Annotated in this window: 54 protein-coding genes; 27 read left to right on the plus strand and 27 right to left on the minus strand. The window is 47.4% G+C overall.

The window, feature by feature from the left end:
• Positions 1 to 1213, minus strand: a 1213-nt coding sequence (larA, locus tag QZ176_RS00005) for a nickel-dependent lactate racemase (protein WP_295150010.1), incomplete at its 3' end; no start/stop codon positions are given.
• A 207-nt stretch (positions 1214 to 1420) separates the two neighbouring features.
• Entirely contained in the window at positions 1421 to 3088 is a 1668-nt protein-coding gene (locus QZ176_RS00010) for an anaerobic C4-dicarboxylate transporter (RefSeq protein WP_295150012.1), read from the minus strand.
• A gap of 295 nt (positions 3089 to 3383) precedes the next feature.
• On the opposite strand from QZ176_RS00010, the gene QZ176_RS00015 reads away from it, so the two are divergent.
• The 22 genes from QZ176_RS00015 to QZ176_RS00120 all read left to right on the plus strand — a co-directional run bounded on the left by QZ176_RS00015 (position 3384) and on the right by QZ176_RS00120 (position 26685).
• Positions 3384 to 4541: a hypothetical protein gene (locus QZ176_RS00015; RefSeq protein WP_295150014.1), complete on the plus strand. Its 1158-nt coding sequence runs from the start codon at positions 3384 to 3386 to the stop codon at positions 4539 to 4541.
• A 12-nt stretch (positions 4542 to 4553) separates the two neighbouring features.
• Positions 4554 to 7145 (plus strand): Sec-dependent nitrous-oxide reductase, encoded by a 2592-nt coding sequence (nosZ, locus tag QZ176_RS00020; protein WP_295150016.1) that lies wholly within the window; start codon positions 4554 to 4556, stop codon positions 7143 to 7145.
• A gap of 42 nt (positions 7146 to 7187) precedes the next feature.
• Complete coding sequence (locus tag QZ176_RS00025; protein ID WP_295150019.1) at positions 7188 to 7964, plus strand: cytochrome C; 777 nt, start codon at positions 7188 to 7190, stop codon at positions 7962 to 7964.
• A complete protein-coding gene (locus tag QZ176_RS00030) occupies positions 7961 to 9166 on the plus strand; it encodes a nitrous oxide reductase family maturation protein NosD (RefSeq protein ID WP_295150022.1) in 1206 nt (401 codons plus the stop codon). Before QZ176_RS00025 ends, QZ176_RS00030 begins: the two co-directional genes overlap by 4 nt.
• The gene (locus tag QZ176_RS00035) at positions 9163 to 9966 is read left to right on the plus strand and encodes a 4Fe-4S dicluster domain-containing protein (protein WP_295150024.1); all 804 of its coding nucleotides are present in this window, start codon (positions 9163 to 9165) and stop codon (positions 9964 to 9966) included. Before QZ176_RS00030 ends, QZ176_RS00035 begins: the two co-directional genes overlap by 4 nt.
• Positions 9963 to 10595 (plus strand): hypothetical protein, encoded by a 633-nt coding sequence (locus tag QZ176_RS00040; protein WP_295150025.1) that lies wholly within the window; start codon positions 9963 to 9965, stop codon positions 10593 to 10595. The genes QZ176_RS00035 and QZ176_RS00040 overlap by 4 nt, the downstream gene beginning before the upstream one ends.
• A complete protein-coding gene (locus tag QZ176_RS00045; RefSeq protein WP_295150028.1) occupies positions 10592 to 11038 on the plus strand; it encodes a cytochrome C in 447 nt (148 codons plus the stop codon). Before QZ176_RS00040 ends, QZ176_RS00045 begins: the two co-directional genes overlap by 4 nt.
• Before the next feature lie 3 nt (positions 11039 to 11041).
• Entirely contained in the window at positions 11042 to 11944 is a 903-nt protein-coding gene (locus QZ176_RS00050) for a NapH/MauN family ferredoxin-type protein (RefSeq protein ID WP_295150031.1), read from the plus strand.
• Positions 11945 to 11952: 8 nt separating this feature from the next.
• Entirely contained in the window at positions 11953 to 12591 is a 639-nt protein-coding gene (locus QZ176_RS00055; RefSeq protein ID WP_295150034.1) for an ABC transporter ATP-binding protein, read from the plus strand.
• Positions 12575 to 13300, plus strand: coding sequence for a hypothetical protein (locus QZ176_RS00060; RefSeq protein ID WP_295150037.1), 726 nt, complete (start codon positions 12575 to 12577; stop codon positions 13298 to 13300). Before QZ176_RS00055 ends, QZ176_RS00060 begins: the two co-directional genes overlap by 17 nt.
• Positions 13301 to 14061: 761 nt before the next feature.
• A complete protein-coding gene (locus tag QZ176_RS00065; protein WP_295150040.1) occupies positions 14062 to 14889 on the plus strand; it encodes an ABC transporter permease subunit in 828 nt (275 codons plus the stop codon).
• Positions 14886 to 15554 (plus strand): nitrous oxide reductase accessory protein NosL, encoded by a 669-nt coding sequence (locus tag QZ176_RS00070; protein WP_295150042.1) that lies wholly within the window; start codon positions 14886 to 14888, stop codon positions 15552 to 15554. Before QZ176_RS00065 ends, QZ176_RS00070 begins: the two co-directional genes overlap by 4 nt.
• Positions 15555 to 15771: 217 nt before the next feature.
• Entirely contained in the window at positions 15772 to 18492 is a 2721-nt protein-coding gene (locus QZ176_RS00075; protein ID WP_295150043.1) for a carbon monoxide dehydrogenase, read from the plus strand.
• An 870-nt stretch (positions 18493 to 19362) separates the two neighbouring features.
• Positions 19363 to 20355 carry an iron ABC transporter permease gene (locus tag QZ176_RS00080; RefSeq protein ID WP_295150045.1) on the plus strand — a complete coding sequence of 331 codons (993 nt, stop codon included), beginning with the start codon at positions 19363 to 19365 and terminating at the stop codon, positions 20353 to 20355.
• The gene (locus tag QZ176_RS00085) at positions 20348 to 21124 is read left to right on the plus strand and encodes an ABC transporter ATP-binding protein (protein WP_295150048.1); all 777 of its coding nucleotides are present in this window, start codon (positions 20348 to 20350) and stop codon (positions 21122 to 21124) included. Before QZ176_RS00080 ends, QZ176_RS00085 begins: the two co-directional genes overlap by 8 nt.
• A 568-nt stretch (positions 21125 to 21692) precedes the next feature.
• Entirely contained in the window at positions 21693 to 23132 is a 1440-nt protein-coding gene (locus QZ176_RS00090) for a DUF4139 domain-containing protein (protein WP_295150051.1), read from the plus strand.
• A gap of 389 nt (positions 23133 to 23521) precedes the next feature.
• Positions 23522 to 24349, plus strand: coding sequence for a hypothetical protein (locus tag QZ176_RS00095; RefSeq protein ID WP_295150053.1), 828 nt, complete (start codon positions 23522 to 23524; stop codon positions 24347 to 24349).
• Positions 24350 to 24398: 49 nt separating this feature from the next.
• On the plus strand, positions 24399 to 24548 hold the full coding sequence (locus QZ176_RS00100) for a hypothetical protein (protein ID WP_295150054.1): 150 nt from the start codon (positions 24399 to 24401) through the stop codon (positions 24546 to 24548).
• Positions 24545 to 25306 carry a hypothetical protein gene (locus QZ176_RS00105; RefSeq protein WP_295150057.1) on the plus strand — a complete coding sequence of 254 codons (762 nt, stop codon included), beginning with the start codon at positions 24545 to 24547 and terminating at the stop codon, positions 25304 to 25306. Before QZ176_RS00100 ends, QZ176_RS00105 begins: the two co-directional genes overlap by 4 nt.
• A gap of 239 nt (positions 25307 to 25545) precedes the next feature.
• Positions 25546 to 26250, plus strand: a complete 705-nt coding sequence (locus QZ176_RS00110; protein ID WP_295150060.1) for a hypothetical protein — start codon at positions 25546 to 25548, stop codon at positions 26248 to 26250.
• The gene (locus QZ176_RS00115) at positions 26250 to 26453 is read left to right on the plus strand and encodes a hypothetical protein (RefSeq protein WP_295150063.1); all 204 of its coding nucleotides are present in this window, start codon (positions 26250 to 26252) and stop codon (positions 26451 to 26453) included. Before QZ176_RS00110 ends, QZ176_RS00115 begins: the two co-directional genes overlap by 1 nt.
• A gap of 100 nt (positions 26454 to 26553) precedes the next feature.
• Positions 26554 to 26685: a hypothetical protein gene (locus QZ176_RS00120; protein WP_295150065.1), complete on the plus strand. Its 132-nt coding sequence runs from the start codon at positions 26554 to 26556 to the stop codon at positions 26683 to 26685.
• A gap of 407 nt (positions 26686 to 27092) precedes the next feature.
• Here QZ176_RS00120 and QZ176_RS00125 read toward each other — a convergent pair whose 3' ends face one another.
• The 17 genes from QZ176_RS00125 to QZ176_RS00205 form a co-directional block, all read right to left on the minus strand.
• Complete coding sequence (locus tag QZ176_RS00125; RefSeq protein WP_295150066.1) at positions 27093 to 27665, minus strand: alpha/beta hydrolase; 573 nt, start codon at positions 27663 to 27665, stop codon at positions 27093 to 27095.
• A gap of 60 nt (positions 27666 to 27725) precedes the next feature.
• Positions 27726 to 28547: a DUF364 domain-containing protein gene (locus tag QZ176_RS00130; RefSeq protein ID WP_295150068.1), complete on the minus strand. Its 822-nt coding sequence runs from the start codon at positions 28545 to 28547 to the stop codon at positions 27726 to 27728.
• Positions 28548 to 29310: 763 nt separating this feature from the next.
• Entirely contained in the window at positions 29311 to 29820 is a 510-nt protein-coding gene (locus QZ176_RS00135) for a hypothetical protein (RefSeq protein WP_295150071.1), read from the minus strand.
• Entirely contained in the window at positions 29817 to 30770 is a 954-nt protein-coding gene (locus tag QZ176_RS00140) for a hypothetical protein (RefSeq protein ID WP_295150073.1), read from the minus strand. Before QZ176_RS00140 ends, QZ176_RS00135 begins: the two co-directional genes overlap by 4 nt.
• Positions 30767 to 31444 carry an ABC transporter ATP-binding protein gene (locus QZ176_RS00145; RefSeq protein WP_295150075.1) on the minus strand — a complete coding sequence of 226 codons (678 nt, stop codon included), beginning with the start codon at positions 31442 to 31444 and terminating at the stop codon, positions 30767 to 30769. The genes QZ176_RS00140 and QZ176_RS00145 overlap by 4 nt, the downstream gene beginning before the upstream one ends.
• Complete coding sequence (locus QZ176_RS00150; protein WP_295150078.1) at positions 31441 to 32550, minus strand: FtsX-like permease family protein; 1110 nt, start codon at positions 32548 to 32550, stop codon at positions 31441 to 31443. Before QZ176_RS00150 ends, QZ176_RS00145 begins: the two co-directional genes overlap by 4 nt.
• Positions 32540 to 32728, minus strand: coding sequence for a hypothetical protein (locus tag QZ176_RS00155; RefSeq protein ID WP_295098450.1), 189 nt, complete (start codon positions 32726 to 32728; stop codon positions 32540 to 32542). Before QZ176_RS00155 ends, QZ176_RS00150 begins: the two co-directional genes overlap by 11 nt.
• Entirely contained in the window at positions 32725 to 33849 is a 1125-nt protein-coding gene (locus QZ176_RS00160) for a nitrous oxide reductase accessory protein NosL (protein ID WP_295150081.1), read from the minus strand. Before QZ176_RS00160 ends, QZ176_RS00155 begins: the two co-directional genes overlap by 4 nt.
• Positions 33850 to 33880: 31 nt before the next feature.
• Entirely contained in the window at positions 33881 to 34714 is an 834-nt protein-coding gene (locus QZ176_RS00165; protein WP_295150084.1) for a tetratricopeptide repeat protein, read from the minus strand.
• Between the two features lie 10 nt (positions 34715 to 34724).
• Complete coding sequence (gene ccsA, locus QZ176_RS00170) at positions 34725 to 37415, minus strand: cytochrome c biogenesis protein CcsA (RefSeq protein ID WP_295150087.1); 2691 nt, start codon at positions 37413 to 37415, stop codon at positions 34725 to 34727.
• Between the two features lie 15 nt (positions 37416 to 37430).
• Positions 37431 to 38402, minus strand: a complete 972-nt coding sequence (gene nrfD / locus QZ176_RS00175; RefSeq protein ID WP_295150090.1) for an NrfD/PsrC family molybdoenzyme membrane anchor subunit — start codon at positions 38400 to 38402, stop codon at positions 37431 to 37433.
• A gap of 1 nt (position 38403) precedes the next feature.
• On the minus strand, positions 38404 to 39120 hold the full coding sequence (locus QZ176_RS00180) for a 4Fe-4S dicluster domain-containing protein (protein WP_295150093.1): 717 nt from the start codon (positions 39118 to 39120) through the stop codon (positions 38404 to 38406).
• A 29-nt stretch (positions 39121 to 39149) separates the two neighbouring features.
• A complete protein-coding gene (locus tag QZ176_RS00185) occupies positions 39150 to 39923 on the minus strand; it encodes an FKBP-type peptidyl-prolyl cis-trans isomerase N-terminal domain-containing protein (RefSeq protein ID WP_005870892.1) in 774 nt (257 codons plus the stop codon).
• A 51-nt stretch (positions 39924 to 39974) separates the two neighbouring features.
• Positions 39975 to 42050 carry a cytochrome C gene (locus QZ176_RS00190; RefSeq protein WP_291940175.1) on the minus strand — a complete coding sequence of 692 codons (2076 nt, stop codon included), beginning with the start codon at positions 42048 to 42050 and terminating at the stop codon, positions 39975 to 39977.
• A gap of 104 nt (positions 42051 to 42154) precedes the next feature.
• Positions 42155 to 43573, minus strand: coding sequence for a DUF3365 domain-containing protein (locus tag QZ176_RS00195; RefSeq protein ID WP_295150573.1), 1419 nt, complete (start codon positions 43571 to 43573; stop codon positions 42155 to 42157).
• The gene (locus QZ176_RS00200; protein WP_295150097.1) at positions 43563 to 44252 is read right to left on the minus strand and encodes a response regulator transcription factor; all 690 of its coding nucleotides are present in this window, start codon (positions 44250 to 44252) and stop codon (positions 43563 to 43565) included. The genes QZ176_RS00195 and QZ176_RS00200 overlap by 11 nt, the downstream gene beginning before the upstream one ends.
• A 390-nt stretch (positions 44253 to 44642) precedes the next feature.
• Positions 44643 to 45248, minus strand: a complete 606-nt coding sequence (locus QZ176_RS00205) for a DUF6803 family protein (RefSeq protein ID WP_295150100.1) — start codon at positions 45246 to 45248, stop codon at positions 44643 to 44645.
• Between the two features lie 312 nt (positions 45249 to 45560).
• Here QZ176_RS00205 and QZ176_RS00210 point away from each other — a divergent pair, with 312 nt between their 5' ends.
• The gene (locus QZ176_RS00210) at positions 45561 to 45779 is read left to right on the plus strand and encodes a hypothetical protein (RefSeq protein WP_295150102.1); all 219 of its coding nucleotides are present in this window, start codon (positions 45561 to 45563) and stop codon (positions 45777 to 45779) included.
• A 939-nt stretch (positions 45780 to 46718) separates the two neighbouring features.
• On the opposite strand, the gene QZ176_RS00215 is transcribed toward QZ176_RS00210, so the two are convergent.
• The 4 genes from QZ176_RS00215 to QZ176_RS00230 form a co-directional block, all read right to left on the minus strand.
• A complete protein-coding gene (locus tag QZ176_RS00215) occupies positions 46719 to 46877 on the minus strand; it encodes a hypothetical protein (protein ID WP_295150105.1) in 159 nt (52 codons plus the stop codon).
• Positions 46878 to 47024: 147 nt separating this feature from the next.
• Complete coding sequence (locus tag QZ176_RS00220; RefSeq protein WP_295150107.1) at positions 47025 to 47441, minus strand: hypothetical protein; 417 nt, start codon at positions 47439 to 47441, stop codon at positions 47025 to 47027.
• Between the two features lie 279 nt (positions 47442 to 47720).
• Positions 47721 to 49121 (minus strand): multiheme c-type cytochrome, encoded by a 1401-nt coding sequence (locus tag QZ176_RS00225; protein ID WP_295150109.1) that lies wholly within the window; start codon positions 49119 to 49121, stop codon positions 47721 to 47723.
• Positions 49122 to 49131: 10 nt separating this feature from the next.
• Positions 49132 to 49689 (minus strand): NapC/NirT family cytochrome c, encoded by a 558-nt coding sequence (locus QZ176_RS00230; protein ID WP_291940163.1) that lies wholly within the window; start codon positions 49687 to 49689, stop codon positions 49132 to 49134.
• A 199-nt stretch (positions 49690 to 49888) separates the two neighbouring features.
• On the opposite strand from QZ176_RS00230, the gene QZ176_RS00235 reads away from it, so the two are divergent.
• The 3 genes from QZ176_RS00235 to QZ176_RS00245 all read left to right on the plus strand — a co-directional run bounded on the left by QZ176_RS00235 (position 49889) and on the right by QZ176_RS00245 (position 52712).
• Positions 49889 to 50734, plus strand: a complete 846-nt coding sequence (locus QZ176_RS00235) for a fumarate hydratase (protein ID WP_177389397.1) — start codon at positions 49889 to 49891, stop codon at positions 50732 to 50734.
• Positions 50735 to 50744: 10 nt separating this feature from the next.
• Complete coding sequence (locus QZ176_RS00240) at positions 50745 to 51305, plus strand: Fe-S-containing hydro-lyase (RefSeq protein ID WP_040303892.1); 561 nt, start codon at positions 50745 to 50747, stop codon at positions 51303 to 51305.
• Between the two features lie 378 nt (positions 51306 to 51683).
• A complete protein-coding gene (locus tag QZ176_RS00245) occupies positions 51684 to 52712 on the plus strand; it encodes a DUF3137 domain-containing protein (RefSeq protein ID WP_295150114.1) in 1029 nt (342 codons plus the stop codon).
• A 257-nt stretch (positions 52713 to 52969) separates the two neighbouring features.
• Here QZ176_RS00245 and QZ176_RS00250 read toward each other — a convergent pair whose 3' ends face one another.
• The 4 genes from QZ176_RS00250 to QZ176_RS00265 all read right to left on the minus strand — a co-directional run bounded on the left by QZ176_RS00250 (position 52970) and on the right by QZ176_RS00265 (position 56542).
• Positions 52970 to 53095, minus strand: a complete 126-nt coding sequence (locus QZ176_RS00250) for a hypothetical protein (protein ID WP_295150117.1) — start codon at positions 53093 to 53095, stop codon at positions 52970 to 52972.
• Positions 53095 to 54090 (minus strand): hypothetical protein, encoded by a 996-nt coding sequence (locus tag QZ176_RS00255; protein ID WP_295150118.1) that lies wholly within the window; start codon positions 54088 to 54090, stop codon positions 53095 to 53097. Before QZ176_RS00255 ends, QZ176_RS00250 begins: the two co-directional genes overlap by 1 nt.
• A gap of 192 nt (positions 54091 to 54282) precedes the next feature.
• Positions 54283 to 55788 (minus strand): hypothetical protein, encoded by a 1506-nt coding sequence (locus QZ176_RS00260; RefSeq protein ID WP_295150121.1) that lies wholly within the window; start codon positions 55786 to 55788, stop codon positions 54283 to 54285.
• A 34-nt stretch (positions 55789 to 55822) separates the two neighbouring features.
• Positions 55823 to 56542 (minus strand): TerC family protein, encoded by a 720-nt coding sequence (locus QZ176_RS00265; RefSeq protein ID WP_295150124.1) that lies wholly within the window; start codon positions 56540 to 56542, stop codon positions 55823 to 55825.
• A gap of 221 nt (positions 56543 to 56763) precedes the next feature.
• Between QZ176_RS00265 and QZ176_RS00270 the strand changes: the two genes are divergently transcribed.
• Positions 56764 to 57501 carry a hypothetical protein gene (locus QZ176_RS00270; RefSeq protein WP_295150127.1) on the plus strand — a complete coding sequence of 246 codons (738 nt, stop codon included), beginning with the start codon at positions 56764 to 56766 and terminating at the stop codon, positions 57499 to 57501.
• Positions 57502 to 57671 lie beyond the last annotated feature (170 nt).

Genomic DNA, 57671 nt, shown 5'->3' on the forward strand with positions numbered 1-57671 from the left:
TGATGATTTTTGCGTCCGCGCCCTTTTGCGCGAGCGCGTCGACCACGGCCTTTTGGATGTCGTGGTATGGCTTTAGGTGTACGGCTCGCATCTCATCATCGCTGAGGTCGCTCACCGCCCAAGTCTGCGCCCAGAGCGAGATTTCGGCCATTTTAGCGGCCTTGTGATAGCCGAGTTTAAAGCCCGCGCTAATCTTTTCGAGCACCTTTTTAGGCATGTCTGCGGAAGCCATCAGATCAAAAAACGGCTTTGGTCCGATGCCGGTGCGGCACTTTGCGACCATGATTAAAATTCCCCCTTCAGCGAGCGCTAGTTTACCGTTGTCTAGGGCTTTTTGCGCTTGATAGAGATCGACGTCCATCGGATAGGGCGCGACCGAGATCACGATATCTGCCTTGCGCGGGATATTTACGCAAAAGACCTCGTCGGCCTTTCTCACGCAGTCGTAAAAGCTGTCGTTGAGGTCTCCCGCGCTTGCGTAATACACGCCGTGCTCGCTGTCAAGCACCGTCTGGATCGAAAAAACGTCGATGTGCGCGAGAACTTTCATCGCGTCGATCATATCTTCGTGCACGGGGTTACCCTCTAGGCGCAGAGCTTGCGCGTCGGAGCTAAGAGCTAGTTTATGGTTTTGCGTGATGCTCTCGTACGACGCGGTGCCCGGCAAAAAGGCCTTTCTACCGCCCGTGTAACCCGCGAAATAGTGCGGCTCGACCGAGCCTATGACGATTACCTTTTTGGCTTCTGCTACGATTTTGTTTAGATACATCTGCGTGCCGTTTTTTGACTCGCCTAAAAAGACCATCTCGTCGTGCTTGGAGTCGTGATCGTGAACTTCGTTTTTGGCTCTGATCTCCGCGTAAATTTCTTTGCCGAAGATCATCTCGTACTCATCGAGCGAGCACTGCCTGTGGCAGCCGGTGGCGATAATGAAAATTTTATTTTTCTCGCGGATTTTTGGGTAAATTTGCTTTAAAATTTTTGCCGTCGGCGTCGGGCGCGTGCCGTCGTTTACGATGATAACGATCTTTTGCTCGCCTGCTATAAACTCGTCAAAGCTTTTTTGATTTATCGGATTTGCCAGAGCCTTTGCGATGAGCGCCGTTTCGTCAAATTTAGCCACGGGATTTGGATCGAAAACGCCGAGCAAATTTTTCTCGTTTATCTCTAGATTTAGATGATCATCTTTGCCGTATGCGATAGGGATTTGCATATCTGCCTCCTGTGTGGAATTTGGCAGGATTATAACGTAAATTTTATTTAAAACGATTTAGCCTCGCGCGGGTTATGAACGGAATTTAGAAAGCTTTAGAATTTAAAAATTTAGAGCATTTAAAATTTCAAAATTTTATAAAATTTTAAAAAGCCGCTGGGGCTTGAAATTTAAAGCTCGCGAGCCGTCTGCCCGCGAGCATAACTATTATAAATAGCCGTAAAGATGCGCAAGCACAAAGCCCACGCCGCATGCGGTAAGAACGCCGATCAAGCCAGGGAAAATGAAGCTATGGTTAATGACGAATTTTCCGATATGCGTGGTGCCTGAGCGGTCGAACTGGATCGCCGCAAGATCGCTCGGATAAGTAGGTAGGATATAGTATCCGTAGCAAGCCGGCGCAAACGCGATTATTAGACCCGGATCGATGCCGATAGTGACGGCGAGTGGAACGAAGGTTGCGATAGCCGCAGCTTGGGAATTTAAAAATTTACTGATGAGCAAAGAGACAATGATATAGGTCCATGGATAGGCCTTAACGACCTCGCCAAGGGATGCCTTAAGCATTTCGATGTGAGCGGTAAACATAGTCTCTGCCATCCATGAAATTCCATAAATGGCTACGAGCGCGATCATACCGCTATGAAAAATTTCGTTTTTAGCGATATTGCCCGCTTTTATGCCCGAAGCGATCATCATGATGGATGCTGCAAGAAGCATGAAAATTTGAATGGTTAAGACCATATTTAAATTTGTGGTCTTTTTCATAGTATCTTTTACGACTATGCTTGCGTTTGCGATACTCTCGCTCTTATCGCCTGTCGTAATTACTACATTTCCGTCTTGAGCGACGATGCTTTGAGTAAGCTTTTTATCTTTGTCGTAAATTTCGACGCTATTAAATTTCGTCGCATCTTTGGCTTTGGACTCTTTGACGTTTGAGACGACCTTACCGCCATCCACCATGGAGATGACCTGACCATCTTTGATCGTGATATTTTTGACCGTTTTTTTATCGACGATGATCTCTACGGATTTGCCAGGGACATTTTTAGTCCACGCAGGGCGTAAGCTTTTTTCGTAACCCAAAACCGCAACTAGCGCAATAGTGGCTAAGAATATCCACATGCAGATCCACTTAATCCTAGGAAGCTTTTGACCTAGCAAGGTCGTGCTTTCGCCGTAGATATATTTTTTCTGCTCTGGATCTTTGATCTTTTCTTGGAATTCCGGATCTTTATCTAGATCTTTACCTCTAAAAATCGACCACGTTCCGATCGCAAGCATACCGATGAAAGTAGAAGGGATAGTGAGTTTTAGCAGATCCAAATATGTACTAAAGCCCTCGATATGCACGCCTTGACCTAGCAAGATCGCGACCATCGAAACGCCGGCAACCGAAACGGGGCTAGCGATGATAGCAAGCTGCGAGGAGATCGTAGAAGCAGCCATCGGGCGCTCAGGGCGAATTCCATTTTTAATAGCTACGTCATAAATGATCGGAAGCAGAGTATAGACAGTGTGTCCCGTTCCGCATAAGATTGTAAGCGTCCACGCCACAGTTGGAGCGATGATACAAACCATCTTTGGATGCTTACGAAGCAATTTCTCCGCTATTTGAAGCATTACATCAAGCCCTCCCGTAGCTTGTAGCGTTGCACTTGCTACGACAACTGCGAGGATAGTTAAAATAACGTCCACTGCCGGCTTACCCGGCTCTAATCTAAATCCAAACACTAAGATCACTAAGCCTATACCGCCTAGAATTCCCAGCGCCATACCACCTTTTTTAGCACCATAAAACAAACAGCCCAAGACTATAATGAGCTGCAAAAAGAATTGAGTGCTTTCAGACAAACTTGTCAGAAACTCCATAGTTTCTCCTTCAGTAAAATTTAAAACAAACTTTGGCGATTATACTAACTTTTTATTTAAACAAAATTAAAGGAGCGTTACAAATTGTAAAAATCTATCAAAATAAAAATTTACTGAAATTATAATTTTAAAGCAGAATTTATAGCGAAATGTGAAAAATAAAATTTCACTTAGAGCTGTTTTTATATCATAGAATTTCGCAACTTTTAAGAAATCTTAGAATTCCATTATAGCTCAAGCTTTAAACCGATTTTTAAGCCTTGGGGTAGTATCATTTCACAAAGAGCGGATTGAGATGAATTTTATAAAATTTTGTATTGCTTTTTTGATTTGTTTATCGCAGATGGCAACAGCAGGCAGCTTTGATCTAAATGCCACGCTGCGTCTGGGCGCATTCGACGCAAGCTCGCACCGACTACTTTTATACGGCAATGGCGGCGAGCTTAGGATGTTTGATACTGCTAAATGGGATGTGGAGTTCGCGCAAAAATACAGCGATAACGAAATTACGGCTCTAAATTTCAAAAACGGCAAAATTTATCTAGCTTGGGGCGGAGCCGAAATCGCGGTGCTAAACGACAGATTAAAGTTTCTACGCGCGCTTAAGACGGGGCGTAGCGGCACAGCCCAAATAGATGCGATTTACGCAGCAAAAGACGCGATTTACGCGGTAGTAGATAAGAATCAACTAATAAGATTAGGCGAAGACCCCGATAGAGGCGTAGGCGGCGGCTACGCCCCAGGCGAGAATTCCACCGCAAACGGGCAATCTTTGAATAAAAATTCCGCCCCCGACGGGATGCGCGGAATTTCGCTTCATTACGGCAGGATCAATGCCATTAGCCTAGGCGCTAACAGACTTTGCGTCGCAAGCTGGGACGGCATAGCCTGTTTTAGCGCGGATCTTGTCGCGACCAAATTTAGCGGCATTGATACAGCGCCTAGTCGCGCTGCGCAGGGAGAGCTTGATAGCGTGAAATTTAAAGATGCAGAATTTAATAGCACGAAAAGTGCGCAAGGCTCCGAGCCAAACGAAACGAAAGCTGGCGGCGCAAAGAGCGCGGAATTTCAAAGCTCAGAATTCAAAGGCGCAAAATTTCAAGACGAGGGGCTTAAAACTCAAAGCGAAATTTCAGTCGAAGCTGGCGATAAAAATTTAAGCGGCTCTATCGCCACTGCGCTTGCAGACTGCGACGGGACGCTATTTGCAGGCGACATAGAGGGGAGCTTTATAAATTTAAAAAGCGGCGAGCGCAAAAGCGTGGGCTCTTGGATCAAATCCATCGTGTGCGCCCGCGGCACGCAGTTTATCGCTACTAAAGATAAAATTTACGAAAATCAAAAAGCAGGATTAAAGGAGGTTGTGGATTTAAAAAGCGAATTTTTAGCGATGTACGCAGACGGGGAAGCGATCCTCGTAGTCAGCAAATCAGGCAAAATTTTAAAATTCTAAGAAAGGATTAGTATGTTAAAAAGTTTCAAACCCGTGCTTTTGGGCTCGGTTTTGTTCGCCGCAAGCGCCCTGTGTGCCGCAGATAGTGACCTAGAGCGCGTGATGAAAGAACGAAATTTAAGCGAAAAAGACGTTTTGGCGGCGGCTAAGACCTATCAGCCGACCGGTAGGAAGGACGATTATATGGTCTTCTCTTCCGGCGGTCAAAGCGGACAGGTGATCGTTTACGGCGTGCCGTCGATGAGGATCTACAAATATATCGGCGTATTTACCCCGGAGCCTTGGCAGGGATACGGCTTTGACGAGGAGAGCAAGGCGGTCTTAAGATCGGGCTCTATTAACGGCAAAGAGATCAACTGGGGTGATACTCACCATCCAAATTTCAGCGAGAAAAATGGCGAGTATGTGGGCGATTATCTCTTTATCAACGATAAGGCAAACCCAAGAATCGCGGTTATAAATTTATCAGATTTCGAAACCACTCAAATAGTCGTAAATCCCGTAATCAAAAGCGATCACGGCGGCTCTTTCGTAACGCCTAATACCGAATACGTCATCGAAACCAGCCAATACGCAGCCCCTTTTGATAATGACTGGCACCCAATCGAGGAGTATCAAGCAGTCTATCGCGGTGCGGTAACGCTATGGAAATTTGACTACGATAAAGGTAAAATCGACGTAAATAAATCCTTTTCTCTAGAGCTTCCTCCATATATGCAAGATCTAAGCGACGCAGGTAAGGGCGAGAGCTTCGGCTGGGCGTTTACCAACAGCTTTAACTCCGAAATGTACACAGGCGGCATCGAAAAGGGTCTGCCTCCTATGGAAGCTGGCATGAGCCGCAACGACACCGACTACTTGCACGTTTATAACTGGCAAATTCTAGAAAAACTTGCTCAAGACAGCAAAAACTATAAAGTCGTAAACGGACACAGAATCGTTACAATAGACGCCGCCGTAAAAGCGGGAGCGCTATTTTTGATCCCTGAGGCTAAATCTCCTCACGGCGTTGACGTTAGCCCTGATGGCCGCTATATTATTATCGGCGGTAAACTAGATACTCACGCTAGCGTTTATGATTTCAAAAAGATCAAAGAGCTAATTGATAAGAAAGAATATGCAGGCAAGGATCCATACGGAATTCCGATCTTAGATATGCAAAAGACGCTTCACGGACAAGCAGAGCTTGGTCTTGGACCTTTGCATAATACCTTCGATTCGCAAGACGGCGTAATCTATACATCGCTTTACGTCGATAGCCAGATCGTAAAATGGAACTACAAGACGCTAAAGGTTTTAGATAGGATCAACGTTCACTACAATATCGGTCACCTTGATTCTATGGAGGGCAAATCCTCAAAGCCTGTCGGCAAATACGTAATCGCGCTGGATAAGCTTTCGATCGATAGATTTAATCCTATCGGACCGCTTCATCCGCAAAATCACCAGCTCATCGACATTACAGGGCCTAAAATGGAGATGCTTTACGATCTTCCTATCGGTCTTGGCGAGCCACACGACGTAGTTTCTATCGCAGCTAGCAAGCTTCATACGAAACCTACCTATACTATGGGAACAAACTCTCGCACTGGCAAGCAGCACCCTGCTATGACGTTAGCAGGTCAAGAGCGCATCGAGCGCGACGGCAAAAACGTAAAAGTCTATGCTACGGCGATCCGCAGCCATATTAATCCTGAGCACATCGAGGTTAATAAGGATGATAACGTAACGATCTATATGACAAATTTAGAGCGTGCCGAGGACGAAACTCACGGCTTTACGGTTGATGATTACGATCTGCATATGTCGCTTGAGCCGGGTAAGACTGCGAGCGTAAATTTCATAGCAGATAAAGAAGGCGTATTCCCTTTCTACTGCACAGAATTCTGCTCTGCGTTGCACCTTGAGATGTTCGGATATCTATACGTAAAAGATCCGAATAAAAAATATACTTCAGCTAAAGCTTCTATGCTAAAAGCTCTTAGCCCAGAAGCTCTAAAAGCCGAATACGACAAGGTAGTAGCTACGAATAAAGCCACCGACGACGTTATTCAATCAGTCGTTAAATTCTTAAAAGAGAAAAACTACGAGAAATATCCTAAGGTCAAGGCTTTAGTCGATGACGCGCTGGATCAATACGGCAAAATTCCTGAAACCAAAGCCAAGGCAGACGCCGCAGTAAAAGCCGGCGATATGAACGGCGCGATACTTTGGGAAGGTCAAGTTTGGCAGTATTTAGTAAAAACCGCAGATGTCGGACTTCGCGCTAAAAACAACCTGATCCGCGAGCTCTCCACTCCTATGAGCGAGGCTGCATCTAACGGCGAGAAGGCCTACCTACGCGGAGGCTGCAACGGCTGCCACGTCATCGGTCAAGTAAGCTCCGGTCCTGATCTAACGGGCGTCCTACTCCGCCACGAAAACGGCGAGAAATGGGTAGCTGATTTTATCAAAGACCCTGCTAAATTCTACGAAGACGACTACGTTAAGGCAATGATAAATTACTTCAACCTTCGCATGCCAAATCAGCATATGAAAGACGAAGAGATCAAAGATATCATCGAATACCTAAAATGGATCGATGAGAACGCGGGTCTTAACTAGCCCCACTCTCCCCCGTAAGGGGGAGAATTTAAAGGAGATGAAATGCCAAAATATAAAATTTACGCGATTTTAGCGCTGCTTATTATGACGGTCGCTTTTACCATCCCTACGCTCGGATTTTTCAAAGTCCAAGGCAAAATCGTATCGGGGCAGGTTAGCAGCGTCTCGCAGCTGCCCGCATACTCCGCACCGATATGGAATTTTTATACGAAAGCATCGTATAAAAATCACTTAATTCCTAGTGATGTTAAAAACGATCTAGGCGCGATGCTGGAGCATAAATTTGAAGTGGGAGTTCCTAGCATACCGGTGTGGAAAATTTCACTCGAAGCGCCGAACTATCCGAAGGAGGCCTTCCCCGATGGAATTCCGCTTTACGTCCACGTTGACGGCTTTAGCGGTGATGTTGGCGAGATGAATACCCTAAATCACTATATCGGCATGTATCCCGTCTGGCGCGGCGGCACGCTCGAGCACTCGCTATCGCCCTATTATCTCATAATCGCTACGCTAGGAATGCTTGCGTTTTTGTACTATGATGGTAAGGGGCAGACTCTGCTTATGATACTACCGATCATTGCGCCGCTTATCTTCATCGGCTGCTACGTAGGCTGGCTGTATTGGTTCGGGCACAACCTGCAAGACTGGGGCGCGTTTAAAATAAAGCCTTTTATGCCTACAGCATTTGGCGACGGCAGTGTGGCGCATTTTACTACCCATTCATATCCGGCTCTTGGCTTTTGGCTGATGCTGGCCCTATCGCTGCTATCGGTGCTAGCTCTACTATCTAAGAAAAAATTCCTACGAGAGCATAGATGAGGCCTTTGCTTCTAGCATTCTCGCTCGCGCTAAGCTTAGGCGCGGGCGAGCTTCAAGACGCGATCGATAGTGCAAAAGCGGGCGATATTATCGAACTAGCCGCGGGCGAGTATCACGGCAACATCTTAATCGATAAGCCGCTTACGATCGACGGGCTGGATCGCGGCGCCGTGATCGTGGGCGATCGCAACGGCACGGTCATTCGCATCCGCTCTCCGCATGTTACAATCAAGAATTTAACAATCCAAAATGGAGGCTTCGAGCATCTTAGCGAAGATGCAGGCATCAATGTAAGCGACGTAAACGGCGTAATCATAAAAAATAATCTCATCAAAGACGTGCTCTACGGCGTCGTGCTAAGCAAGGCAAACGACGTAACGATCGAGGGCAACGAAATTTCAAGCAATACCTACCGCACGAGTTTCAAAGGCGACGGCATCAAGCTTTGGTATTCCAATGCCAATAAAATTTTAAATAACGACGTTCATAATGTCCGCGACACCGTTTTTTACTTCTCAAACGGAAATCTCGTCGCAGGCAATAAAGGCCACAGTTGTCGCTATTCGCTGCACTTTATGAACTCCGGACATAACGTCGTAGAGGATAACTACTACGACGGCAATAGCGTGGGATTATTTTTTATGTTTTCAAGTGACAATATAGCTAGGCGTAACATCGTGCGCAACGCAGACGGCGCTTACGGCGTAGGTATCGGTATGAAGGATAGCTCAAATTTCAGGGTTACGGATAATAAAGTCATCTACAACGCCCGCGGATTTTATCTGGATCAATCCCCATATCAGCCGGGCTCGCTTAACGTTTTTGAAAACAATGATATTGAATACAACAGCATCGGCGTGCAATTCCACGCCACGCAGCTAAAAAGCGTATTTAAAAACAATAAATTTAAAGGCAATATGGAGATCGTGCTAAACGATACGCCCCAATCCAAGCTATTGCAAAACGAATGGAGTGGCAACTATTTCGACGATTACGACGGATTTGATCGCGATGGAGACGGCTATGGCGACGTTAGCTACAGCTCATACGCCTACGCGGATAGGCTTTGGGCGCATAAACCGAGCGTGCGGTTTTTTTACGGCTCCAGCGGGATCGCACTTTTAAATTTTATCTCCAAGCTCGCTCCGTTTTCAGAGCCTGAGCTACTGCTAAAAGATCCAAAACCCAGGATGAGGCAATGACAAAGAATAGACGCGAAGCGATAAAACTACTCGGCGGAGCGCTCGGGACACTCGGGGCAGCGAGCTTGTTTGCGGATGAAAATTCTGCCAATTCCGCGGGCAGCGAAGCGCAAAATTTAAACGAGCAAAATTCCGTAAATTCCACAGGACAAAATTCTGCGCCGAATCCCATAAAACAAAATTCTAGCGGGGATTCCGCTTCTTTGTATCTGCGCCCGCCCGGAGCGCTAGCAGAGCGCGGCTTCCGCTCTAGCTGCATCAAGTGCGGCCAATGCGTGCAGGTCTGCCCCTATCACAGCATCTATCTGCTCGATATTACGCATCTTTTTGACATCGGTACCCCGGTCATCGATGCCAAAGAGCGGGGCTGCTATCTTTGCGGCGCGCTTCCTTGCGTGCTCGCCTGTCCAAGCGGCGCGCTCAGCCACGAGACGAACGAGCCTAAAAAGGTTGCGATGGGTATCGCCGTGATTGAAAATTTAGATGCCTGTTTGGCGTATCGCGGGCAGGTTTTAAAACCGGACGATCTGCGCCTAAAGCCCGCTAAGACCGAGCAGGAGCGCGAGTTAAACTCCGCGCTGGCAGCCAAAGAGGGCAAGGTCTGTGATCTATGCGCGTCGCTGTGCCCTTACCCGCAGCCGCTTGATGCCATAGCTATGATAAAAGCGAGCACGCATTTCGCTCCGCAGATCCGCAGCGCTTGCGTCGGCTGTGGCGCGTGCGCAGAGCTCTGTCCGGCGCGTATCATCGAGATAATCCCGCGGGCGGATTACAAATCAATCTATGAAGGAAAACAATGAAAAACTCCATTAAATTCTACCTCTGCTCGCTAGCTGCGGCGCTTTTGCTATGCGGCTGCGGAGATGATGGCGATTCAGGCTCTGCCGCGACAAGCTCCGCAGGGCAAAATTCCGTTTCACAAGGCTCTGCAGGGCAGGGCTCTGCGAGTTCAAATTCTGCATCGCAGAGCGTGGAACAAAATCATACTGCCAAGCCTCGCATAAGCGTTAAAAGCGGCGAAGCGCCCAAGAAGGACGATAAGTTCGTAAGCTACGATTTTTACGGCGAGCGAAAGGTAAATTTTAACCTAAACGGCGACGTGAACGAGACGACCAAAAATATCGTGGCGTATTCGAGTATCAAAAATCAATATGAAAAGCTAAATTTCGATCTGATGAAAAAGCGCCTTGGGCACGATTTTATCCTGCGCTGTTCGGCGTGCCACGACGACTACGCCAACGGCATCATCGGTCCGTCGCTTCTGGATAAAACCGACGCGCAGATCGTGGATATGATTAAAAAGTATAAATTCAAAGAAAAGCCTAATCCTCTTATGGTGCAGCTCGTAAACGGCATGAGCGAGCAGCAGATAGAGACGATGGCAAAGGAAATTTACGAGTTCAACAAACAATTTAAGGAGCAGAAATGAAACCGGGCAAAATTTTAGCTTTGATTTTGGGTGTAGCACTGATCGCGCTGATGATCTTTATGGCTAGTTCGGACGATTCTAGCGCGCCGCAGCAGGAAGTCAAGCCGCAAGCGCAAGCAAAGCCCGCGCCGCAGAACAAAAGCGTCGATCTCATCGACGATAAGGACGTGAAAAATATTAAAATTTTGCAGCAGAGCGTCAAAGAGCGCGATTTCAAGGTTAGTAGCTCCTATCTGGTAAGCTGCGCGCCCTGCCACGGCGATGACGGACGCGGCAAGATCGCTCCGCCGATCGGAGGCAAGAGCAAGGATCAAATTTTAGCAAGTCTCAAAGATTATAAGGCGGGCAAGATCAAAAACAGCCTAATGAGCGGACTTTTAACCAACGTAAGCGACGAGAGCCTAGATAAGCTCGCGGATGAAATTTCAAAATTTAAAGAGTAGGTCTTGGATAAATATAATTCGCGATGCACGATCAAAAATACGAGCTTTTTCTCGACCTTCGCGCTTAGAAATAAAAGCGGCAAATGGCGCCCAAGCATTCGGGCTCTGCGCTACGCCACGATATTTTTGGTGCATCTACTTTTCGTGCTTTCCTTTCGCGCTGATATTCAAATTTTAGAGGGCGACATCAGCGGCTCGCGCATTTTGGGCTTTCATCTAGCAGATCCCTTTATCACGCTTGAAGTGATCGCCGCGCACAAGGATCTGCCGATAAATCTTCTCATCGGCTCAGGCACCATCTTGCTGTTTTATTTCATCGCGGGCGGCAAGGCTTTTTGCTCGTGGATTTGCCCTTACGGAGCGCTTAGCGAGATCGGAGAGAAGCTGCACAATACGCTAATTTCAAAGCACGTCATCAAGGAGCGCGCCCTGCCTCGCGGTATGCGCTATGCGATCTGGGCGGCGTTTTTAGCGCTAAGCGCTATTACTGATTTGCTCGTTTTTGAAATTTTTAACGTAGTTGGAATTTTATCGCGCCTCATCATCTACGGCTTCTCGCTCGCGGGGCTTTGGATCGTTTTTGTGTTTTTGCTCGAAGTGTTTTTTAGCAGGCGAGCGTGGTGCACTCATCTATGCCCGCTAGGCAGCACCTATTCGCTTGCGGCAAAAGCAAGCCTTAGCAAGATTACTTGGGATAAGAGCAGGTGCGATCACTGCGGCGTTTGCCAAGATGTCTGCTTCGTCTCGCACGTGTTAGACATCACCAAAAAAAAGGCGTCCGAAAACCTAGGCGATAAAAGCAAATTTATGCTAAAAGGGATCGACTGCACGCTGTGCGGACGCTGTATCGACGTGTGTCACCAAGACGCACTGAGTATCGGTAATAAGCTAAAAGATATGATCTAAGGAAGCCTATGATAGAGATTAAAAACGTAAGCAAGAAATTCGCAGATCAATTCGTTTTAAAAGATATCAATCTAAATATCGATGATGGCGAGCAAGTGCTTTTCGTCGGGCAAAACGGAGCGGGCAAAAGCTCGCTGATGCGGACGATTCTAGGCGAATACATACCCACAAGCGGCAGCGTAGCTATCGACGGATTTGATTCATTTAAGCAGCGCAGCCGCGCACTACGTGGTATCAGCTTCGTGCCGCAAACCCCGCCGCCGCTTAAGCTAAGCCTAAATGAGCTCATCTATTTCGCCGAGCGCACGGCTGACGCGAGCAGAGCAGATATCGTAAAATTTTGCGACGAAATGGAGCTTGATCTAAGTTCAAATTTAAACAAGCCCTTTCATAAGCTATCCGGCGGTATGAAGCAGAAATTCTTAATCGCGCTAGCCTTCGGCAGAGCCAGCAAGGCGATGATTTTCGACGAGCCGACAGCCAATCTCGATCCGAGCGCGCGCGAGTGTTTTAAGACGCTTTTACGTAAGTATGCAAAAGACAAAAGCTTGATCTTTATCTCGCATAGGCTCGACGAGGTTGAAGGGCTGGTAAAAAGAATGATTTGTATGGATCTAGGGAGGATCGTAGATGACAAAAATGTTTAAATTTTTACTTTGCGCACTTGTGGCGCTTACGTTTCTAGGCTGCGGCGACGAGAAAGACTACGGCAACGTCCACTACGACAGAGACGTATGCGAGCATTGCCAGATGGCGATCAGCGATAACCGCTTCAGCGTCGATGTACGCGTGGACGGCAAAAACCACTACTTTGACGACATCGGCTGCCTGGTGGATTTCATGGTTACCAACGACAAGTTAAATTGGCTGAAGGATGCCAAAATTTACATCAACGACGCTAGCGGCAACGGCGAGTTTATCGACGCACGCACGGCGCACTTTTATCGCGGTTTTAAAACCCCTATGTCGTTTGGCTGGGGCGCGTTTAAAAACAAGCAAGAGGGCAAGCAAGACTTCAGCTTCGATCAGGTAGTCGCGGCGCTTAAAGCAGGCGGCGGCTCGCACGGCATGGGAATGGGAGATATGGGTCGCGATGCGCACGGCGATATGGGAAGCATGCACGGACACGGCGACATGGGCGGAATGAGTGGAATGCAAGCCCCTCACTCCGCAGAGCACGGCATGAGCGAGCCGCAACACGATATGAGCGGTATGGGGCATACTCACGGCTCAGATCATGGCATGAGCGGCGATGCGGGCAGCACGGCGCACCCTCAAGGCGCGCCGCACGATATGGGGCAGATGCACGAGGGCAACGGCACTGCGCACGATATGCATTCGGGGCACGCGCATTAAGGATGGGTTCGGTTAAGGCGAAATTTTAAGCGACCCATGTTTTGCGCTAAATTTAAAGCGTAAAATTTCAGCGTACCGCCCGTGCCGCCATCGATGAGATAAAATTTTACTTTGCAGCGTCGTGAATGACGGATAATAGGCGACACTGAACGACGCGATGTTTAAGCGCACTGCGAGCCGGAGCCGTAAATTTAAAATTTATGCGCGGTCCGCGGGCGCGGGCGGGCGCGAGGCAGAGATGGGTCTAAAAAACGGCTGCGAAATTTTATCTCGCGACGCGGTTAAATTTAACGCACGGCGCAAAATTCGCTTTGCCGAATTAAAATTTACGCGAGCCGCTTAATTTAAAATTTCGCCATAAATTTAAAATTTATCAGGCGTAGAATTTGCCGCTTTGAGATTTTTAGAATTTTAAAATTTTATGCCGCGAGATACGCCTGGTTTTGAAATTTTACGGAGCTGAAATTTAAGAGATCTCGTCAAACGGCTAAATTTTAAAACTACGGCGGATAACGGATAGAGGGCGGCAAACGGCGCGCTGTTTGAGTACGCTGCAAGTCCGGGTCGTAAATTTAAAATTTATGCGCGAGCCGCGGCCACAGACAGCGGATAAAATTTCGCCGCCTGTTTAAACGCTAGACGGGCGAAATTTAAAGTCGCGAAATCCGCGCCGCAAAACAGAGCCGAGCTTAAAAGAGTGTTTAAATCGCGTAAGAAATCTAAATTTAAAAAGCGCGCCGAAGCGCAATAAAGGAATATGAATGAAAAATTTACTCACCATCGCCGCTTTGGATATCAAAGAGTCCTTCCGTTCGCGCTGGTTTTTGCTCTATCTGCTGATCTTTAGCGGGCTCGTGGCGGCGTTTTTCATCACGGGGGTGACCGACTCGCGCGTGCTCGGCTTTAGCGGGCTTTCGCGACTGCTGCTGTTGTTTATTCAGATCTGCATCATCATCCTGCCCGTCTTCGTGCTCGTCACCACCAGCAAGGCGATTCTAGCCGATCGCGACCTAAATATCTTAGAATACTTGCTAAGCTTTCCGATCTCGCAGGCGCAGTATTACTACGGCAAGGCGCTAGGAAGGCTATTTGGAGTATTCGTGCCGATATTTTTGTCGCTGCTGCTTGCGATCGTTTGGGGCGCGATCAAAGGCACGGGCATTCCGTGGACGATCTGCCTGCTTTATACGGGGCTGCTTTTTAGCTTGTGCGCGGCATTTTTAGGGATCGCGTTTTTGATCTGCGCCGTTTCAAAAAGCCAAGAGATGGGGCTTGGGCTTGCGTTTTTCGTCTGGCTTTTCTGCCTTGCGTTTTTGGATCTCGTGCTGATCGGACTGCTCGCAAAAACGGGCGTGAACGAAAATCTCATTTTTGCAATCGCTCTAGCAAATCCGATGGAGGACTTCCGAATCGCCGCTATCAGCCTATTTGATCCCGATCTTGCGGTCATCGGTACGACGGCGTATTTTATCCTAGATCACTTCGGGCGCGGGCTTTTCATCGCCTTTTCGCTACTCTATCCGATCGCGCTGGGCGCGGCGAGCCTCGTTTTGGGCTATTTTATCTTTAGATCGAAGGATTTAGCGTGAAATTTCCACTCATTTTGGCGGCATTTATAGCGCTTTGCGGCGCAGCGGAGATGCAAAATTCCGCGCCGCAAAGCTCTAGCTCGGCGCAGAATTTAGGCACATCAGATAAGACAGGCTCCGATTCGGCGCAAAATTCCAAACCTGCGCGCGATCTTGCGTGGCTTAAAGACGTAAATCTCACCTGCGCCAAATACGGCATCGATACTAGCGCGCATCCCGAATTTCGCGCCTACGCGAGGCTTAAAGATGGCAGCGCGCTCGCGTTTGCTTCGCCCAAGGCGATGTTTGCGTATTTTTTTGAAAGTGGGAGCTTGGGCGCAAATTTCGGCGGCACTTCTGCAAAGATGAATTCTGTGAATGAAAATTCTTTGGAAGCGAATTCTGAGAGCAAAAATCCAGCTAGCGGCAATTTAGACGAGGCAAATTCTACGGGTGCAAATTTCGGCGGCGCGGAGCTTTACGTTACCGATTACGCAAGCGGCGAAATTTTGCGGGCACAGGATGCGTTTTATGTATTCGGCAGCGTGCTGCAAAGCGCCAGAGGCGACGATCTCATCACATTTGCGAGATTGCGCGACGCGCAGGACTTCATGCGCGAGAAAAAGGGGCATAAAATTTTGCAGTTTCGCGAAATCTCCGCCAAGCTGATCGATTATCTAAGATGATCGAGCCGCTCGGCGAAATTTAAAGCCAGCTATTTAGTATATTTTATTCATGAAATTTTATCTTTTATTTTAATGCGCTATTAAGGGAATTTAAAGCAATTAAAAAATACAATCTCATTAAATTTTATCTATAAGAATTAGATAGTGTAGTTTTTAAGTATATTTATTGAGGGCTACATTCTCGCTTATTTTTAAAATAAATTTTAAGGAGACGATCATGGCAAACGACAAAATCGCAAAACAAAAAGGCTCACGCAAGAAGGCTGCGACGGATGAAAATTCCGCTGCGAATACGGGAGAAAATTCCGCCGCAGACGCGCTCAAAAGCTCCGCCGCATCCGTTTTTGATAAAAGTGCAAGCACTGCTAAAAATTCCGCCGCAAATTCTACGACTTCCGCCTCACATGCTCGCAACAAAATTTCTAAAAATCGCGCCGCAGGTGAGAATTCCTGCGGCGAGTGCGATTGCGAAGCCAGAAATTCCGCGTCTGGCTACGATGATAGCGCACGCTCTGCTTCAGGCACGAACCCTGCGGCGCACTCAAGCACTCAAAGCGCAGGCAACGCTAAAAAATCCGCAATAAACTCTACAATAAATTCCATGGCTGATTCTTTGACAAATTCCATCTCAAATCCTGCGAAGAGCCCAAGCAGCAAAGACCACTTCTCTTGCTCGCACGAGCATAGCGATAGCTCCGCAATCCACTCGCATCTACACGACGAAGATCTTGCGACCCACCCACACGATCAAGAAGAAAACCTCGCAGCTTATTTGCACGAATACGGCGCAAATTCTGCGGCGTATTCACATGAGCACGACGAGGATTCCGCCATCAGCTCGCACGAGCACGATAAGCATTGCCATGATCACAAGCCCCACTCTCACCGCGCGATTATTGGATTTGACGAGCACGGCATCCCAAAAGTTTTAGTGCCCGCAGAGGCTAGCCCGCACACGCATAAAGACGCGCAGGGCAATCTTTTCGAGCATTTTCACGAGGCGGAATTTACGGCGGATTATATGAAGGCGGTGCTTGAATACAAAAAGACCTTCCCCACAAAACAAGAAGTACTTGAGAAAACCCCCGATCCCGCCGTTCGCGAAATGATGCTTAGGATGGAGCAGATCGGCGTAGATACGGCGTTTGATCGTTTCGACAAACAGATGCCTATGTGTAGCTATGGACTTACCGGAGTATGCTGTAAGATCTGTAATATGGGGCCTTGCAAAATTACTAAAAAGGCCGATCGCGGCACTTGCGGTGCGGACGCCGATCTCATCGTATCGCGCAACCTACTGCGCCAAGTAGCTGCAGGCGTAGCTCAACACGGCGCACATGCCAGAGAGCTTCTACTATCGCTAAAATGGGCGGCGCAAGGCAAGCTAGATCTGCCCATAATAGGCGAATACAAAATCATCAATACCGCCAAAGCCTTTGGAATTCCAACTGAAGGCAGAGAATTAAAAGAGGTAGCGATCGAGCTTGCCGATACGCTTTTGACAGATCTTTCGCAAAGTAGCGGCGAGTATAAAACCATCACTGCGCTCGCGCCCAAGGAGCGTCAAGAGGTATGGCGGAAGCTAGATATCTTGCCGATTAGTGCATATAACGAAGTCTTTGAGGCGTATCACCGAACGGGTGTAGGCACGGATGGAGACTGGCGCAGCGTAATGCAGCATCTTTTGCGCTGCGGGCTTGCTTTTACATTCACCGGCGTAGTAGCTGCGAATATCGCTACAGATGCGCTATTTGGCGTAGGAGATCGCGTAACTTCCAAAAGCAATATGGGCGCGCTTAAAAAAGGCTGGGTCAATATCGCCGTGCACGGACATCTGCCAACCCTAGTAAGCCTAATAGTGGAGATCGGAAATTCTAAGGAGTACCAAGACAAGGCTCGCGCAATAGGCGCGCAGGGGATCGCATTTTACGGCGTGTGCTGTTCTGGGCTATCGGCGATGTATCGCAACTGGGGCGTCGTGCCGCTCTCAAACGCCGTAACTGCCGAACTCGTCATAGGTACAGGCGCACTTGATCTGTGGGTCGCCGATGTCCAAGATGTCTATCCTGCGATCATGGATGTAGCTCACTGCTTCCAGACCAAGGTCGTTACCACAAGCTCATCAGCTAGGCTTCCCGGAGCCGAGCATATAGGCTACGATCACCACCATAGCAATATCGCCGAGACTAGGAATTTAGCGCGTAAAATTCTAGATCGCGCATTGCAATCTCACGAAAAGCGCAAGGGCCTGCCGGTATATATCCCGCCGTACGAAGTCGAGGCCGAAGTGGGCTTTTCGGTAGAATTCGTCCATAAACACTACGGCGGCATGGAGCCGTTAGCGCATGCGCTAAAAAGCGGTGAAATTTTAGGCATCGTAAATATGGTCGGCTGCACCAATCCTAAAGTGCCTTATGAGCGCGCTATCATAGATGTCGCACAAACCCTGATCGAAAATAACGTCCTAATCCTAACCAACGGCTGCGCGTCGTTCCCGTTAATGAAGCTGGGCTTTTGCCAAAAAAGCGCGTATAAAAAAGCAGGCGCGTCGCTGCGGGCGTTTTTAGAAAAAGATGAGCTTCCGCCGGTATGGCACGTGGGCGAGTGCATCGATAACACCCGCTCCAGCGGAATTTTCGCAGGTATCGCAGGGGTGCTAGGCAAAAATCTCTACGAGCTGCCGCTTGCCTTTACCTCTCCCGAGTGGGCGAACGAAAAGGGCGTCGATGCCTCGCTCGGATTCCGCCTAATGGGCATCGACTCATATCACTGCGTCGAGTATCAAATCCACGGCTCCGCAAACGTCATACACTTTTTCAAAGAGGGCACCAGGCGGGCGCTTGGCTCTGTGATGCACGTAGATACCGATCCGGTCGCGCTCGCACTAAAAATGGTAAGCGATATGCGCCTAAAGCGTAAAGCTCTAGGCTGGCAGTAGCGACAGACGGATTCATTTCGCATCACATTTTAAGCGATGCGAAATTTCATGATAAAATTTAACCCCTTGCGGGCAAATAAAATCCCACAGCTAAACGAGCAGTAAAATTCTACAACTAAGTGGCTAGCAAAACCGAGGTCAAATAAAGATAAAATTTTCGCGCCGCATCCGTTCGTGGAATTTTAAATCATATCTTCAAATCCTACGTAAAATTTCGCCGCGCGCTGTGTCTGCTGCTAAATCGGCAGAATTTAGCCAGGCAAAATTCCGCCATCGAGCTTAAGCGCATCTTTCGCGAAAGGATGAAATTTTAAAATTCCATCTTGGCGTAAATTTCGTAGACGTTCATCTGAAATCCGCAAGCTAAATTTTGCTAAAAGCCTTATTGCACAGAGCTGTACGCCATTAAATTCGCCCGCGTATATGAAAGCTAAAATCATAAAAATTTAATATGATATGTGCTAAAATGCCACATCTGTTTAAGGATTTAGATGCATAAATCAAAGCCGCTGCAGTCTCTGCGTCATCATCGATAGAAAATGTCGTGCGAGGCGGAGGCACTGCTGTCAAGTCCTGCGCTTCGCAGCTTGAAGCGGCGCGACAAAAGCGCGTCTATGCTGCGCCTGCAAATATTTTCGGCTGAGACCGCACGGGCGCGAGGACGTCACTACAAAGCTTGCAGGCGGCTAAAATTTTCATCGGATCTTTTCTGAAATATTGATCTTGGAGTTATCACGAAGGAATTTTACTGCAAGCCTTTTGCTACGAGCCGGAGGGTGGAATATAAAGCGGAATTTTAAGCAGGTTTCAACGAGGCGATTTCAAAGATTAAATTTAAGGCAAAAGATAAAATTTAAAGCAAGGAAAGGTATGAAAAATTTTAAATTTATGCTCGTGCTACTGATACTGGCGACGATCGCGACGATCGCGATATCGCTTTGTATAGGGCGCTTCGGACTAAGCATCGACGAGGTTTTAAAAGCGCTTAGCGGCGGCGAGGTAGCGCAAAACGTCCACAACGTCATCATGCAGGTGCGCCTGCCGCGTATCATCGCCGCGGTGCTCGTGGGTGCGGCGCTGGGCATCAGCGGCACGGCGTATCAAGGCGTCTTTAAAAACCAGCTCGTCTCGCCTGATCTTTTGGGCGTGAGCGCCGGAGCTTGCGTGGGCGCGGCGATCGCGATCCTGCTTGATCTAAACATCCTTTTGATCCAGCTTTTCGCCTTCGTTTTCGGCCTTGCGGCGGTTTGCATTACGCTTCTGATCACGCGCGCGCTGCGTTCGAGCGCCACCATAATGCTCGTGCTTGCGGGCATCATCGTAAGCGGTCTGATGGGCGCGCTGATCGGATTTTTAAAATTTATGGCCGATCCCGAGACGAAGCTTGCGGACATCGTGTATTGGCAGCTAGGAAGCCTCGCGAAGGTCGATCCTAGCGTGCTAGCGATGATAGCGCCCGTGATGGGGGTTTGTATCACTATCTTGGTGCTGATGAGCTACCGCATAAACGTCCTATCCATGGGCGATGCGACCGCGGCGAAGCTCGGCGTAAACGTCGTCATGGAGCGGGGCATCATCATCGTCTGCGCGACGCTGCTAACCGCAAGCAGCGTGTGTATCAGCGGCATAGTCGCGTGGGTGGGGCTTTTGATGCCGCATCTAACGCGCATGATCGTGGGCGTGAGCAACACCAAAGCGATCCCCGCGAGCATATTTTTAAGCGCGATCTTCGTGCTCATCGTAGATGACGTAGCGCGCAGCATAAATCAAAGCGAGATCCCGTTAGGCGTGCTTACGGGCTTTATCGGCACGCTATTTTTTATATTCATCCTGCTGAAAAATAAAAGGAAACTAAATGGTTAGGGTTGAGAGCTTAGACTTCGGCTACGTAAAATCCGCCCCTCTGACGCTGCGCGACGTGAATTTCAACCTCGAAGCGGGCGCGATGCTGACGATTTTGGGGCAAAACGGCGCGGGCAAATCGACGCTTTTAAATTTAATCAGCGGTACGCTTGAGCCTCTGCGCGGTAAAATTTCAATCGACGGCAAGGATATGGCGAGCCTTGGCGCCAAAGGGCGCGCCGAGATCATCGGCTACGTCTCGCAAAGCGAGGTCTGCGAGTACGACTACAGCGTCTTTGAATACGTCCTAATGGGGCGCACGGCGCATATCGGGATCTTTTCGCAGCCGAACGAAAACGACTACAAGCTCGCGCAGCGCTACATGAAAATGCTTGAAATTTGGCACCTAAAAGACAAGATCATCACGCGCCTAAGCGGCGGCCAGAGGCAGATGGCGTCCATCGCGCGCGCCCTTTGCAGCGAGCCTAAGATCGTGATCTTCGACGAGCCTACCTCGGCGTTAGACTTTGCCAACCAATACAAATTCCTCCGCGCCACGAAGGAGCTTTTAAAAAACGGCTACACCGTCGTTTTGGCCACGCACAATCCCGACTTCGCGCTGCTTTTGGGCGGATACGTCGCGCTCGTAAAAGGCGGCGGCGAGGTCGCATACGGCAAGGCCGAGCAGATCATAAAAAGCGAAATTTTAAGCAAACTATACGATCTGAAGCTCGACGTCAGCTACAACGAAAAGGTCGGCAGGGTCTGCTGCTTGACGTATCCGTTTTGATCCTAACTTCGCGGACGAGCACAGCTCGTCCTTGCGACGAGGAGCTTCGCTCCCTCGACCCACCTAAAGTTACAGAAATTTTGCTACGCAAAATTTTGAATTTTTATCGGTTTAACTCCTTGCGACAGCCAAGCCGCCGCTGCGATGAGGAGCTTCACTATTTCTCGCGAAGGCTAGAAAGCGCCCCGCGCTTCCTTCGCATTGCTTCGCTCGCCTAAAGTTACAGAAATTCTACTGCGTAAAATTTTAAAATTTATTGGTTGGCTTCTCGGGGTATTTGGATGTGTAAAATTTTGAATTTATAGTTTTACTTCGCGGAGGGGTACGGCTCGTCCTCGAAATAGAAGCTTCTTAAATTTAAATTTTATCGCTTCGGCTGCGAGAGCGAGAGGACTTAATAGGCGTTAGCGGCGGTAAAATTTTAGCCTCTGCGGCGGAGTTTTTACGGCGGCGAAATTTTAAAATTTCAAAGCGAGCACCGGGCCGGAATTTTAAAATTCGCTCTAAATTTTAAGCATAAAAATTAAAATTTATCGTTACAATTACGTAAAATTTTTAAGGAGCGAAAATGAAAAAAATAGTGTTTTTAAGCGCAGCTGCGGCGCTTGCCGTAAATTTAAGCGCGCAGGAAAATAGCCTTGAGATCTACGCGAACTCCGCCTTCTTGTACCAAAACTTCGGCGCGCAAAAATCAAACTTCAGCGTGAACGTGCCGGAGTACTTGGATATCCGCAGCATCGAGATTGCAGGCTCTTGCGAGGTGCGCGAATTGTCTTTGGGAGAGATCGAGCCCGTGAAAAACGCGGAATTCGCCAAAAAAGAGGCGGACGAAAAGAGCTTGCGCGAGCTAAACGACCGCCTGGTCGCGCTTAAGGCGCAGCAGCGCTTTTTAAGCGATTTTGCAAGCTTAAAAGATAGAAGCTTGGCGAGCTTAAAGGCGGATTCGCAAAAAATTTACGACGAAGTCTTGCTCGTAGCGGGCGAAATTTCAAAAACGGACGAGCAGATCGGAAAGCTCAAAGAGAAAATTTCAAAATACGTGATCAAAAACGAGCGCCGCTTAAACGCGAACTTTGGCTGCGATCCGAGCTTTGTAAAAATAAGCTACCCCGTCGATGTTAGCGCCTACACGCACAACGAGCTCTCGGCAGATCTTACAAGCGGCAAAATCGAAGTCACGCAAAAGATCTCGGTGCAAAATCCGCTAAACGCGGAGCTAGCAAATTTAACGATCGCGCTGTATCCTTACGAGTACTCCTCGCAGACTGCGCCGCAGCCGTTTTATCCGTGGTACGAGGGCGAGCCTGCAAGACCGGCGCCCGCAGCGGCTTATAAAAAGGATGTGATGCTAGAGGAGGCGACTATGGATAGGGTCGCGCCTGCGATGGAGGCTAGATCGTCGTATGCAAGGACGGGCGCGAATATCGAAAGCTCGCTCTCAAAGGTGTGGAAAATCAGCGGCGTAAGCCTCAAAGCGGGCGAGGCGGGCGAGTTTAGCTTCGACAAACAGAGTCTGGATGCGAAATTTGATCTACTCATCGACGGTTACGGCAGCGAGGCGGCCTACGTACGAGCTAAATTTAGCCCCGTAAGAAACATAGAGGAGAGCGAAACGCTAATAAAGCTCGACGGCGTGCAGATCGGGCTCGTGCATCTAGGCTTTGCCGCGAACGCGGAGGCTACGGCGTATCTGGGTAAAAACAGCCTGATCGAAGTTAAAAAAGAGCAGGCGAACAACTTCACGAAAAACTCATTTTTCGGCGGCGAAAGTAAAAATTCCATGGCTTGGGATTACGAGATCAAAAACACCTCCAAGCGCGCGTGGAACGTGGTTTTGCAAGAGCGAGCGCCCGTTTCGACGCACGAAGACGTAAAGGTCGCGCTGAAAAACTCGCCCGAGCAGAGCAGCCTCGGCAAGGACGGACTGCTTAGCTGGGACTTCGAGCTAAAGCCGGGCGAGAGCAAAAAGATCCACTTCGGCTATGAGCTAAGCAAGCCGAAGAAGTAACGAGCTTTGGCGCGCCGCGGTTAAATTTTGCGCAGCGGAGTAGCTTTTGCGGTGCGGTTAAATTTTGCGGGCGTAAAACCAAGGCGTGGCTTTAGAGCTTATCTGAAATTTTTGGCGCCGCGTCGCTAAATTTTACGCGCCGCGCCGAGTAAAATTTAAGCGTCGCGAGAACCAAAAATTTAAATGTTGCGGCGATTTAAAATTGGCTAGCGCGAGATATAAAATTTAGCGATGCAAAGAGGTTTTGGCGCTAGGCAGAAAACTTTGAGCGTCGCTAAAATTTATCTCAAATTTAAAAAGGTCGGGACGATGAATGCGGAGCAAAAGTATAAATTTAACGCGGCGGCTAGATACGCGTTTATTTCATTTGCGGCATTTAAAGGATCGTAATGAAATTTCGCAAACTTAAATTTAAAATCCTAGCCGCGGCACTACTTTTCTGCGCCCTGTTTATCCGCATCGTGCCGGATTACTCCGCTTCGCAAGGCTCCTGCGTAGTTACTATTTTTAGCTATTACAAATATCAAAAGGGATATTGTCTAAAAGAGAATAGAATTCTGAGTAACGAAGAGCTACTTCAAAATGCCGCTATAAATTATTTTAAAAAATATCACGACTATGAGATTCTGCGAAATACCATTATCGATGAGCACGATATAAAAAATTTCGGCCATAGTTTTTATACGGCGCGCATCTCCAAGCTCTATCTAATCGGCGATTTTAATGAAGAAAACTGGTTTGATTTTTTAGTTGAAAATACCGATAGAAAGAGTTTTGATTATGAGATAAAAGACAAGACGCAAATAGATATCTCCGATCTATCCAAATATTTCGTATATAAGGATGAAATTTTAGGCTTTAAAAAGCCTATCATCTTGTCCGAAGAGAAAAATCCGCTTCATGGTGGAAAAATGTTTTTAGAAAAATCATTTTTAATAAAAGAGAATAAATTTTTTGTGAATTATGCCAGACCTGGTTATATAAGTTGGTATATCGAGCTTAACAATAAAGAAGATTTAACAAAAATCAAAAGCAAAGAAAATTTAATACGAATAAAAAACGGATATGAGAACTTAGAAAGCCTTAACGAAGTCTTGGCTTATACTCATATGAAACATTTGCGACGTAAATTCTCATACGATAATTGCGGAAATATAGATTTTGATATCAAAGCCCCGGCGGAACAGGAGCTGGATATGTGGATTCACGGCGGATAAAGTTAGTTGAAGCTTTATCTTAACGAATTTAACCGAAAAAGGATAAGAGATGAGCAAAAAAGAAACTGATCTAAGATTAGAATTAGAGGGTAATTACGGCGCCGATATATTAAGTTATTATTTGTGGAAGAAGAAAACTCCTCCGGGCCCGAAAGAATTAGCCTCTAACGAATGGATGGATAGAAAAGAACTGATATGAAATTCTACAGGTCTATTAAATTTAAAGCCTTGGCGGGTACACTGCTTCTTATAATAATACTCTGCGCCATATTTATCCGTATAATCCCCGATTATTCCACTTCACGAGGCTTCGCGATAGTTTCTACTTTCGACTACAACAAATACAATCAAGGATACTGCCTCAAAGAGGATAGAATTTTACCCAAAGAGGAGCTGTATAAAAGAGTAGCAGGGGCATATTTGGACTATGACGTAAAGTTATATTGGATGATTGATGATTATAGGTTAAAAACCTTCGGTAGTCTTTGGTCCAGTAAATACGAGGTTGCATACTATGAACTAGAAAATATAAACTTATCAAATTGTTTTGAAGTATTAGAAAAATATTACGAAGAGGGAAAAACGACCGAGGAGATACTGATGAAAGAGTTAAAGGCTAAAAAAACAGATCCAAAGAAATATCTAAAAATAAATTTGAAAGATACGAGCGTTGGATTTGACAGACCGATAGTTAGGGTTGGCGGTGGCGAGAAAGAAGTCACAGGCACTTTGTTTCTTGATAAATTTGCTATATTTAACGGTAATTATATGCAATTTAACCATTCGGAGTATATTTATGACTTGGTAACAAATTTTGACATTACTAGAGAGTATTATAAAAAGAGAAAAAATGCCGTAGTCGGTATTGGAAAAGGTTTTAAATTTGATAACTGCGGCAATATAAACTATCCGCTGGAAGAATATTATTTGGGCGGTAGAGATATAGAGAGGCGCTAAATTCTCTAATATGAATTTTATTAAAAATTTATGGGACTTAAGACCGATGGATGCGAAGCAAAGGTATAAATTTCACAGGACGGCGAGGTATGCGTTTGCTTCGCTGGCGGCATTTAAAGGATCATTATGAAATTTCGCAAACTTAAATTTAAATCCTAGCCGCAGTGCTGTTTCTTATAATAATACTCTGCGCCGCATTTATCCGTATAATCCCCAATTATTCCACTTCACGAGGCTTTGTGATAGTTTCCCTTTCCGACTACGACAAATACAAGCAGGGATACTGCTTAAAAGAGGATAGAATTTTACCCAAAGAGGAGCTGTATAAAAGAGCGATTTTGGATTTTTTAGAAAAAGGCAAAATAATTCTTTATACGATGAGGAGTAACGATTGTAAAAAATTTAAGGGCATCAAAGAATGTAGAGATATCTATAATAAAATGCTGAATTATTACGCTGCTTATGGATATGGCAATAAAATAACGTATGATAAAGTATTGGAAATAAACCGAGATAGAAATATCTCTTATAACAAATCAAGATATATCTATTTTGAATTACTAAATTTAAAGCCTATTGTTTTGAAGCCAGAGTTTATAAGCGTAAATTTAGATAAAAATAGCGCGGGATTTACTACTCCGATAATTCAATTGGTAGGCGAGCATGAGTATTATCTATATAATGGAGATGGCATAATTCTAGATAGAAATAAATTGGCTTTTACCTACATCTATCTTTTTGATAACGAAAAATTTATGGAGCAAATAAATAAAGAATTAAGTTGGTATGAGAACCATAAATCAGATCTTAAACAAAATATTAGCTATTTAGAATTTGATAACTGCGGCACTACTAAAACCAATATAGACAAAAGTGTTGAGAGTATGATAAAAGAATTGGCAGATTATGCCATGATAAAATGTCAAGGAGTGCGCAATATATAGTGAGTGCGGAGCAAAGGTATAAATTTCACAGGACGGCGAGGTATTTGCTGGCGGTGCCGATGGTTTTCTTGCTTGATTGGTGGGCAGCGTCTTTGATTTTGGCGGTTTTGCCTTTTGAGGGCGCGCTAAGGATTGCCGTTTTTGCGGCAATATTTGCGATTTTGGCTTGCGTGCTGCTTTGGTATTTGTTTAAAAGGGTATAAAAACTTTAAGCCAAGTAAGCTATTTATAAAAAATCCAAATTTTAGTTTGTTGCTTTTTGCGGTAGAAAATTTATCGCTCGGCGCTTTTTACGGCGGGTTTTTGACGTGCCTCGCGGCGGGGTATTTTTGGGGCGAGCGTGCGGCAGTCTGGAGTATAGCGTTTGTTATCGTTGCGCCCGTTTGTTTGCTCGTTTTCGTGATCTCATACATGTTTAACGAAAAGGAAAGCTAGACCTATGCGCCTTTCGCGCCCACTAAATTTTATCTCTCGCGCAGCACGGGCTTAGGCACGGATTTAGCCCGCGCGAGCTGGGCGCGAAATTTCTCTGCGGGCAAAATTTTGCGAACGGATAAAATTCTCACTAGCCGCTGCGTTCTGAAATTTATATAAAACGCGCTTATCGTCGCTGCGGCGCTTGAAAATTTTAAAACCGCGCGGAGCTCACCTCGCAAACGGCGATTGCGCCGCGGGCTTATCTGTGCGGGTAGCGAAGCCTTCGGCGGGCTAAAGACGAGACCCCTATCTTAGCCGCAAAGCAAATCCGAACTTTGGCAGAGAAAAATGCGAGCGGCGAACTCAAATGCAAAAAAACCGGGCTAGCGGGCGCGGGCGCGGGCGCGGGCGCGTTTGCCCGAAGCCTAGCCCTTTGGTTTCATCATTTTTTCTAAAATTTCATACACAAGATCAAACTTCGTAAAGCCGTCCCTGTCTAAAAAATGCCCGCCCTTCTCCACTTCGTAAAACTTAGCACCGATCTGCTCCGCTAGCTCGCGGCTGAAGCTAAACGGCACGATATAATCGTCCTTTGCAGCAATTACCGCGCGCTGTTTTGCGGCGGCTTTTATGCGCCCAAAATCAAAGTCCCTATCCATAAACTCGTCTAAAATTTTAAATTGCGGATCGCTAAGCGGCTTTGCAAGCCCCGAGACCAGCACGACGCCCTCTACTGCGCCGCTTGCAGCGCTACTTTGCAAAAAATTTAAGATCGTAGGGCAACCGAGGCTGTGTCCGACCAAATAGACTTCGCCTTCAAATTTTACGCTTTCGCGTAGAGTTTTCAGCCACTCTTCAAGCCTCGGATTCGCAGGCGTAGGCATCGTTAAAATTTCCGCCCTCGCGCCCGATTTTTCGATCTCGCCTTTGAGCCAGGCAAACCAATGGCTTTTAGGCGAAGCATCGTAGCCGTGCACGATATAGACGCACTTTCGCATATTTTTCTCCTTTAAATTTAAGCCCTTTGCGCGCTAAATTTTAAAATTTCAATCCGCGCCCTAGCCCTTGCAAATCGTGATTTTATCGGCAAATTTACCCAAAAAGTGATATCCCGAGCCTGCCTGCGCGATGATGTCGAGCACCGCGTCCGCATCCCGCACGAGCGTGCCGCCCGCAAAGTCCACGCCGCACTCAAACAGCGCCTGCGGCAGTAGCGGCGTGGTAGGCCCCACGAGCACGAGCTTGGCGCCGCTTTTTTTCAGACGCAAAAGCCCATCCAGCGTGTCGTTGATGAGCGTAGTAGCCGTAATTATCACGTTATCTGCGCGCGGCACGACGCTTGCAGCCTCGCTTGCAGGTAGGTAAAACGGCAGCTCGGCCTGCTTGAGCGTGCTTTTATCAAGCTCTAAAATTTTAAAATCCGCGCCCTTTTTCATCAGCGTCTTGATGTAGGGCACCAGCGCGCCCACGACGACGCTAAAGCTGCCGCGCTCGATCCGCAGCTGCTCAAAGGGATCGGCGCCGAATTTCACGTCGTAATCCGCGCGGATTTTATCGAAACACGCCCTTCCAAGCGCATTTAGCGCGGCGAGCGCGAGCGTCTTTTTAAGCGGCGCGGCGGAGCCCAGATCGCGCAGCAGATATCGCACGCTTTTGCCCGCGATATTGCCTGAATCGGGCATCGCGCTTGCTTGCGAGGGGCAGCAAACGGCGCCTGATAGGGACTTTAGCGGCGTATAGCTAAGCCCGCACGCGCCTCCTTGCAGCTTCACGCCGCTAAAGAACAGCCCCACGACCGCGCGCTCGATCTTAAAATCCAGTGCCTCCGCTCCTAAAATTTCTTTCGCGCACTCCAGCGTCTGATCTAAAATTTCGCTCATTTTCGCTCCTTTAATGTGGAATTTAGCACCATTATAGCTTAAAATTTCGGCGCCCGTATTGATATAAATTTATTGATCGCGCGAGCAGCGACGTCCAAAAAGACGCGAGCTAAATTTAACGCAAGCGGCAGGTGCGAGATAAAATTTATGTAGCGAGCGCGTATCGTTGCGGCTTGGAATTTTAAAAAGCGCGGCGCGGCTTTGAAATTTGAAGCATACGGACAAACATGAAATTTTAAGCGGGCGGGTAAATTTAAAATTTTAACGAGCGAGTACGACTTAAAATTTTAAACTAATCGGCGGTGCAGACGAAGCGGCTGATACAAGCAAGCGGTGCGGGTGGGTCAAATTTAACGAGCAAGCCGATGCGAGCAGGCAATGCGAGCTAAATTCCATAAGAGCGGACGAGTGAGAGTTTGGGTGCAAGCGGGATAAATTTTAATGAATACGAATGGGCGCGAGCTCGGGCAAATACGAGCAAATTTAATAATTGCGAGCGAACGCAAACTCGGACGCGAGCTAAATTTAACGAAAACAGCAGCGGGTAAAATTTAATAAAAGGTGCGGGCGCGGGTAAAATTCAAGCCGCACGCGGATAAAATTTAAGCGGCAGGCCGTATCTGCGACAAGTCATGCCCGCTGAGGAGTTAAATTTTATTTCTACCCGCCGCACGGCTAAATTTTATTTCATATCCGCCGTAGGGTTAAATTTTATTTCCCATCCATAGCGGGGCTAAATTTCATTTTCCGATATGGCGCGAGGCTAAATTTTATTTTCAGATAGCAGGATATTGATGAGCGGATTTAGCAGCGTCTCGCCGCGAGCGGCACACAGCACGATCTCGTCGTAGTAGTAGTCGCTCCTGCCGTAGTTGTGAAACTCATACGCGCCAAAGCCGTAGCCCATCGGCGTGATCTCGACGCGCGAGTACCAGGCGTCCTTGGCGATGATGTATTTTTCGGTGTCTTGCGAATAAACCCACACCACAATCTCATCTTTGTTTTTTTGCCGCATCAGCCACATGAAGACGTTTGCGATGTCGTTGAAAAAATATGTATCGCCGTTTGGCATAACGGCCTGAGCGGTGTTGTACAGATCGTTTATCACCGTGCCGCTCTCGTGGCATAGATATTTGCCGAATTCTATCTGCAGCGGCTGCTTATCCTTATTGCCGTGGCGCACGGAAATTTTGGATTCGGCTATATCCATGGACGATATGAGCAGCCCCATCACGCAAGCGAGCAAAACCGCGGCAAAAATTTTCTTAATCATAGCAGCGCGCCCCGCACGAAGTAGTATTTGACGACATAGGCGCTGCAGATGAGCGCGTTTAGAATTAGCCAGAACGAGGAGTATTTAAGCAGGTGGGTGTAGGCGCGCTTGGTGATGAGCTCCGTTAAAAAGGGCACGATGCCGAAAAATATACCCAAAAACAGCGAGCCCCAGATTGCATAGCCGACGAAGTAATAATCCTTCAAAAGCATACAATACGGGCATTTGTGATTGGGCTGCTCGTAAACGTAAAGCCCGAAAAAATAGGTGATCGCGTAGTATGCGACGAACAAAAAGAGCAAATTCAGAGCAAAGCTCGCCATCGACTGCTTTAAGAAATTTAAGATCAAAATGGCGCCTAATATCGCGTAGAAAAAGGTTGCCAAAAGCGCCTGCGTGTAGCCGAACGGAAGCTTCGGCGCGCGAAATACGACCGAGCAGCAAAACACCGGCACGCGCAGCGGGATATTGGTAAAAAATAGAATTTCTAAAATAAACTCCGCCAAAACGCCCGTAAAAAGGATGGTAAAGATCAGGTATTTGCGCCGCAGATAGGGAAATTTGCCCGCTTTAAGATCGAGGCTGTTTAAAATAAGCCAGAGTCCAAAGCCGAAGATCAGTAAAATTTTTAAAAGCAGCAGGATGTTGCCGTAGCGGTTCGAGCCCACGACGCCTGCGGAGCACATCGCGCCCGGCACGACCGAAGAGAGCTCATTTAGGCAGAGCGCGAAAAATATAAACAAAATGATCTTGCACGCTATCGTGAAGAACAAAATGGTGTTTATGAGATAGTTTCTTTTCTCCAGGGCGTATTGTAAATTTGAGGTGGCGTTAAAGTCCCAGTAACGCATGATCCGCACGATGTGAAACTGCGAGATCGCCATCAGCGCTATTACGATCAGCTCCACGGCCAAAAACGCGATCACACTGCCTGATAAAAATACGCTCATGCAGAAATTTCTCCATCTTTTAAAAACACATATCGATCCACGAAGCTTAGCTCATCGAAGAGTATGTCGTGCGTCGCGATCAAAACGGTTTTTTTAAGCTCTTTGAGCTTTGAAAGCATTTCGATAAAGCCGAGCGAGTTTTGCTTGTCTAAATTTGCGGTCGGCTCGTCGGCTAAGATGATCTGCGGATTCATCACGAGCGCCCTTGCGATAGCGCAGCGCTGCTTCTCGCCGCCGCTAAGGCTAGAGACGATCTGATCTTTTTTATGCGCGATATTGGCGATCTGCATCGCTTCGTCTATGCGCGCACCAAGCTCATCTCCGCCCAGCCGCTCAAGACTAAGCGGCGCAAGGACATTTTTATAGACGCTAAGCGCCTCAAGCAGGTTGAAAGACTGAAAGATGAAGCCGATTTTTTTGTGGCGATACGCGGAGCTTTCGATATCAGCGAGCTTGGAGACGTTTGCGCCGTCCACCAAAACCTCGCCGCTGCTCGGCTTAGAAAGCGCGCCTATGATGGATAGAAGCGTGCTTTTGCCGCTGCCGCTAACGCCTTTTAAGATTACGATCTGCCCTTCCTCGATGCTTAAGCTTATATTTTTCAAAGCGCGAAATTCATTCGCCCTGCCCTCGTTGTAAATTTTAAAAAGCCGCTTGATCTCTATCTTGCTCATTTGACCGCCTCGCTCATATCGCCTATAGCGATGCGCCAGGATGGGATGATGACGAAGGCTAAAAACGGGATCACGCTAAAGACGAAGATCAAAAAGAGCATATTGAAATTTATCGCGGGGGTAAAGGTGATGAAATTTCGCAGCTCGCCGCCTAAGAATATATCGCGCAGAAGCGGCGCGTCCAGGATAAAAACATAAGCATAAGCGCCCGCGACGCCGAGCAGATAGGCGCTTAGCGAGACGATGAAATTTTGAATAAATTTCATCGCGATGATGTCCTTTATGCAAAAGCCGATGCTGCGCAAGATCGCGATCTCCTTTTTCTTCTCGCCGTATGCGAGCGAAATTTGATTTTTCAGCAAGATGAAAAACGAGATCATCGCCACGGCGTAAAGCACCATAAAGATCCCGCCCTTGTAATAATACAGATGCCTCACTTCGGCTACCGCGTCCTCCGCGCTAAGAGCCTCCGTGTTGGGGTATAAATTTACGATCTTAAGCGCCACTTCGCTTACTTCGTTGGGGTTGGGCACGCTTACGTAGAGCTTGGTGTATTCGCCCTCCTTCAAGCTTAGCACCTCGCGCGCGGTATCGGGGTTGAGATAGATCACGTCGTTTGAGACGATGCTGCTTTCGTGCGGCGAAATTTTATTGATCTTAATCGCGATTAGGCGCTGTTCGGTTAAGAAGTGAAACTCATCCTCGTAGTACCACTCGCCCATCGCCGCTTTTACCCCCTCGCCTACGACCATTTCGTTTTCGCTCAGGCTTTCGTCGCCTACGATATGAAACCAAACGCGCTTTTGAGCGAAGTAATACATCCCGTCTACGGCGCCCTGCACTTCGCTGACGCCCGCGATTTTGGAGATGTCGTAGATATAGCCGTCGTGCATCAGATCGCGTTTGCCCGCGCGCAGAGCCTCTACTACGATGTCGGGTCTGAGCTTGATGACCTTTTCAAGATCGTTTTGAATGGAGCCCGAGGTAAAAAGCACCGAGCTTAAAATAAAAACGATAAATGCAAAGATCGCGAAGCTAAAAGCGTGATCGGCCCTGTCTTTTCGCAGCAGAGTTACGGAGTAGTCGATAAAATTTTTATTTATCATAGACGAACTCCGCGTAGGCTTTGCTCTTAAAGCTGCTTGAGAGCCGCACGTCCTTTATCTCGCGCGCTAGCTTTTGCAGACACTGCTCGCCCTTTGCGCGATCAAAGCTTACATAATGCACCGCAATGAGCGCGTAAAGGGCGGCAAAAAAGATCATTAAAGCGCAAATGAGCCTCATAGCCCTTCTATTACGCTCTCTTGAATTTCATCAAATTTAAGTACGCTCTTGCCTCCGTGATCTTTAGCGAAGGTCTTAGCCGCGCTCTCGCTCTGAAATGGAATGAGTTCGTCGCCCATCGGCCCTAAGACGTTGGAGCCGAGCACGTAAAAAGCGCTTTTAGCATCGATCTTATGTAGCTTGTAGTAGTCGGTTACGAAAATTTTATCAAAGCCCTTTCCCTTTTCGAAGTAGTACTTCATCAAGTCTTTTACGCCGTCGAAATACAGGTTCTCGCCGCCCTCAACCTCTATCATCGCCGCCCAGTTAGGGTTTTTACCCACTAGCATGCCGCAGACCGGGCATTTAGCGCCTTCCGGTACGACGATCTTTTCAGGCTTTTTCGCTTTTGCGTTTTTGTCGCTGCCGCCTAAATCTGCCGGTGCATCCCATAGATACAGCGCGGCGGCTTGTATGTGCTTGTCGTAGTCAGGTGCCTTGTTTGCGCCCTTTGCGTCGCAAGTTTTTTTAAGATGAGCTTTAAGCTCGGAGATGGCTTTAAAGTTTTTCGCTTCGGTTTTAGCGCAGTTTGTTTCGTAAAATTCTTTACCGTGCGCGTAAACGCCGCCCTCACGCTTGGCTTTGATCATCTTGTTATCGCCCGCGAAGTCCTGTCCCGCAATCTCGTAGGCTTTGGCAAAGTTCACTATCTCGCCGCCGTTTTCGGCTTGGAATTCTTTCGCGTCGGCTTCGGTTGAGAAGGCGTATTTGCTATTACGCGTCATCGTGCCTTTGACCTTGCTACCTACGACGTAAAAGGCTTTATTTACGTCGATCAAATTTAGATTTTTCGTATCGACGACCTGCGCATCGCTTGGAATTTTTCCCTCCGTAATCTCGTACAAGCAGTGCAGAGAAGCTACTTGCTTGCCGTTCCAAACGTGGTTGGTTTTATAAAATTTTACCAGGCTCATTCCGCAAACGGCGCAGTATTCTTTGCCCTCGCCGCTTCCTACGAGCGTAGCCTTGCTAGGATCCACGCTTTGAAACATAGGCTTTGCCGGCTTATTAGCCCCGTCCATCGAGGCACCGAAAACGAACGCAACGAGCGCAGCCGAAGCTAAAAACGAACGTAAAATCATACTATCTCCTTAAAAATTTGATGTTTTAAATCTACTTACTAATCGAATTTAAAAATTCCAAATTCTCGCATCCCATCTTGATGCCGCCGTCGCAGCTTTTTTTGAAAAACTCTTTTGCTTTGGCATTATCGGACTTCACGCCCTTACCCTCGGCATACATTATGGCTAGGTTATTGCAGCCGTCGAAGTGACCGAGGTTGCACGCCTTTTCATACTGCTGCTTTGCCTGCTTATAATCCTGCCCTACCCCCTGCCCAAAGGCGTATAGATAGCCAAGGTTGTTGCAGCCGATGCCGATGTCGCCGCCGCAAGCCTTTTCGTAAAAAATTTTAGCCTTTGCGAAGCTTTGCTGCACGCCCTCGCCCTTCAGATACAGATAGCCCAGGTTGTTGCAGCCCATCATATCGCCGTAGGTGCAGGCCTTTTCATAAAGGCTCGCCGCCTTGGCGACATCCTTCGCGAGCCCAGCGCCGTTTGCGTATAAAAGTCCGAGCGAGGTGCAGCCTTCGTTATCTTTGCAAGCCTTTTCGTAATAAGCCGCGGCCTTGGTAAAATTTTGATCCGCGCCGTTACCGCTTTCGTAGACATAGCCTAGATTGTTGCACGCAAGCGCAAATTTAGCGCTGCACGCCTTCTCATAGAGGCTAATAGCTTTTTCGAAATTTTTCTCTACGTTGCCGGTACCCTCAAAATACAAAACGGCTAGATTATAGCATCCCGAAGCTTTATTTTCCAAACCACACGCTCGCTCGTAAATTTCTGCGAGTTTTTTATGATCGCCGCTTTGCTGAGCTTGAATGCCCTCGCTGATAAAGCCCGCGTTTGCCGCGGCAGCCAAAACCAGCGCTATTAGAAATTTTTTCAAATTTACTCCTTTATATCGTTTTTACGTCCCTGCCCCTAAAAGCAAGAGCGATTATTAAAATTATTGCCGCTATTATACAATAAAACGGCGCGGGTATCTGCGGCGCATCGCCTGCGGCATAAGAGTGCATGCCGGTGAGGTAGAAATTTACGCCGAAATAGGTCATTATGATCGAGCTATACGCGAGCGCCGAGCTCACGCAATAAACATAGATCGAGCCGAGTTTCGGGATAAATTTCAGATGCAGCACGATCGCATAGACGATGATCGAGACATACGACCAGGTCTCTTTGCTATCCCAGCCCCAGTATCGCCCCCAGCTCTCATTCGCCCACACGCCGCCGAAGAAATTTCCGAGCGTCAGCATCGAAAGCCCCACGATGAGGCTGATCTCGTTGATCGCCGTTATATATCTGATCTGCGCGTTGAGCCGCTCGCAATTGGCGCTGTTTTTAAGCGCCATCAAAACAAGAGCCAAAAGCCCAAGCAGACAGCTAAGCCCTAAAAATCCGTAGCTAGCCGTGATAACAGATACGTGGATGCTAAGCCAATACGATTTTAGCACCGGCACGAGGTTGGTAATCTGCGGATTTACGAAGCTCATGTGAGCTACCAACATCACGATACTAGCTAGCAAGCAGCTCGCGCTTAGCGTAAGTAGGGACTTTCTAAAAAATATGATCCCAGCAAGCGCCGCCGACCAGCCGATGTAGATCATCGACTCATAGCTATCGCTCCACGGCGCGTGAGCCGCGACGTACCAGCGCAGCGCGAGCGCGAGGGTATGTGCCGCAAAGCTTGTAGCAAAGGCCGCGAATAAAATTTTTTGCGCGAGCGCGAAGCGCTTGCCGCAAAGCGCGCCGATAAGCGCCAATATTAGAGCTATGCCGCCTAGGATCATATAGCAATAAACTAGCTTTTTGAAAACCGAAGCTTTGTTATAAAACACCTCTGCCTTGACGCGATTTTCGCTTGGAAGAATAGCCGCCGAGGTCGCTCTTTGGTAATTTTTCAGCTCTGCAAGTGCGGCGTCCGCTTTAGCCCAATCATTATCCGAAATTCCATCCTGCAGGCCGTTTAGATAGTCGTTTAGCACGCCTTTGATCTGCGTAGTAATCCTATAATCCGCAAAGGCGTCGTTCGGTGAGAGCCACGCGTTTTGCGGGTCGTTCGGCACGGGGATAAATTTAAAAAACACCCCTCTAAAGGTCAGATACGCGATATTTAGCCGCTCGTCGAATTTAATCAGCTCGTTATCGAGCACGCGGCGGCGTGAGGCGCTTTTTTCATTCGCCTCGTCCAGGGCGTGGGCGAGCTTGTAGTTGCCGTTTTCATCAAAGACCGAATTAAAGCTCGCATATCGCTCCTGTGGCGCCAAGCCTAGCATCTTTTTGATCTCGTCGTTTTTGATCTTAATGATCTTTTGATCGCGCCAGAACGCGGGATTTAGGCTCATTCCTAGGATCATCTGCTCGGCGCTTAAGCCGTAAAGCCCCTCCGTGCCCGAAATTTTATTTACGATCTCGCTTGCTTCGGTGCTAAGCGGCTTGATCCTGCCCATGTAATCTTGCACCAAAAGCTCCGCGAACGCGCCGTTTGCGTGAACGCGCGAGTTGGCTTTAAGGTTTGCTAGATAGTTTTCATCCGCGGCGCGAAGCTCAATGCTGAAAAAAAGCGGCGCGATTAGAAGAAGCGCGGCGGGTGCGTTGTTTTTAATAAATTTAGCTAGCTTTTTAAACCTGCTGCCGGCGGTAAAAAGATTGCCGATAAATCCGAGGCAAAGTAGAAAATAGCCGAAATAAGTGGGGATTTTACCCGGATCGCGGTTAAGCTCCAGCACCGTGCCCAGCTCGTCCGTGTCGTAGGAGGATTGAAAGAGCTTGAAACCGTCAAAGCTTAGCGGGTGGTTCATATAAATTTCATGCTCCCCCGCGCTCTTGCCCTCTTTTAAAATTTCAACGTCGCTGGCGTAGGATGACGGGCTTTGCGAGCCAGGGTAGCGCTCGAGCTTAAATTTCAAAAGCTTTACCGCAAACGGAAGCTCTATCAGTTTCGAGCCCCAGCTTAGCATTATCTCCTCGCCGTCAAAGTTTAAAATTTTAGGTTCCCCGAGCCAGCCAGCGCCGCCGCGAAGCTCCGCTTCTTGCTCGCTTCCGCCCTCAAAGCCCGCCTTTACCGCAAGCGTGCCCTGCTCGCCTTTGGGCGCGGGTTTGTAGGAGCCAAATTTGACGGTGAAGCTTTTAGAATTTATATTTTGCGTGAAGCTAAAATCGTTATCGCCGATCTGGCTTAAATTTAGCGGATGCTCAAACAGCGCGTCTTGCGTGCGGATTTGCAAGTATGGCTTGACGCTCACCATCTCGCTTTCGCTCTCGCCCGCTCTGACGTGCAGCACGCCCTCGGTGCCGAAATAGCGCGTTAGCGCCGCGCCGATAAAGATGACGATAAATGCCGCGTGAAGGACGAAGGAGCCGAAGCGGCGCCACATTTTGGTTTTAATTATAATGCCGAGCAGGCTCAGCGTCGCAGCGCCCATGACGCACTCATACCATCGCGCCTCATAGACTAAAATTTTAGCAGTTTGCGTATCGTAAATGCTCTCTAAAAAGGTTGCGACGCCGGCACCTGCGGCTAGAATAAAAAGGAGGCAGAGCGCGAACTTGTAAGAGATGAAAAATTTTAATATTTTTAGCGCGCTCATTAACCCTCCGCAGTTTTACATTATTATATCGTAAGTTTGTCCCGCGTATAGTATAAACATCCTAAGAAGCAGCACGCCCATGACGCTGGCAAGCGCGCTAACGTAGAACGCAAATGCGGTGTGGGCGATCTTTTTGCCCAGTGCGAAATTTAAAACGAGCGGTACGCAAAAGCCTACGCCCACGACGCCTAGCCAAAACATCTTCGCATAAAATCCCTCGTTAAAGGCGATGCTGGCGGCTTTTTGCACGTCGCTGCCCGTTACTAGCGAGACAAAAATCATGCCGATTAGTAAAATTTCCATCGCCAAAACCGGCCACTCGACCGCGTGTAAAATTTTAAGATCGCCTCCGTGCGGGTCTGCTTTAAAGAAAAGCGCGGCTATCAGGCTTGAGCCCGCAATGCCCGCCGATAAGCCAGACGCCACGAAAAGCGCAGGTAAAACGGCTGTATTAAGGATAGGAAATCTAACTAAAACCGAGATCAAAAAGCCCGTATAGGCGCAGATCGCGACCGCAAAAACAAGCGTAAGCGCAAGAAGCAGCGGGCGAAGCGCGTTTAAAATTTTCATTACGAGCGTGAAAAGCCCTTTTAAAAAAGTAAGTCTGCGCGATAAAAATCCGCTAAGATCAGCTTCAAACGCATAAAGGCAGGCTACGAAGCTAAGCGGGATATAGACGCAAAGCGCCGCCACGCCCACGGACATAACCGAGGTGAAGTTGTAATTAATCAAAATTTTCCAAAAAAGAAGCGGTCGCTCAAGGTCGGCTACCAGGCAGACCATACCGAGCAAGATCGCTACGAAAGATAGCAGCGACGCAGCCTTAAATAGCGGCGTGCTTTCGGTCTGTTTTTTATAAAATTTGACGAGGATCGCGACTACTAACGCGCCGCCGCTCATACCCGCTAGCAAAAGATAAACCGCAATCGGCCAGCCCCACTCCACGCCGTGCGAGAAGGTCGCAGTGAAATTTATAGCTCCGTTCATATCACACCCCTAGTTTTACCGCAGGAATATAGCGCAGGCTCGGCTTCGTGCCGCACTCAGGATGCATTCGCAGGCTGTCTTTTACGCGAAGTAGCTTGCTGATGTGCGAGCCTTCGTCGTTTAGATCGCCGAATACGATCGCCTCGTATCTGCACGCCTCGATGCAGGCAGGCTCGTGACCGTCCTTTAAATTCGTATCCAAGCAGAAGTTGCAGCTCTCTGCGGCTCTTGTTTCGTGATTTATAAAGCGCACATCGTAAGGACAGGCGACGATGCAGTATTTACAGGCGATGCAATCATCGGTGTTCATCGTCGTGATGCCGGTTTTTTCGTCCTTGTGGCAGGCTTTAGTCGGGCAAACTTTTACGCACGGCGCGTCCTCGCACTGCTGACAAGATACTCTAACATAGCGCTTTTCTTTCAAATTTAGCGGATCGGTTTTATCCTGGATAAAAAGCCTCATCTGACCTTTCGGAACCGAATTTACCTTCCTGCAAGCGATCTCGCAGTCGGTACAGCCGACGCATTTATTTTGATCGAATATCATGCCGTAGTGCAGCTTTTTCGGCTCTTGCTTTTTAGCACTTGCGTTTACATCTTGCGCACTTTTATCCGTGCTCGGATCGTTTTGCGCGAGTAAATTTGAATAGCCGAGTGCGCCCAGTCCGAACGAGCCCAAGGCGAACGATTTTATAAATTTTCTTCTTTTATTTTGCATATTCCCCTCCGATCAAATGCCGACAAAGCCTATTTCGTCTTATTCGCGTCGTGAAAGCTTTTAGCCTCGCTCTCGCTAAGCTTTTTGGCTGCATCGGCAAGCTCGCCGGGCTTTAAAACTTTTAGTAGTTCTGCTTCAAAAATCACCACAGAACCCGCAGGAATTCTATCTACGTCCACGTTGCCGTAGGCTAAATTGCTAGGGATTGTAAATTTATATTTCGAGCCTGTATTCATCAAAAGCAACCCCTCGCGTAATCCGTCGATTAAGCCTATCATAGAAAGATGCGCCGGAATTTTAGATGCGAAAGTATCGTCAAATACGCTACCGTTCGTCAAATACGCCTTGTAGTTCATCACTACTACGCTCTCAGGCTTTGGCTTTTCGCCCATGCCTAGCTTTAGAATTTCATATTGAAGACCGGATTTCGTGGTTTTAACGTCCGGATTTTTGGCATTTTTCGCCATAAATTCCTTGCCCGCTTTTAAATTTTTATCAAGCTCCGCTTTGGAATTTGTTTCTACGATCTTATTTAGCTTATCGGCTCTTTGATTCAAAAGCGCAATAATTTCCTCATCTTTTAGCTTCTGCTGCTTTTTAAGAGCGTCCAAAAACCCCTCTATCACCGCATCTAAGTCGTACTTGACGCCTAATGCGGCTTGTGAATGCAGCTGGTTTGAAACATAGCTTCCGGTAGAAGCTCCGATGCTATAAGATTCTTTTTGTTCTTGCGTAGTTAAATTCGCGCCCAACGCGCAGCTTGCCAAAACAATAGGCAAGAAAATTTTTAGTCTTTTTTGCATACATTTGCCTTTTAAATTTCGGGGCCGCGAGCTTACGCGACCCCGAAAGAATTATAAATTATTATTTAGAATTCTTTGAGCCTCTTTGATATACTCTTTAGCGGCTTCTAGCCTTTGCTTAGTATATTTAAAGCCATGCATTCCCCATGAGCCGTCTTTTTCGATAAGATCGACGGTGTCTTGAGCTTTTTCGATTAGCTCATAGACGCGAGTTTTATCACTGGAGTTAAGCTTTTTAGTCTCAAGGATAGAGTAAATTCCTTGAATACCGATCTTAACTTGCGAGAAGTCGCTCTTAATTGGAGTTTGCCAGCCCATAACCTCATCGTAAACCTGCTTTTGGTTCTTGAAATGAAGCGTCTCTTTTAGCTCGGAAACGACAGGGCTGTGGCAGCCTTTGGTATCTTGCATATCTTTATCCGCCCAAGATGTTCGTGCGCACGACCACATAAGATCGACGAAATTTCGTCCATCTTTATTTCTTTGGAAGTGCCAATCTTTCGCATCTCTTGGACCTTTAGCGGCATCGCCTGCGACTAGAGATTTTCTAGCAGGATCGATGTCGATCTTCCAGATGTGCGATCTTCTTTGAGTATCAAATCCCGCGTTGTCTTGGAACTGAATAGCGTAGAAGTTCTCGCAGCTCATCATAAACGGCATGTGACAAGATGCGCAGGTGTTGTCTTTATGCGTATCGGCTCTTGCGGCGATGTAGGCTTGCTCTTGGTGGCAATCTTTGCACTCTTTTGTGATCTTAGGCTTTGTATAAAACGCGCTCAAATAGCCCTGCTCGGAGTTGTAATTTACACCCTTGACGGTTTTATCGCCAACTACCGGTCCGGTGTTATCGTGCGGATCGTGGCAAGTTACGCAGCGCATACCCTTCTCGTAGTGAGCGGTAAAATATGATTGAGAGCCTTCAGAGCCACAGCCTGGTCCCATGGATTTAAATTTAGAGCTAAGAGATAGATCGGGATTTCCGTTGTTTAGCGGATTAGCACGAGCTAAATCAGGGCTATAGTTAAATCTTTGGTGGCATCGTTCGCAGTTTGAGGTTCTAAAATTTGTAGCGCCGTCAAGGTGACCGCCCGCTCCATGGCACTCTTCGCAGGTGATACCTTTGGAGATAGTGTGCTTTTGAAGCTCTTTTGCGTTACCCAAAGCAGCATAGAATTCTTTTTTAGTTTTAAAATCGAATTTGAATGGGTGGCAGACTTCGCAATACGAGCTGTTTGCTTGGAAAAACATCGATTTTTTGTATTTCGCCGCATACGACGCAAGACCCCTTACGTAGCCGCCGTTATCGCCGTATTCTTCGAGTGTGCCTGGAAATTCCGGAACGATCTTTTTGATCTTTTTAACCGTCTCGTCATCTAAATTTAACGCCCAAGTCCTTTGAAATTGGTTGCCGCCGGCTACGATCTGACCGGTACCATCTCTTAGCAAGCCGCCCTCTACGTGATAGGTTCCGCGTAGAAGCCATGCATCTACGTAGCCGAATTTTGTCCTTAGATGTCCCACAGTCGCATAAATTACGTCAGGGGTAATACCTTTTGGAAGGATCGACGCCGTATCCGGGCTAAATACAGGATCGGTTAGGTTGTTATTAACCTCCGGGTGCTCGCCCGGGAAGCGGATAGTAGTGGCGTGGCGCGATCTGCTCCATGTTTCATACTGCGCAGGGTGGCACTCGCCGCATTTTTCAGGGCCTATGAATTTATTCGGAAATTGCAGCGAAGAGCCCGCAGGGATTCTATACATCATAGAACTATAGCCCTTGCCGTCGTCTCTTTTACTAGCCTTTGAAAAGTCAAATCCATGCCCTTCCGCAAGCCACTCCAAACCTCGGTCGTGTACATCCATCTTACCGACCGTCTTACCGCCGTATTTGGTAAAAATCGGGTGATTTTTAAATAGCCAGTCATACATCTCTCGCTCTTCTACGACGTAGTCCTGCAAGGATATGACGCCTCTGCTTTGCAACGTGCCCTTAGGATTTGCGATGACGTCGCGCGATTTTTGCGACATTTCCATCTCATGCCCCATACCTTCATCAGCACAGGCTCCTGCGGCAAAAATGCTAATACAGGCTAGCGCGCCTAGTAGCATCTTATTCCATTTTTTCATGGCTCCTCCTTTGAAAATCGAAATTTTAAATTAGCAAAGTTCTACGCTCGAAATAATATCAACAAAAAAGGGTGAAAAAGGGAGAAATTTAATGAAGTCTAAATTTAACGAAAAGCAATCGTAAATATCGCGCCCTCGTCGGAATTCGCAGCGCTTATGCCTCCTCCGTTTTTTTCGATTATCATCTTGCTCATGTATAGCCCTAGCCCGCTGCCCTGCTGTTTTGTCGTAAAGTGCGGCTCAAAAATTTTATCTAGCCGCGCTTCGTCTATGCAGCTTGCGTTATTTTCGATCGTGATTATTCGCTCGCCCTGTTTTAAAAACGAACGAATTTTAATCTCGCGTCGTTTAAGAGGCACGTCCAAAAACGCCTCCTTAGCGTTGTTTATGATGTTTATTAGCACCTGGATGAGCTCGTTTACGTTGCCGTAAAGCGTAAAATTTTCTTCTATCCGCACGCTTATGTCGATTACGTGCTTTTTAAGCGAGGCGTTTAAAATTTTACGCGCCTGCTCGATCGCCTCGCTGACGCTAAATTCTTTCTTCGGCATGTTCGGATTGAAGAAATTTTTAAAATCTTCGATCGTATCGCTCATAAATTTCACCTGCTCGCCCGCGTCTTTTATGCCGCCTTCGAGCCTCTCTTTTGAGAGCTTACCCCGCTCGCTATAAAGCTCTAAATTTATAAGCGTGGAGCTAATCTGCGATAGCGGCTGGCGCCACTGGTGCGAGATATTGCCGATCATCTCGCCCATGAGCGCGAGGCGGCTTTGATTTATCAGTAAAAGCTGCGTTTGCATCTTTAAAGTCGCGTTTTTTTTGTGAATTTTATAGATACAAAATATACAGATCAAAAACACCACAAGCAAGCTTAGGCCGCTAACGACAAACTCTTTGGTGTGGTATAGCAGAATGCTTTTTATCGGAATTTTAAAGCTTATCATCGCGATCGTATCGCCTAGGCCGCCTTTGAAATTTCCCACATCTCCGTAGAGCTCTTGCATCTTTTTAGGTGCTGCGTTGATGCTGTGGCATTCGGTGCACGAAGGCTGGGAGTTTGTTATCGGCAGGCTCAAAAGATACGAGGCGCCACCTTTATCATAGACGATCCTGGAGTATTCTTTATATCTGTTTTCTTTAAAGCCCTCTAAAATTTCATTCTCAAACTCGCTTCCTTCGTGCTCGGGATTGAGTGGTTCGGTAGCGACGAGCTTGTAGTCGTAGTTAATGTGATTTTTGGCGAGCTGAATTTTATAAATTTCGCGCGTTATGTAGGTCGAGGACATCAGCCTCGGATCGAAAAAATCCTCGCTTAGAAGCTTTTTTTCTTTAAGCTCGTTTATTAGCGGGCGCTGCACGGTCGAGACGTAATCGCGCACCGCATTCATCGTATCTAGGATATAAAACGCCTCGCGCCTCGTGTCTTTTAGCGCAAGCTCGCGGTAGAAGTTAAAAACCAAAGCCGTAATTACGATATATAGCAGCACGAAAAGCGCTACGATAAATTTAAATTTATACTTCAAAGAGATACCCCACCGCATATAAATTTTTGATCACGTCCTTGCCGATCTTGCGGCGTAGCTCTTTGACGATCGCCTTGATCGCCTCCTTACTAGGCTGCTCGAACTCCCACATGTAGTCGAATAGCTGCTCGTAGGTTACGGTTTGATTTTTGCGCGCTAAGAAGTACTCCAAAAGCTTGCTCTCGCTTTTGGAAAGATGACAGGCGCTGTCTTTTACGTAGATGATCTTTTTGGCAAAATCATACTTCAGCTCATCGTTTATACTAAATATTGGCGCGTGATTTATCAGCTCCGCAGCGACGTCTTGCAGCGCCCTTATAAAGGCGTTTTTGTCGTACGGCTTAGGCAGATACCTAGTGATCTTAAGCTCCACCGCCCGCCACAGATACTCCTGCTCGGTGTGGCTCGAAAGTATCACAATCGGCACTGAGATGCCGGCAGCGCGAATCTTTTTAACGACCTCTAGCCCGTCCATATGCGGCACGCCGATATCAAAAACCAGCGCGTCATACGAGCCGCTCATCGCCTCATCAAGCGCCTCCAGCCCGTCCTTAACCCCCACTACTTCGCCGAAAAACAGCTGTAGCGATTCGGTTATATTTTTTAAAATCCCAGGCTCGTCCTCTAGGCAAAGAACCCTTTTATTGGATAAAACGTCTAATAATTCGCAATCTTGCATACTCTATCCGCCTCCAAGCTTAGCACTTTTTACTCTTAATCGTCTCTTAAAATATAACTCGCTTAAATTATATAAATTTAGCATTAAACTAACGTTAAAAAATATACCAAAGCGGTTTGCACGCAAATCTAAACCTCAAACCACCTATGTGCGAGCTTTGCGCCTGCATAAGTTGGATAAAAATATCACAAGAACGTAAAAAGGCGGGGTGATAAGCTTGATATTAAATTTTACCGCCTCGCAGGCGGCATATGAAAGGCGGTAAAATTCTATTTTAGAGGGGCTTACATATGCATTTTGTAGACGAAAGGCAATTAAAACATAAAATCTCAGCTCCGCAGCTCGGCGGAATAGAATTTAAAATTTAGCCCAAGCTGAGCATGCTAAAAGTTAATGTGAATGCTCCATCTTTGAGTGATCCATGCCGCCGTGATCCATGTTCTCCATCGAGCCATGATTCATATGCGAATGATCCATCCCCTCCATCGAACCCATATCGTGGCTCATCCCACTCATCGAGCCATGATCCATCATAGAATGTTCCATGCCGCTCATACCTGGATCGGTCATTCCAAAAATCATCGCGACGTGTCCTAGCACCAAAAATACAATCAGCGCCAAGAAATGAAATTTAAGCCTAGCTCTAAATTCCGCTCCTTTTGCGATAACTCCGAGTTCCAAAAGTAGCAGCACCAGCGCAGGCAGCGCCGCCGCTACGTATGCCGCCAAAGCTAAGGCGTCCGCAGCACCACGCAAATGAATGACGGGCAAAATTTTAACCGCTACGTAAATGATTAATATCGTAAAATAAGCGCCGAGAATGATGCTAAGGCATTTATTGATTTTTAGAGCCAAAGAGCCCTTCTGCGCGCGGTACAAGCTAAAAAATTCGCTCGCTACTATCGCTTCTGCTAAGCCCATCGGCACCGCCATAAATAAAATCAAATTCCACGGCTGATTTGCCATCAAAAGTTCCATGTAATTCGTCATTGCCATGTTTTCTCCTTATTTTGGTTTAAAGGGCGCAATTCTAGCGGCTTTCGGTAAAAAATTTTAAAACAATAGATAAGATTAGTGCGCCTTTAATCTTATCTTTCCGTAAAACGATTTGAGCTGCGTCTTAAAACTCGCTCACAAATATTAAATTTTAATCTCGCCTCGCACGCCGCCCCCCTTGTATCTAACGCGAAATTTAGAAAATTTATATTTGCAGATGCAGCTGCATTAAATTTAGCCAAAACGCTTTAAATTCCGCAAAATTTCAGTTTTACAAAGATAAAATTACGAAATTTTTTAAAAGGATTTAAAATGAAAAATGCTCTTTTATTCGCCTGCGCGGCGCTGTTTGTATGCGGCTGCTCCAATCCTGAGCAGCCAAAGCCAGGCGTTTCGCATTGCAGCGAGCCCAAAATGGACGAGGTGTCGCATCAGATGATCCAAATTTGTGGCGAAAGCGAGGATCCGCAAATCGAAAATATGCAGTGCGACAAAAACGGACTTTGCTTCGGCACCGCAAAAATCAGGTAGCCGAAGCGTCTTGCGGGCGCCGGCACTAAATTTAACTATTTTAGAGCCAAGATCGAGCGCCCGCAAGCGGTCTAAATCGCGCTTTAAAATTTAGCCAGCAATTTAAATTTAGCCTCATTTCACGCGCTGATGCATTTTATCTATCTTGTTTTTAGCTGCGCCCGCCGATTGATCGAGCTACTCTTGGCGCAATAAAATTTTAAAATTTCATCGCCAAGCACGGCGCATAATTAGGATTTAAAAGTAAGCGCGGCTCAAATTTTATAAGTTTAAAATTTTAAAGCGGCATGCAATTTAAAATTTTACGCTTCTTGAATGCTAGCGGTGTAAAATTTCGCGCAAGCTCAAAATCCGCGCCAGGCAATTTTGTGCCGCTGCAAAATTTCTAGATCACAACTCCGCTCAGTAGAATTTTTAGTGGTGCAGATAAGGGGCGCAAAATCTGCGCCATCTAATCCTGCACGGATCACACCATGCAAATTTCTATGTCGTGCGTCAAGGCTCATAGCCTAATCTCGCTACAAGATCGCTTGCGAAATAGTGCAGTATCCTTAGTCGCATAGCGTATCACAGCCTTACTCGCTGCATAGCCGAGATCCGTAGCTGCAGTGCAAAATGGCGCAAAATTCTTTGCCGTGCGGTAGGAGTTCTCAGAGCAAAAAAAGACGTGGCATCTTCTACCGACGGTGCTAGTTTATAATCTAACTCGCGCCTCAGAATTCCACCTAAAACTCATTACTTAAAATTTCGTCTCAAAAAAATCACGCATGAGAAATTCCGCTTTATCTTTACGGCTTAAAATTTCGTACGGATCGCACTGAGCGAAATCTCACCACTGCGCGACGCAAGCTTAAAATTTCAGCGGCGAACTCGCCGCATATTAAATTCTGCTTCACTATTACGACTTAAATTCTATCACAAGCCCGCAGATTTAAAATTTTACTTCAAACGACGCCGTGAAATTTCTATCCTCCTAGATACATATCTCGCGGTGCCTGCGCCGCTCGCACTTAGCGGCGACGCTATATCTTTGCCGATAGCAACCCTCGCACAGGGCGCCTGCCACAGCGCGTAGAAAACAAAGCGCGTCTCTTTCATAATCGCCGTCTCTAGAAATTTTAAGCGACCGCAAAATTTTAAAATTTAAAAGCAGCTTGCAATTAGACCAATTTTCATAAATTTGGATTTGCTTTGTAGCGGCGCAATCTGGTGAGCAAGGCGCAACCATAAGTTACGCAGCTAGCTTTACGCCAGCTGCTTAAACATTTCGATCTGTTCCTTCGTAAGCTCGATCAAATCATCGTTTGCGTATTTAAGCGATGTCTCCAGACTTGCGATGAGCTCCTTACGGACGAAGCTCACGCTAAAAAGCGTCGCCCAAAATCGCGCTCCGCTGCCAGTGCTCGGATCCTCCAAGACCGCTCTAATCGCAGCTACCGCAGCAGCATCGTCCGCCGCGCCCAATACCTCGTCCACGAGCGGATATTCACCTGCGCCGTCGCCCTCGTTTAGCGAGCGCAAAAGCGGCTCAAGCGCCTCGTCGCAGGGATTATCACGCAAGAACTCCCGCACCGCGCGAAACTCTGCCGCGAGCTGATCCGAAAGCTGCGCAGGCATCGGCTGATGAAGTCTCAAAAAGTCTAATGCCGTTTGCTTGTCCATAAAATTCCTTTTAAATGATATGCGCGATTGTAGCTAATTTTGGATTGCAAAGAGATAAATTTACTCTAATTTATCAGCTACTTCCGTCATAAATTCTCAATAATCTTAAATAATCAGATAGTGATTTTGTAGTGGCTTTTAGGGCGATTTTCGATGGGCTTTGCGCGGATTACAAAATAAAATTCCAAAATTTTATACAAACAAAAAAGCCCCTGCGAAGTGCAGGGGCTTACAAGCTTGATCTGTTTAGTCCGGCAAAATTTAGCAGACTAAGAAGGATTATTCCTCGATCTTGCCGGTTTTGATGCGGCGCTCGTAGATTTCGCGCATCTCTCTGATGTCATTTTTGACCTCGAATACGCCGTGCCAATGCGAATAATCAGGTCCGCCCATTAGCGCGCCTTGACGCATTCTGCGACCCTCGTGGTGCCATGAAACATAGTAGATTCGCTGGAACGCATCCGCCCAAGGATCGTCTTTTAGAAGTTTCTTTTCCTTAAGCTCTTTTAGCATCTTAGTCGCTTCGTCGTTGTAAACGTTATATAGAAGTACCTGCTTATCGCCCACCTCAAAGAAATTATTCGTGTGGGTGCTTGCGTGGCACTCTTTGCAGACTTGCTTCATCTCGGCACGCGCTGCCTCAGGACCGTTTAAGTTACCCGCCAAAGGATTGCCGACATTTAGTTTGCCGGTATTTAAAAACTCGCTTACCGCGGTCTCATTACCGCCGGTTCGTAGATTGCTCTTAGGCTGCCACAAATTCCACTTCAAGCGTTGAGATACGTTGTGAGTGGAGTTTAGATCGCCCACACCGCCGCTCATATGGCAGGTTGCACATGTAGGAGCGCGGTAATCAGGAACCGCCCAAGTACCAGGAGCGCTGTCAAATTTCCATTCATTGCCTTCGGCGTTAAATACGTGTCCGTGCATCGAGTTATTGTAAATTTCGATATCCGGATGATCAGGTCCTAAGTGGCAAGATGCGCAAGCGGCAGGCTTACGAGCTTCGGCGATCGAAAATTTATGACCCGAGTGGCACGATTTGCATCCGCCTACACCACCGTCCGGATAAACCGTACCGATGCCATATATAGGCCAGGTCTCTTTGGTAGGTTTGTTATGCTCGTCCATTTTAACGACGCCGCCGTGGCATTGAGAGCAGCCGGTAATATCAGGCGCGTGTTTAAGATCAGGGATATCACGTCCTTCGTAGTGATACATTAGATCAACTATTCCTTTGTTGGCTTGCATCTGCATAGCGCCTCTTGCGTGACCGCTGTTTTCAAACTCTTTAACCTCGTTACTGTGGCATTTAGCACAGGTTTTTGGGCTAACTAGCACCGAGATATGATTGTCTGTGTCTTTCGGATGCGGCTCTTTAGCTGCCATAGGGCTATCTGCTGGCTGCGAGTGGCAGTCGGTACAGCTAACGCCTACGTGAGCGTGGCGGCTCATCTTCCAATCCGCAACGACGCCGGGAGTTTTTTCGGCATGGCACTCGACGCAGCGTCTAGCTAGCGGCGTAAGCTGCCTATTTACCTTTAAATTCTTCGTAAGACTAACGTTTACAGAATTGCTTACGTTCGCGTCCGACGCGGACATATTCGCATGCTGCGCGGGCATTTCTGCGAATGCAAACGATGCGATACAGGCTATTAAAATAGCGACTTTTTTTAGCATTGCTTCTCCTTTATTTGGTTTTGTTATTTTCTCGGTTGTATTTATCCCAATATTTGGTGATCTCTATACCCATATTTTTGTGACCGACGTTTTCGTGGCACTGCACGCAGGTTTTGCCGGTAGTGCCCGCGAAATAATCCCTATGCGCGAGCCAAGCTTTATTTACTTGATTATTCTGCTCTTTTAAATTTCGATGGCAGCTTAGACAGCCGCTTTCATAAACGAAATGATTTCGCTCCTTGCGTTTTTCTTGCCAGTCGATCTTATCGGCATCGGTAAAGACCGTCTTATAGACATCATTTGCGGAGGTTAGAGCTTTAGTCCAAAGATACATAAAGGTATTTTCATGAGAAACGTGACAGGCGACGCAATCGGCCTTGAAGCCTTGCGGGTTATTGCCGCCGTGAACATCGTTGTGAAATGCGTTTGCCATCGGCTGCATCGTATGACAGGATACGCAGAATTTATCGGTGCCCGTAAGGTGAACCATCTCCGCAATCCCAAGAGAAAGTATCATTCCTATAAGCACACAAGCGCCCACGAGCAGCACAAGAGTTTTCTTTTTCATAGGTTTCCTTGATTTTAAAATTTCTTCGCAAAATTTTTAGTATTTGATAATTCGGAAAGCGGTATTTTATTATAAAAAGATTAAAAACCGCTTATTTTCTAGCCTTTTGTTAAAATTTATTAAATGAAGATAAAATTTTAAACTAAGTTTTTAGTTTAACGGAATATAATCCATTAAAATTTCAATACAAGGAGAGATCATGAAAACGATCCAAGCGGCTGAAATTACCAAAGTAGTCAGCGAGCTTTGCAAAAAAGCCTGTTATCACGTCACGCCAGATATGCGCGCGGCATTTGAGAAAGCGCGCGAGAACGAGACTTCGCCTATCGGCAAGGATATCTTAGGCAAGCTCTTACAAAATGCCGATTTGGCGGCGAAAGAGGTCGCGCCGATCTGCCAAGATACCGGTATGACGGTGGTTTTTGTCGAACTCGGTCAGGATGTGCATATCGAGGGCGGATATTTGGAGGATGCTATCAATGCAGGCGTTGCGGACGGCTACGTAGGCGGCTATCTACGCAAATCCGTGGTCGCAGAGCCGCTTTTTGAGCGCAAAAACACCACAAACAATACCCCTGCGGTCATCAATACCCGCATCGTCCCAGGCGACAAGCTTAAGATCAAAGTAGCCCCGAAGGGCTTCGGTAGCGAAAACAAATCTGTACTAAAAATGCTCGTTCCCGCAGACGGCATCGAGGGGGTAAAAAAGGTATTTTTAGAGGCGGTTAAATACGCTGGTCCTAACGCTTGCCCTCCTATGGTCGTAGGCGTCGGTATCGGCGGCACGATGGATAAGGCGGCGCTTTTAGCCAAGCAAGCCGCGGTTCGCTCAATCGACAGCAGAAATCCCGACGAGCGCTACGCCAAGCTAGAGGATGAGCTACTGGAGATGGCGCGCGCTACGGGCGTCGGTCCGCAGGGTTTGGGCGGCATAAATACCGCCGTTAAGGTCAATGTAGAGTGGTATCCGACCCACATAGCAGGGCTTCCGGTCGCCGTTAATATCAACTGCCACGCGGCTCGCCATGCCGACGCTGAACTATAAGGAGGAAATCATGTCAGAAGTTAAAAGAATTACCGCACCTTTCGATAAAAGCGTAGTAAAAAGCCTAAAGGCGGGCGATAACGTCCTAATCAGTGGCACCATCATCGCAGCCCGCGACGCAGCGCACAAGGCTCTAACCGAAACCCTCGCTCGCGGCGAGAAGCTACCCGTAAACTTAGCGGGCGAGACGATATATTATCTGGGGCCGACTCCTGCCAAACCGGGTCAGGCAATCGGTGCTGCGGGACCTACGACTAGCGGACGCATGGATAAATACACTCCTACGATGATAAACGAAGTAGGCATCAACGGCATGATCGGCAAGGGCTACCGCAGCGACGCCGTCGTCGAAGCGATGAAAAAATCTGGCTGCGTCTATATGGTCGCTATCGGCGGAGCGGGCGCGCTAATCAGCCAAAGTATCAAAAAGTACGAAGTGCTGGCCTATCCAGAGCTAGGACCTGAGGCGGTCGCGCGACTTACCGTCGAGGATTTCCCTGCTATCGTAGCGATCGATAGCGAGGGCAACAACTTCTACGAAGTAGGTCAGGCGCCTTATAGAAAAATCTAAATTTTGCTAGCGGCGTCCGCGCAGTGCTTTTGCGGCGCGGGCGTTCGTAAATTTCGCGGCGTCCGCTCGGGCGCCCTAAATTTCGCGGCATAAACTACGGCGTTTGTTTCGCGAAATTTTACGACTCGGCGCAGTGAAATTTTATAGCGAATTTAAAGCGCGCCCGTAAAATTTTATCTCTCTTATGGCACGGAATTTTTAAAATTTCGTGCCGCTTAAACTTCTACCAAGATTCCGCCTTCGCTACATTTAGACGATCCGCCGCTAAAATTTAATCGCAAATTTATCCAAGTCTAAATTTTAAAATTTCGTCGCCGTTCGTAAGCAAATTTAAAGCCCGCAAGCGTCATAATCCATCTCAAATTTAAAAGGAGCGAGATGAGCGCAAGCGAGCTGGAGCAGATCAGACTGGGGCTTTTGTATAAGGCGAAAAGAAATACGATCTTCGCGGCGGCGTGCATACTTTTTTACGGCATGTTTTCAGTATGCAAACTGCGCGACGGAGGAGAGATGACAGATTTGTTGTCTCTTATCGGATTATTCGCGGTTGTTCTTATAGTAGCCGTTTTGTGCGATGAAAGCTCCATAAAAGCTAAGATAATCTATGCTGCCTGCCTTTTTGCTATGAGCCTATTTCTAAACGATTTACAAAATCGCCCCACGATTTCCAAATATATCTTACTCGCGATTATAACTTTAATCTTGGCTGCTTCGAGCTTATTCGTATTGTTTAGAGGCTTTAAACAAGATTATTCGGTAAAATTTCAATGCGCTTTTAAAGAGCACTATCTAATGCCTTATTTCAAGGCGTTCGGCTATCGATACGATATTGGAGGCAGTATCGATCTCGCCAAGCTTAAGCTCTCGGGGCTCTTTTTTCGACTAGATAAATTCAAAGGCGGCAACGACAGGGTCTCGGGCGTTTATGACGGCGTGAAGTTCGCATTTTGTGACGTAAGTTTATTTAATAGATTTTCGGAAAGCGAAATCCTCGGCACCTTTTTCTACGCGGAATTTAACAAACGCATAAGTGCCAAAACCCTGATTTTTCCCGCTCGCGCCGGCGCGCCGAACACAGGCGGGCTAAAAAAGATAGATATGGACGATGCGGAGTTTAACACCGCCTTCGCCGTGTATTGCGAGGACGCGGCGGGCACGATGTATATTCTAACGCCCGCCTTTATGCGGAGGCTCTTGCGCTTCGCAGGCGCCGTGGCCGCGCCCGTTAGCCTTAGCTTCGCAGATAGCAAAATTTATATTTTCGTAAATACGGGGCGCGATAATTTCGAGCCCGACATCGACGAAAGCGTGCTACGCCGCGACCCTGCCGCGCAGCTCAAGCGCGAGCTTTCGCACTTTTTAGCGATCGTAAAAAACCTAAAACTAAACGAAAGAATTTGGAGCTAGCGGACGGGGCTCGCCGTAGCTTTGCGTGTCACAGCCTCGCGCACTATAGCTTCACGCTCCGTGCTGCGACCTCACGCGCCGTAAAATTTGAAATTTTAAATTTCCGCTTTTTGATTTTGCGCTTTGGAATTTTAAGGCGCGTAAAATTCCGCGCATTTTGAAATTTAAAATTTTAATTCACGCCGAGGAATTCTGCACCGCAAAATTTAAAATTCTGAAAATAGAATTTCGTGCCGTGAAATTCTACGCCTTAAAATTTAAAATTTTAAAATTCCGTAGTCGAAATTCTGCGCGCCTAAAAATTTAAAATTTTCCCACGTCTTTAAATTTACAGCCCCAAAGCCTTTAAATTTAGCGCACCCGCCAAGCATCACGGTACCCATCAAAGCCCCTGCGCGCTAGAGGGCGCGACTAACTCCTCTATAATTTTACCGGGCTCGCAATGAATTATTTTACTCTCTATCGTAAATTTTTCGCCGTCAAATTTAAAGTATTGATATTCATCGACAAGCTCGCCGTCCGGGTATTTATCACTATATTTTACTTTAAGAGCGCCCAGTATGCCGTTTTCAAAGGTCAAAAACGTCCTTTTAGCGTATTTGCTCTTTATCTCGTCGCTGCCGTTTAAGTATGAGAAAAAATCATATTCTATGCCGAAGCGAGCGGAGTCGTGCGGCGCCAAAGAGCTCATCTTAGAGCAGTCGCAATCTGCGCCGCATGAGCGGACGTAATGAAATATATCAACCATTTTTATACCCGTTTCGCTTGCTTCTGCCGCCTTAAGCTTATCGCTTGCGAGTTTGCTAGAGCCCTTTGATGCTCCGTAAACAAGATATAGATTTTCTTTAACTTTAAAAATTTTTATCACTCGCTCGCCGCCCCATGCGGTATCAAGCGCCCATTCGCCGCAGTCGCAATCCCGCCTGCCGCCAAGGACGCATTCTTGCAGCTGCTGTGCACCCTTGTCCGCAAAATCCATAATGAAATTTCGCCCGCCGCTTGCGTATTGATATGCTACGTAGTTCGCACCCATCGTGCCGCCGGTGCTGATATCTACCGAATACGCCCGAAACTTGCCGTCCTGCGAGATCGCCATATCCGGCGCGAATTTCAAAGATTTTAAAATTTGAGGTGCTATCTCGCCCGCGTTTTGTAAAAACTCCATAAACGCAGCCCTTAACCTAACTATGCTCTCGCAAGGCGTACCATCGGGGCGATGACTAGCTTCATCGATTTCTTTCAGCGCCGCGCTTAAATTTGCGATTAAATTTTCTAGACTTTGGTCTTTTTGGGCGCTATTTGCGCCTCCCGCCAAAGCGGGCGCCGTCTCGGCGAATACGAAGCTTAATAAGCATAAAAACGAGATTAAAATTTTCAAAGCGGCTTCCTTTCAATCTTTGATTTTTGCTGGATTATAGCGCAAATTTTATGCCGCACGAGATTTGGATTTAGAATTTGCGCCCTCAATTTAAAACCCGAATCCGCTCGCTGCGGAATTCTGCGAAATTGCGAAATTTGAAATTTCGTGAAGTTATAGAATTTTGCGAGGATGCCGTTTGAAATTCGCCTTTCAAAGCATAAGGCTAAGCAGCAGCAAAAATCCGATGAAGCTTAGGGCGTTGCCGAAGGAGCCGCCGATGTGATCGCCGAGCTGCGTCAGCACGAGCGCGCCGCCTAGACGCAGGCCGAGTTGCAGCGCCACGCTCGCGATAAAATCTATCACGCGCCGAAGCCCGCTGTGCGTATCGCCGAGCTCGCTACCGCGGCTTTGGTTCCACAGTCCGCTTACGCGGTAGTCTTTGTAGCGGGCGCGAAGAATATCGCCGTTTTGCAGCTCGAAGCTCTGCGAGGCATCCTTTGTCTTAGCGGGCGCCGCGACTTCGGCGGAGCGGGCGGAATTTATAGAATTTGCTGCGTTAGTAGAATTTACAGAGCTTATGGAATTTACTGATTTCGCAAAATTCTTAATACTCGTAGAATTTGCGGAATTTTCTGCGTCTAAATTCTTAAATTTCATGCAATTTTCGCCGTCCGCAAGCTCCGCTAAATTTTGATCCGCACGTAGCGCGTCAGAGACGATACGCCGCTTGCTATCGCCCGATAAATATAGCCCGTACAGCGCGAAGCCGTAATAATAAACGTCGCCGCTTTGCAGCACGCGCACGCCGCTAGCATAGCCCTCCGCTTCGCCGCTTCGCTTGGGCTCTTTGGAGTGCGGAAGCGCTACGAATATGCGCCCGAACTTTGCGGCGCGCCAGTCTCTTCGCATAAACTTAAAGCTGCAATACGCAAAAGGTGCGAGGACAGGCAGGGCTATCGCCACCGCAGGATCGCTCTTTTCAAAAATAAAGATTATGCAGTAGATGCTCATCGCGGCTAGCGCTACGCCGAAGGCTGCGAATATCGCGGCGAGTGCCGTGCTACCGGCGTTCTTCCAGCGCTGCGCGCCTAGGCTTAGATTAACGAAATCTATCGGAAGGGCGAAAGCGGCGGGGTTTGCCAAAGCGTCGCCACGGCTCTCGCGAGTAGAATTTAAAGAGAGGGGGCCGCTTAAATATTTGCAATTCAAACTCGAAGTATAAAGTTCCGTATTAGCGTTCGCCTGCTCGTTAAAGCCTTCGTGAGTCAGGCTCAAAGCGGCGGAATTTATACCGCTGCGATCTTTGCCCACTAAATCAGATACCGCAGAATTTTGGCGCGCACTTTCCGCGGTATCGCTATGTGCGTCGCAGTCTAAATTTGCGGCAGTGGAATTTCCGCTGTTTAGAACTTCGCAGCTAGGGCGCGGCGCGGAATTTTCGCCGCTTAAAGCGCTGCGGCGGGAATTTAAGCCTCTCAAAGCTTCGTGGTCGGAATTTGAGCTCGAAGCCTCATATATCACCGCCAGCTCGTCGCCCTCGCGTATCGGCAGATAAAGTCCGTCGCCTTTTAAGTCCAAATTTCCCGCAAAGCGCAAACCCTCCAGCGTAAAGCTAAATTTCGCCGTGTCTGCAGCCGCGAGCTCTAGCTTTAAATCCCTGGCCGTGCCGCGAGCAAGCTTTATACGTCGCGGCGAAAGAAATTTAGCAAAGCCCATTCGCGCCTTTCAGATCTCGCAAAATTTCGCCCCTCTATTTCGCGGCGGATTTTTTGCGGATCTGGATATTGATGAGCTCCACCAGCAGCGAAAACGCCATCGAGAAGTAGATGTAACCCTTAGGTATGTGAAAGCCTAGCCCATCGGCGATCAGCGAGACGCCCACTAGGATCAAAAATGCAAGCGCTAAAATTTTTATCGTCGGGTTTGCGTCCACGAAGCGCGCGATCGCGCCGCTAGCGAGCATCATCACGCCCACGGCGATGATGACTGCGAGGATCATCACGGGCAGGTGCTGCGCCATGCCCACGGCGGTGATGACGCTGTCGAGCGAAAAGATGATGTCCAAAACGGCGATCTGCACGAGCGTGCCGCCGAAGCTTGCCTTGCCGCTGCTAGCGCTGCGCTCGTGTGCCTCGCCCGTGGCGCTGGAGTGGATCTCGAGCGTGGATTTGACGAGTAGAAACAATCCGCCGCCGATCAGCACGAGGTCGCGTCCGCTAAAATCGCGCGCAAGCACGCTAAATAGCGGCTTGGTTAGCCCCATGATCCAGCTTAGGCTAAGAAGCAGCAGTATGCGCGTGAACATCGCAAGCGCGAGCCCCATTATACGGGCGCGTCCGCGCTGCGCCTCGGGCAGGCGGCCGCACAAAATCGCGATAAAGATGATATTGTCGATACCAAGCACGATCTCAAGCCCCGTGAGCGTCGCCAGGCTGATCCATGCCTCGGGTGAGGCGATCCATTCAAACATCGGTTTCCTTTGGATGAAATTTAAGCGGTGATGATAGCGAAAGTTTGGTTAAAATTTCTAAATTTTACCGCCTTCGTGCGCGAAACTGCGCGCGGAATTTCGTAGATTAAGAGCGTAGAATTTTGGCAGCGAAATTTTAAAATTTAAGCTCTAAATTTACCCGTTTTTAAGCAGGGGGGAGTAGCGTTATTTTCTAAAAAATTCACCTCAAGGAGTTAAAGATGAAATATGTGCTAAGCGCCGTGCTTGCGGCATTGTTTTTAGCAGGATGTGGCGAGGACGAAGTAGAGCTCGTGAAAAACTACACTCTGCCCGATTTTAAGTCTATGAGTATCGGCACGGCGATCGAGGGCTCGAAAAAATGCAAAAGTATCGCGTGGAGCAAAGAGGAAAACGGCGGATTAAAGACGGTCAAGATGGTCTGCGACGTGGATATGGAACTCATAAAAGCAGATGAGTTTAAATCACCTCAAAAAAAGCTAATAGACATATATTTAGACACCGTTAAGATCTTTTACAAAGGCAAGACTTATGACGCGCAAGGTCTGTTTAAGCTGGCAAAAGAGCACTGCAAATTAAACGAAGCCAAATTTCAAGAGGTACTCAAAGCTAAGGGCGAAATAAAATCTGACGATGAAGAAAAGCTAGTAGATTGTGATAGTAAATTAGAAGAGATATTGAAAGAAGACAGTATTGAAAGCGATATTAACTACGTTATGAAAAATTTAAAGCAATCCGTTTATTACTCGCAGCTAACCGCAGAACAATATTACGCAAGTTTTGATAGTAAAGCGCCGTCAAAGGCTACTATCGAGCTAAATTTCATCGTAAATAATGATAAGAGTGCAAGTCTATCGGATAAATTTAAATTTACCGCACTTACCGCAGACGGAAAAGAGGATGCTAATAATAAAATGAAATCACGAAATCTTCTCGCGCTCTTCTACGAAAGAAAGTAAGCACCTCATCTCGCGGCTAAATTTGATGAAATTTTAAAAATTAGCCGAGTTTTTATATCAAAATCTCATTTAAAATTTTACGCGCAGTTTTAAATTTAAAGCGCAATGCCTTCTCGTCGTCAAGGCTAAATTTAAATTTTAGCTTTATTGCGGCGCGTGGGCTGAATTTA

The organism is uncultured Campylobacter sp., assembly GCF_905373215.1.
In the GTDB taxonomy this organism is placed as follows: Bacteria; Campylobacterota; Campylobacteria; order Campylobacterales; family Campylobacteraceae; genus Campylobacter_B.

Coding starts and splice junctions, on each gene's coding strand:
- QZ176_RS00010 (WP_295150012.1), bottom strand. CDS start 3,088: ATGGAGTTTCTGACAAGTTTGTCTGAAAGCACTCAATTCTTTTTGCAG.
- QZ176_RS00015 (WP_295150014.1), top strand. CDS start 3,384: ATGAATTTTATAAAATTTTGTATTGCTTTTTTGATTTGTTTATCGCAG.
- nosZ (WP_295150016.1), top strand. CDS start 4,554: ATGTTAAAAAGTTTCAAACCCGTGCTTTTGGGCTCGGTTTTGTTCGCC.
- QZ176_RS00025 (WP_295150019.1), top strand. CDS start 7,188: ATGCCAAAATATAAAATTTACGCGATTTTAGCGCTGCTTATTATGACG.
- QZ176_RS00030 (WP_295150022.1), top strand. CDS start 7,961: ATGAGGCCTTTGCTTCTAGCATTCTCGCTCGCGCTAAGCTTAGGCGCG.
- QZ176_RS00035 (WP_295150024.1), top strand. CDS start 9,163: ATGACAAAGAATAGACGCGAAGCGATAAAACTACTCGGCGGAGCGCTC.
- QZ176_RS00040 (WP_295150025.1), top strand. CDS start 9,963: ATGAAAAACTCCATTAAATTCTACCTCTGCTCGCTAGCTGCGGCGCTT.
- QZ176_RS00045 (WP_295150028.1), top strand. CDS start 10,592: ATGAAACCGGGCAAAATTTTAGCTTTGATTTTGGGTGTAGCACTGATC.
- QZ176_RS00055 (WP_295150034.1), top strand. CDS start 11,953: ATGATAGAGATTAAAAACGTAAGCAAGAAATTCGCAGATCAATTCGTT.
- QZ176_RS00060 (WP_295150037.1), top strand. CDS start 12,575: ATGACAAAAATGTTTAAATTTTTACTTTGCGCACTTGTGGCGCTTACG.
- QZ176_RS00065 (WP_295150040.1), top strand. CDS start 14,062: ATGAAAAATTTACTCACCATCGCCGCTTTGGATATCAAAGAGTCCTTC.
- QZ176_RS00075 (WP_295150043.1), top strand. CDS start 15,772: ATGGCAAACGACAAAATCGCAAAACAAAAAGGCTCACGCAAGAAGGCT.
- QZ176_RS00080 (WP_295150045.1), top strand. CDS start 19,363: ATGAAAAATTTTAAATTTATGCTCGTGCTACTGATACTGGCGACGATC.
- QZ176_RS00085 (WP_295150048.1), top strand. CDS start 20,348: ATGGTTAGGGTTGAGAGCTTAGACTTCGGCTACGTAAAATCCGCCCCT.
- QZ176_RS00090 (WP_295150051.1), top strand. CDS start 21,693: ATGAAAAAAATAGTGTTTTTAAGCGCAGCTGCGGCGCTTGCCGTAAAT.
- QZ176_RS00095 (WP_295150053.1), top strand. CDS start 23,522: ATGAAATTTCGCAAACTTAAATTTAAAATCCTAGCCGCGGCACTACTT.
- QZ176_RS00100 (WP_295150054.1), top strand. CDS start 24,399: ATGAGCAAAAAAGAAACTGATCTAAGATTAGAATTAGAGGGTAATTAC.
- QZ176_RS00105 (WP_295150057.1), top strand. CDS start 24,545: ATGAAATTCTACAGGTCTATTAAATTTAAAGCCTTGGCGGGTACACTG.
- QZ176_RS00125 (WP_295150066.1), bottom strand. CDS start 27,665: ATGCGAAAGTGCGTCTATATCGTGCACGGCTACGATGCTTCGCCTAAA.
- QZ176_RS00130 (WP_295150068.1), bottom strand. CDS start 28,547: ATGAGCGAAATTTTAGATCAGACGCTGGAGTGCGCGAAAGAAATTTTA.
- QZ176_RS00135 (WP_295150071.1), bottom strand. CDS start 29,820: ATGATTAAGAAAATTTTTGCCGCGGTTTTGCTCGCTTGCGTGATGGGG.
- QZ176_RS00140 (WP_295150073.1), bottom strand. CDS start 30,770: ATGAGCGTATTTTTATCAGGCAGTGTGATCGCGTTTTTGGCCGTGGAG.
- QZ176_RS00145 (WP_295150075.1), bottom strand. CDS start 31,444: ATGAGCAAGATAGAGATCAAGCGGCTTTTTAAAATTTACAACGAGGGC.
- QZ176_RS00150 (WP_295150078.1), bottom strand. CDS start 32,550: ATGATAAATAAAAATTTTATCGACTACTCCGTAACTCTGCTGCGAAAA.
- QZ176_RS00155 (WP_295098450.1), bottom strand. CDS start 32,728: ATGAGGCTCATTTGCGCTTTAATGATCTTTTTTGCCGCCCTTTACGCG.
- QZ176_RS00160 (WP_295150081.1), bottom strand. CDS start 33,849: ATGATTTTACGTTCGTTTTTAGCTTCGGCTGCGCTCGTTGCGTTCGTT.
- ccsA (WP_295150087.1), bottom strand. CDS start 37,415: ATGAGCGCGCTAAAAATATTAAAATTTTTCATCTCTTACAAGTTCGCG.
- nrfD (WP_295150090.1), bottom strand. CDS start 38,402: ATGAACGGAGCTATAAATTTCACTGCGACCTTCTCGCACGGCGTGGAG.
- QZ176_RS00180 (WP_295150093.1), bottom strand. CDS start 39,120: ATGCAAAATAAAAGAAGAAAATTTATAAAATCGTTCGCCTTGGGCTCG.
- QZ176_RS00185 (WP_005870892.1), bottom strand. CDS start 39,923: ATGCAAAAAAGACTAAAAATTTTCTTGCCTATTGTTTTGGCAAGCTGC.
- QZ176_RS00190 (WP_291940175.1), bottom strand. CDS start 42,050: ATGAAAAAATGGAATAAGATGCTACTAGGCGCGCTAGCCTGTATTAGC.
- QZ176_RS00200 (WP_295150097.1), bottom strand. CDS start 44,252: ATGCAAGATTGCGAATTATTAGACGTTTTATCCAATAAAAGGGTTCTT.
- QZ176_RS00205 (WP_295150100.1), bottom strand. CDS start 45,248: ATGGCAATGACGAATTACATGGAACTTTTGATGGCAAATCAGCCGTGG.
- QZ176_RS00210 (WP_295150102.1), top strand. CDS start 45,561: ATGAAAAATGCTCTTTTATTCGCCTGCGCGGCGCTGTTTGTATGCGGC.
- QZ176_RS00215 (WP_295150105.1), bottom strand. CDS start 46,877: ATGAAAGAGACGCGCTTTGTTTTCTACGCGCTGTGGCAGGCGCCCTGT.
- QZ176_RS00220 (WP_295150107.1), bottom strand. CDS start 47,441: ATGGACAAGCAAACGGCATTAGACTTTTTGAGACTTCATCAGCCGATG.
- QZ176_RS00225 (WP_295150109.1), bottom strand. CDS start 49,121: ATGCTAAAAAAAGTCGCTATTTTAATAGCCTGTATCGCATCGTTTGCA.
- QZ176_RS00230 (WP_291940163.1), bottom strand. CDS start 49,689: ATGAAAAAGAAAACTCTTGTGCTGCTCGTGGGCGCTTGTGTGCTTATA.
- QZ176_RS00235 (WP_177389397.1), top strand. CDS start 49,889: ATGAAAACGATCCAAGCGGCTGAAATTACCAAAGTAGTCAGCGAGCTT.
- QZ176_RS00240 (WP_040303892.1), top strand. CDS start 50,745: ATGTCAGAAGTTAAAAGAATTACCGCACCTTTCGATAAAAGCGTAGTA.
- QZ176_RS00245 (WP_295150114.1), top strand. CDS start 51,684: ATGAGCGCAAGCGAGCTGGAGCAGATCAGACTGGGGCTTTTGTATAAG.
- QZ176_RS00250 (WP_295150117.1), bottom strand. CDS start 53,095: ATGGGTACCGTGATGCTTGGCGGGTGCGCTAAATTTAAAGGCTTTGGG.
- QZ176_RS00260 (WP_295150121.1), bottom strand. CDS start 55,788: ATGGGCTTTGCTAAATTTCTTTCGCCGCGACGTATAAAGCTTGCTCGC.
- QZ176_RS00265 (WP_295150124.1), bottom strand. CDS start 56,542: ATGTTTGAATGGATCGCCTCACCCGAGGCATGGATCAGCCTGGCGACG.
- QZ176_RS00270 (WP_295150127.1), top strand. CDS start 56,764: ATGAAATATGTGCTAAGCGCCGTGCTTGCGGCATTGTTTTTAGCAGGA.